At 66.7% G+C, this 57,671-nt stretch carries 46 protein-coding genes and 1 riboswitch (1 of these 47 only partly in view); of the genes, 28 read left to right on the top strand and 18 right to left on the bottom strand.

Annotated features, from left to right (window positions below; all coding sequences use genetic code 11):
* The 14 genes from ACK4S9_RS09465 to ACK4S9_RS09400 all read left to right on the top strand — a co-directional run.
* Positions 1–386: the final stretch of a type VI secretion system Vgr family protein gene (locus ACK4S9_RS09465; RefSeq protein ID WP_409724648.1), read on the top strand. The gene continues 2,365 nt to the left of window position 1, outside the view; the window shows 386 of its 2,751 coding nt (coding positions 2,366–2,751); its start codon lies off the left edge, out of view; it ends in the stop codon at positions 384–386.
* Between the two features lie 22 nt (positions 387–408).
* Positions 409–2,157 (top strand): esterase/lipase family protein, encoded by a 1,749-nt coding sequence (locus ACK4S9_RS09460; protein ID WP_409724645.1) that lies wholly within the window; start codon positions 409–411, stop codon positions 2,155–2,157.
* Between the two features lie 98 nt (positions 2,158–2,255).
* The gene (locus ACK4S9_RS09455; protein WP_409724642.1) at positions 2,256–3,644 is read left to right on the top strand and encodes a T6SS immunity protein Tli4 family protein; all 1,389 of its coding nucleotides are present in this window, start codon (positions 2,256–2,258) and stop codon (positions 3,642–3,644) included.
* Between the two features lie 3 nt (positions 3,645–3,647).
* Positions 3,648–3,914 carry a PAAR domain-containing protein gene (locus tag ACK4S9_RS09450; RefSeq protein ID WP_409724639.1) on the top strand — a complete coding sequence of 89 codons (267 nt, stop codon included), beginning with the start codon at positions 3,648–3,650 and terminating at the stop codon, positions 3,912–3,914.
* 122 nt (positions 3,915–4,036) lie between these two features.
* Positions 4,037–5,506 carry a sodium:solute symporter gene (locus ACK4S9_RS09445; RefSeq protein ID WP_409724636.1) on the top strand — a complete coding sequence of 490 codons (1,470 nt, stop codon included), beginning with the start codon at positions 4,037–4,039 and terminating at the stop codon, positions 5,504–5,506.
* Between the two features lie 41 nt (positions 5,507–5,547).
* Positions 5,548–7,404 carry a signal peptide peptidase SppA gene (gene sppA, locus ACK4S9_RS09440; protein ID WP_409724633.1) on the top strand — a complete coding sequence of 619 codons (1,857 nt, stop codon included), beginning with the start codon at positions 5,548–5,550 and terminating at the stop codon, positions 7,402–7,404.
* A gap of 257 nt (positions 7,405–7,661) precedes the next feature.
* Complete coding sequence (locus ACK4S9_RS09435) at positions 7,662–9,002, top strand: efflux RND transporter periplasmic adaptor subunit (protein ID WP_409724631.1); 1,341 nt, start codon at positions 7,662–7,664, stop codon at positions 9,000–9,002.
* Positions 9,003–9,066: 64 nt separating this feature from the next.
* Complete coding sequence (locus tag ACK4S9_RS09430; RefSeq protein ID WP_409724628.1) at positions 9,067–12,165, top strand: efflux RND transporter permease subunit; 3,099 nt, start codon at positions 9,067–9,069, stop codon at positions 12,163–12,165.
* Positions 12,162–15,401 carry an efflux RND transporter permease subunit gene (locus ACK4S9_RS09425; protein WP_409724626.1) on the top strand — a complete coding sequence of 1,080 codons (3,240 nt, stop codon included), beginning with the start codon at positions 12,162–12,164 and terminating at the stop codon, positions 15,399–15,401. The genes ACK4S9_RS09430 and ACK4S9_RS09425 overlap by 4 nt, the downstream gene beginning before the upstream one ends.
* 25 nt (positions 15,402–15,426) lie before the next feature.
* A complete protein-coding gene (locus ACK4S9_RS09420; RefSeq protein WP_409724623.1) occupies positions 15,427–16,818 on the top strand; it encodes an efflux transporter outer membrane subunit in 1,392 nt (463 codons plus the stop codon).
* Between the two features lie 86 nt (positions 16,819–16,904).
* Positions 16,905–19,043 (top strand): S46 family peptidase, encoded by a 2,139-nt coding sequence (locus ACK4S9_RS09415; protein WP_409724621.1) that lies wholly within the window; start codon positions 16,905–16,907, stop codon positions 19,041–19,043.
* Between the two features lie 99 nt (positions 19,044–19,142).
* Positions 19,143–19,736: a nicotinamide riboside transporter PnuC gene (gene pnuC / locus ACK4S9_RS09410; protein WP_409724619.1), complete on the top strand. Its 594-nt coding sequence runs from the start codon at positions 19,143–19,145 to the stop codon at positions 19,734–19,736.
* Positions 19,733–20,257 (top strand): AAA family ATPase, encoded by a 525-nt coding sequence (locus ACK4S9_RS09405; RefSeq protein WP_409724616.1) that lies wholly within the window; start codon positions 19,733–19,735, stop codon positions 20,255–20,257. Before pnuC ends, ACK4S9_RS09405 begins: the two co-directional genes overlap by 4 nt.
* A gap of 115 nt (positions 20,258–20,372) precedes the next feature.
* A complete protein-coding gene (locus ACK4S9_RS09400; protein WP_409724614.1) occupies positions 20,373–21,338 on the top strand; it encodes an HDOD domain-containing protein in 966 nt (321 codons plus the stop codon).
* A gap of 50 nt (positions 21,339–21,388) precedes the next feature.
* Here the strand turns inward: ACK4S9_RS09400 and ACK4S9_RS09395 are convergent, their stop codons facing one another.
* Positions 21,389–23,551, bottom strand: a complete 2,163-nt coding sequence (locus ACK4S9_RS09395) for a TonB-dependent siderophore receptor (protein ID WP_409724611.1) — start codon at positions 23,549–23,551, stop codon at positions 21,389–21,391.
* 58 nt (positions 23,552–23,609) lie between these two features.
* Positions 23,610–23,718, bottom strand: a riboswitch (TPP riboswitch).
* A 56-nt stretch (positions 23,719–23,774) separates the two neighbouring features.
* Complete coding sequence (locus ACK4S9_RS09390) at positions 23,775–24,740, bottom strand: DUF535 family protein (protein ID WP_409724608.1); 966 nt, start codon at positions 24,738–24,740, stop codon at positions 23,775–23,777.
* A gap of 482 nt (positions 24,741–25,222) precedes the next feature.
* Here ACK4S9_RS09390 and ACK4S9_RS09385 point away from each other — a divergent pair, with 482 nt between their 5' ends.
* Complete coding sequence (locus tag ACK4S9_RS09385; protein ID WP_409724606.1) at positions 25,223–25,930, top strand: glutathione S-transferase; 708 nt, start codon at positions 25,223–25,225, stop codon at positions 25,928–25,930.
* Here ACK4S9_RS09385 and ACK4S9_RS09380 read toward each other — a convergent pair.
* Positions 25,884–26,300 (bottom strand): DUF1648 domain-containing protein, encoded by a 417-nt coding sequence (locus ACK4S9_RS09380; RefSeq protein WP_409724661.1) that lies wholly within the window; start codon positions 26,298–26,300, stop codon positions 25,884–25,886. The two genes, ACK4S9_RS09385 and ACK4S9_RS09380, sit on opposite strands and share 47 nt — an antisense overlap.
* 99 nt (positions 26,301–26,399) lie before the next feature.
* Here ACK4S9_RS09380 and ACK4S9_RS09375 point away from each other — a divergent pair, with 99 nt between their 5' ends.
* From ACK4S9_RS09375 to ACK4S9_RS09360, 4 genes are all read left to right on the top strand, one after another.
* Positions 26,400–26,873 (top strand): VOC family protein, encoded by a 474-nt coding sequence (locus ACK4S9_RS09375; RefSeq protein ID WP_409724604.1) that lies wholly within the window; start codon positions 26,400–26,402, stop codon positions 26,871–26,873.
* Between the two features lie 43 nt (positions 26,874–26,916).
* On the top strand, positions 26,917–27,765 hold the full coding sequence (locus tag ACK4S9_RS09370; protein WP_409724602.1) for a PhzF family phenazine biosynthesis protein: 849 nt from the start codon (positions 26,917–26,919) through the stop codon (positions 27,763–27,765).
* Between the two features lie 248 nt (positions 27,766–28,013).
* Positions 28,014–28,796, top strand: coding sequence for an N-acyl amino acid synthase FeeM domain-containing protein (locus ACK4S9_RS09365; RefSeq protein WP_409724599.1), 783 nt, complete (start codon positions 28,014–28,016; stop codon positions 28,794–28,796).
* Positions 28,797–28,958: 162 nt separating this feature from the next.
* Positions 28,959–31,841 carry an EAL domain-containing protein gene (locus ACK4S9_RS09360; protein WP_409724658.1) on the top strand — a complete coding sequence of 961 codons (2,883 nt, stop codon included), beginning with the start codon at positions 28,959–28,961 and terminating at the stop codon, positions 31,839–31,841.
* A 160-nt stretch (positions 31,842–32,001) separates the two neighbouring features.
* Here ACK4S9_RS09360 and ACK4S9_RS09355 read toward each other — a convergent pair whose 3' ends face one another.
* Positions 32,002–32,382: a DUF4124 domain-containing protein gene (locus ACK4S9_RS09355; RefSeq protein ID WP_409724596.1), complete on the bottom strand. Its 381-nt coding sequence runs from the start codon at positions 32,380–32,382 to the stop codon at positions 32,002–32,004.
* 111 nt (positions 32,383–32,493) lie between these two features.
* Complete coding sequence (locus tag ACK4S9_RS09350; RefSeq protein WP_409724594.1) at positions 32,494–33,471, bottom strand: threo-3-hydroxy-L-aspartate ammonia-lyase; 978 nt, start codon at positions 33,469–33,471, stop codon at positions 32,494–32,496.
* A 143-nt stretch (positions 33,472–33,614) separates the two neighbouring features.
* Here ACK4S9_RS09350 and ACK4S9_RS09345 point away from each other — a divergent pair, with 143 nt between their 5' ends.
* The 3 genes from ACK4S9_RS09345 to ACK4S9_RS09335 all read left to right on the top strand — a co-directional run bounded on the left by ACK4S9_RS09345 (position 33,615) and on the right by ACK4S9_RS09335 (position 36,810).
* Positions 33,615–34,157, top strand: a complete 543-nt coding sequence (locus ACK4S9_RS09345; RefSeq protein ID WP_409724592.1) for a GbsR/MarR family transcriptional regulator — start codon at positions 33,615–33,617, stop codon at positions 34,155–34,157.
* Complete coding sequence (locus tag ACK4S9_RS09340) at positions 34,154–35,182, top strand: TIGR01777 family oxidoreductase (RefSeq protein WP_409724589.1); 1,029 nt, start codon at positions 34,154–34,156, stop codon at positions 35,180–35,182. Before ACK4S9_RS09345 ends, ACK4S9_RS09340 begins: the two co-directional genes overlap by 4 nt.
* 155 nt (positions 35,183–35,337) lie before the next feature.
* Entirely contained in the window at positions 35,338–36,810 is a 1,473-nt protein-coding gene (locus ACK4S9_RS09335; RefSeq protein ID WP_409724586.1) for a pyridoxal phosphate-dependent aminotransferase, read from the top strand.
* Positions 36,811–36,813: 3 nt separating this feature from the next.
* Here ACK4S9_RS09335 and ACK4S9_RS09330 read toward each other — a convergent pair whose 3' ends face one another.
* Genes ACK4S9_RS09330 through ompR form a run of 3 tightly spaced genes read right to left on the bottom strand, consistent with a single transcriptional unit; the run spans position 36,814 to position 40,602 of the window.
* The gene (locus ACK4S9_RS09330; protein ID WP_409724583.1) at positions 36,814–38,520 is read right to left on the bottom strand and encodes a hypothetical protein; all 1,707 of its coding nucleotides are present in this window, start codon (positions 38,518–38,520) and stop codon (positions 36,814–36,816) included.
* 7 nt (positions 38,521–38,527) lie between these two features.
* On the bottom strand, positions 38,528–39,901 hold the full coding sequence (locus ACK4S9_RS09325) for an ATP-binding protein (protein WP_409724580.1): 1,374 nt from the start codon (positions 39,899–39,901) through the stop codon (positions 38,528–38,530).
* Entirely contained in the window at positions 39,901–40,602 is a 702-nt protein-coding gene (ompR, locus tag ACK4S9_RS09320; protein ID WP_051306146.1) for a two-component system response regulator OmpR, read from the bottom strand. Before ompR ends, ACK4S9_RS09325 begins: the two co-directional genes overlap by 1 nt.
* Positions 40,603–40,882: 280 nt before the next feature.
* Here ompR and ACK4S9_RS09315 point away from each other — a divergent pair, with 280 nt between their 5' ends.
* Both ACK4S9_RS09315 and ACK4S9_RS09310 read left to right on the top strand, forming a co-directional pair.
* Complete coding sequence (locus ACK4S9_RS09315; protein WP_409724578.1) at positions 40,883–41,266, top strand: hypothetical protein; 384 nt, start codon at positions 40,883–40,885, stop codon at positions 41,264–41,266.
* A 158-nt stretch (positions 41,267–41,424) separates the two neighbouring features.
* A complete protein-coding gene (locus ACK4S9_RS09310) occupies positions 41,425–43,314 on the top strand; it encodes a flagellar assembly protein A (protein ID WP_409724575.1) in 1,890 nt (629 codons plus the stop codon).
* 2 nt (positions 43,315–43,316) lie between these two features.
* Here the strand turns inward: ACK4S9_RS09310 and ACK4S9_RS09305 are convergent, their stop codons facing one another.
* Both ACK4S9_RS09305 and ACK4S9_RS09300 read right to left on the bottom strand, forming a co-directional pair.
* A complete protein-coding gene (locus ACK4S9_RS09305) occupies positions 43,317–43,826 on the bottom strand; it encodes a nuclear transport factor 2 family protein (protein ID WP_409724573.1) in 510 nt (169 codons plus the stop codon).
* Between the two features lie 55 nt (positions 43,827–43,881).
* The gene (locus ACK4S9_RS09300) at positions 43,882–44,751 is read right to left on the bottom strand and encodes a DUF817 domain-containing protein (RefSeq protein ID WP_409724570.1); all 870 of its coding nucleotides are present in this window, start codon (positions 44,749–44,751) and stop codon (positions 43,882–43,884) included.
* Between the two features lie 127 nt (positions 44,752–44,878).
* On the opposite strand from ACK4S9_RS09300, the gene ACK4S9_RS09295 reads away from it, so the two are divergent.
* The 4 genes from ACK4S9_RS09295 (at position 44,879) to ACK4S9_RS09280 (ending at position 46,909) form a co-directional block, all read left to right on the top strand.
* Positions 44,879–45,511, top strand: a complete 633-nt coding sequence (locus ACK4S9_RS09295) for an NUDIX hydrolase (protein WP_409724568.1) — start codon at positions 44,879–44,881, stop codon at positions 45,509–45,511.
* A 12-nt stretch (positions 45,512–45,523) separates the two neighbouring features.
* Positions 45,524–45,892: a hypothetical protein gene (locus tag ACK4S9_RS09290; protein WP_409724566.1), complete on the top strand. Its 369-nt coding sequence runs from the start codon at positions 45,524–45,526 to the stop codon at positions 45,890–45,892.
* Positions 45,893–45,905: 13 nt separating this feature from the next.
* A complete protein-coding gene (locus ACK4S9_RS09285; protein WP_409724563.1) occupies positions 45,906–46,379 on the top strand; it encodes a hypothetical protein in 474 nt (157 codons plus the stop codon).
* A gap of 68 nt (positions 46,380–46,447) precedes the next feature.
* Positions 46,448–46,909, top strand: a complete 462-nt coding sequence (locus tag ACK4S9_RS09280) for a chemotaxis protein CheW (protein ID WP_409724561.1) — start codon at positions 46,448–46,450, stop codon at positions 46,907–46,909.
* 17 nt (positions 46,910–46,926) lie between these two features.
* Here ACK4S9_RS09280 and ACK4S9_RS09275 read toward each other — a convergent pair whose 3' ends face one another.
* The 8 genes from ACK4S9_RS09275 to ACK4S9_RS09240 form a co-directional block, all read right to left on the bottom strand.
* Positions 46,927–49,071: a TonB-dependent receptor domain-containing protein gene (locus tag ACK4S9_RS09275; RefSeq protein WP_409724559.1), complete on the bottom strand. Its 2,145-nt coding sequence runs from the start codon at positions 49,069–49,071 to the stop codon at positions 46,927–46,929.
* A 236-nt stretch (positions 49,072–49,307) separates the two neighbouring features.
* Positions 49,308–51,287, bottom strand: coding sequence for an ATP-binding cassette domain-containing protein (locus tag ACK4S9_RS09270; RefSeq protein WP_409724556.1), 1,980 nt, complete (start codon positions 51,285–51,287; stop codon positions 49,308–49,310).
* 142 nt (positions 51,288–51,429) lie between these two features.
* The gene (gene prmB, locus ACK4S9_RS09265; RefSeq protein ID WP_409724553.1) at positions 51,430–52,320 is read right to left on the bottom strand and encodes a 50S ribosomal protein L3 N(5)-glutamine methyltransferase; all 891 of its coding nucleotides are present in this window, start codon (positions 52,318–52,320) and stop codon (positions 51,430–51,432) included.
* Complete coding sequence (gene dapE, locus ACK4S9_RS09260; RefSeq protein WP_409724550.1) at positions 52,317–53,480, bottom strand: succinyl-diaminopimelate desuccinylase; 1,164 nt, start codon at positions 53,478–53,480, stop codon at positions 52,317–52,319. Before dapE ends, prmB begins: the two co-directional genes overlap by 4 nt.
* Positions 53,477–53,836: an ArsC family reductase gene (locus ACK4S9_RS09255; protein WP_409724547.1), complete on the bottom strand. Its 360-nt coding sequence runs from the start codon at positions 53,834–53,836 to the stop codon at positions 53,477–53,479. The genes dapE and ACK4S9_RS09255 overlap by 4 nt, the downstream gene beginning before the upstream one ends.
* Positions 53,837–54,009: 173 nt before the next feature.
* Positions 54,010–55,353, bottom strand: a complete 1,344-nt coding sequence (gene gudD, locus ACK4S9_RS09250; protein WP_409724544.1) for a glucarate dehydratase — start codon at positions 55,351–55,353, stop codon at positions 54,010–54,012.
* A gap of 115 nt (positions 55,354–55,468) precedes the next feature.
* Positions 55,469–56,353 carry a LysR substrate-binding domain-containing protein gene (locus ACK4S9_RS09245; protein WP_409724541.1) on the bottom strand — a complete coding sequence of 295 codons (885 nt, stop codon included), beginning with the start codon at positions 56,351–56,353 and terminating at the stop codon, positions 55,469–55,471.
* Between the two features lie 28 nt (positions 56,354–56,381).
* Complete coding sequence (locus ACK4S9_RS09240) at positions 56,382–57,524, bottom strand: PilT/PilU family type 4a pilus ATPase (protein ID WP_409724538.1); 1,143 nt, start codon at positions 57,522–57,524, stop codon at positions 56,382–56,384.
* Positions 57,525–57,671: the final 147 nt, after the last annotated feature.

The raw sequence follows: 57,671 nt of genomic DNA, 5'->3' as shown, positions 1-57,671 counted from the left end.
TCGTACTGACAGCAACTGACGAGATTGTTCTGCAGGCTCCGAACCTGCGTTTTGTTGCGCAGGGAGCGCAAGCGGAAATTGGCGGTGGCGCGATCACGCAGCAAAGCAGTGGCGAGCACACGATCAAGTCGTCGAAATTCTCTCATGTCAAACCTGGAGACGGGGGCCTCGTGGCTGCGGAGCCACCCACCAGTGAAATGGCGCATGACCAGCAAACTGTTTTGCGGTGGATAGGGACCGACGAACCCATGAAGAACCAGCGTTACCGGATCACGACGGAGGACGGCCGCATCTTCGAGGGACGCACCAATGCAGCAGGGATGACTGAGCGTTTTGCCAGCGCCATCCCGTTCGGCCATTACAGCATCGAAGCGCTTGACGACTGATCGCTTCAAGGAGGAGCAAACGATGACTACCGCAGAACGTCCCTTGCCGGCGCAACAACATGTTGGCGCAGCGCGCAAGGCCGAGGGCTTTGCGACACCGAAGCAGGACAAGGCGCCGCAGTGCGCGCGCATGCTGCCCCGGCGGGTCTTGCCGATCATTTTCCTGCCCGGGATCATGGGGTCGAATCTGCGCATGAGCGCGGCTCGGCAACAGGAAATGCGCAGGAAGGACAACATCGCCTGGCGGCCAGACGTTCTGGGACCGACGAATATCGCCGGCTCCACCAACGAGACACCCGGCGAGCGTCAGTTGAGGCTGGACCCGCTGCACACCACGGTTGATATCTACGATCCTTCGGGCCCTTCCGATGTCAGCGGCGACGGACGGCATGCCAATGTCGAGATCGACGAAGGCTTGCGTTCGCCATTGCTGGTGGATGATCCCATCATCGTCAAGAACCGGCGCAGCGCGGTGCAGAAGGCAAGGGCGCGTGGCTGGGGCGAGGTTTTCTTCAAGAGTTATGGCGAATTGCTGCAGCATCTTGAATCACGGCTCAACAATACTTTCTTCGAGGGGACGATGCGTGCTGAATGGCGCGACGTGGTCGGGGTCGATCCTCAGGCATGGCATGCCGATCCGGGCCTGCCCCAGAAGGCCCTGACCGAGGACGAACTCAAGAAGGTCGCGACAGGCTGCTGGTTCGCTGTGTATGCGTTCGGGTATAACTGGCTGCAATCCAACGGCGATAGTGCCAAGATTGTTGCCAAGCGCATCCGGCAGGCGATGGAGGAGCTCAGCGAGTCAGGTTACGAATGCAAGCAGGCGATCATCGTTACCCACTCGATGGGCGGGCTGGTCGGACGGGCTTTGATTCATCCACAATTCGGGAATCTGTGGGACAAGGTGCTTGGCATTGTTCACGGCGTGATGCCGGCCATAGGGGCTCCAGCAGCGTATAAACGCATGCGGGCCGGTTTCGAGGATCCTGGGATATTGGGCAATCCGCTGGAGAGCATCGGTGCCAAAGTCGCGGGCAATTCTGGTGACGAAGTCACCGCGGTATTGGCGAACGCTCCAGGAGGTTTGCAATTGTTGCCAAGCGAATCCTATGGCAATGGCTGGCTGCGCGTGACACACAAAGGACGCGAGCTGGGATCATGGCCTAGACAAGGCGATCCTTACCGCGAGATCTACAAGCTTCGTGGGAGCTGGTATTCGCTTTTCGTCGAAGACTGGATCAATCCGTGCGGATTCCCCCCTGAGCGGGGCGGCGGAACGTTCGAGCGAACGTGCAGGTATCTTGATCGGGTGCAGCATTTTCACCGAACTATTGCAGGCACCTATCACCCTAATAGTTATGCGCATTACGGCGCCGATCGCGGGCGGCAGAGCTTTGGGGAAGTTGTCTGGGCGATCGACAAGGACTGCCCCGACCCTGCAGGCTGGTACGACTGGCAAATTGTTCGCGACAATCGACAAGGGACGGTGGACCTCGTTCCCTGGAACAGCCTCCGCGATACGGCGGCGCCCGATTCCTCCTCGGGCAAGTCAACACCTCCGGTGCGCGCCAAAATTCTTTCACCGGAGGCAGCAGGAGATCAGACAGTTCCTGCCAAGTCGGCAGATCACCAATTAAAAAGTGGTTTGTTCAAGGGGGTGTTCCGTCAAACCGGCTACGAACACCAGTCGAGCTACAAGGATCCTCGGGCTATCGCCTCGACGCTGTACAGCATCGTACGCATCGCCCAGAAAGCGGTGTGGACATGCTAAGAAAGGGAACGCATATGCGAAGGAGCGCGGTAATCGTTGCCGCCGTATGGCTGCTGGCCGCTTGCAAACATGATCCTGATGAATGGAAGACACCGAACATGACCGTACTCACTCCTCGCCTGCAGCCAATGTTCGAGAAAACCAAGACCGTCTGCTTCGGGCGCTTCATGATCGACGTGCCTGCGGCAACCACGGTCGCTTGGGGGGACGTTAGTATCCCTCTCGGGGTCAGTGTGTACCCGAACGGCGTGAACGAAGTCAAAGCCATGGCGCAGACATTCATCGACGAGCTAAAAAGCGAGAAGGCTATCTATCTCAATGACATTCCCTTATTGATTTCGGTTGCAGAAATACCTCACCCTGAGGGGAAAATCGTAACCGGTTATGAAGGTTTTGAGGCGATCGGCGAGCTTAAAATCAACGGATATTTCAAGTTGAACGATGACGGAGTGGTGATCGATTCGCGTCCTTTAGATAATATGAAAGATCGCGTGACTTTGGATATCATCAGTATTGCCCAGCGTCTGCGACCGCGTGCGGAGCATGAAGTACCTGCTGAACCTGGCAATTGCATCGAGCATGCCTTCCTTCCAGATAAACCGGGCGCGGAGAAGGAGCGTCGTGCTGAACTGGTCAGCATCGGCTTTCGCCTGAAGGAATTCCCCGACACGCATTTGTCCATCTCTATCCGGCCTTCAAACCCGCACCGCAGCGAAAGTAATACGCTGAAGTGGCAACTCGAACGGCTCGAAAAGAATCTGAAAGCCGAAAACCCGAACCACCCGCGTCTGAGAACCAAATACTTCCGTAGAGGCGAGCGGCAGATCCACGATTGGGTCGACGGCTTTGAAGGCCTGTCCCGCTCGCCAGACCAAGCCGACATCCACGGCATTCACGATTTTGGCATCGATTTCCAAGGCGTGCCGCATGATCCTCTCAAACCGTTCGTGCTGATCCTCATGCAAACCGGCGTCGTCAATAACACCGCCGGCGCCACCAAACCCAGCCTGACCGACGAAGAAGCCATCGCGGTGTGGGACAAGATCACGAGCACTATCCGTGTGCGCCCGACCGGCGCCGCGGCGGTAAAGACCACAGGCCCCGACCCGCAACCGCGTTTTCCGTTGGGAGAGCTTGCCGCCACCGGACGCACCTGTCCGCAAACGGGTATGTGGGAATCCAACGAAGCATCCGGCACCGAAAGCAGCCGGCGCAGGTATATCCAAGCTGGCGAAACAATGCCGCGGGTGACAGTGCTAGGCAGACCATCTCTCTGGCAGCAGCTTAAAGGAGAAGCACCTTCCCATCAGCTGGCGACAGTCTGGAAGCTGGTCGACTATAACGACCAGCGTGCGCTTGCCATTGCGCCAGTTGACACGCCATTGATCGCACAAAGTCATCCAGAGGATGGCGCTACGAAGGTTGCCGAACACAACAATTCTGGCGATAGGCTGCACCAGAAACACCCGCCCGAAGAACAAGGCTGAGCGATGCGCAATATAATTCGTCTCGGTGACCCGACATCTCACGGCGGCAAGGTCGTGAGTGTGAGCGCAGAGTATTTCACGGTGGATGGCAAACCGGTGGCGCGCGTTGGCGATCTATGCAGTTGCCCTATCAAGGGTCATGACGATTGCAAGATTGCCGAAGGCGAACTGCGCCACGTCATCGACGATATCGCAGTCGCCTACGAGGGGCATAAAACGACCTGTGGCGCCACCTTGATCGCAACTGTCGGGAATTTTAGTGAAGAGTAGCAGGCCGGCATTGGTATCGTCGGGGCATAACCCCCGGGCATGGCAGGCCAAGCTTGCTGCATTCCCGGTCGCAACGCTTAGGTGTATATTGCTGGGCGAAACGACAACCCCACTGGAATTCCATGTCCCCGGCACTCCTCTTCGCAATCCTCATCGCCTATTTCGCGCTCCTGCTCGCCGTGGCATGGGCCACCTCCCGCAACGCCAACAACGACAGTTTCTTCATCGGTAACAAGAGCAGCAACTGGATGCTGGTCGCCTTCGGGATGGTCGGCACCACGCTGTCCGGCGTGACGTTCGTGAGCGTGCCGGGCGCGGTCGGCGTCGACGGCTTCGGCTATGCCCAGATCGTGATCGGCTACGTGATCGGCTACATCGCCGTGGCCTACATCCTGCTGCCGCTGTACTACCGCCTGCAGCTCACGTCGATCTACCACTACCTGGACGTGCGCCTCGGGCGCCGCGCTTACCAGAGCGGGGCGGGCTTCTTCATCGTTTCGCGCCTGCTCGGCGCCACCGCGCGGCTGTACTTGGTCGTAAATATTCTGCAGGCGATCATCCTCGACAGCCTCGGCGTGCCGTTCTGGCTCAGCACCCTGGTCGTGCTGGGCATGATCCTGCTCTATACCTACAAGGGCGGCGTCAAGACCATTGTCTGGACCGACACCCTGCAGACCAGCGCCATGCTGTTCGGCCTGTTCGCATGCGTCTGGATCCTGCTGGGTGAACTGAACATGTCGGTGCCGGAAAGCCTGAACCAGATGCAGTCGCAAGGTCTGGCCAATATCTTCACGCACGATCCCGACAGTCCCAACTTCTGGCTCAAGCAGATCGTCGCCGGCGCCCTGATCACGATCACGATGACCGGCATGGACCAGGAAATGATGCAGAAGACGATCTCGGTCAAGACCCTGAAGGACTCGCAGAAGAACATGCTGACCCTGACGGCGGTGCTGGTGGTGGTATTGATGAGCTTCCTGTTCCTGGGTGGCCTGCTGTACCTGTACGCGCCGATCGCGGGCGTCACTGCAAGCGGCGACAAGATCTTCCCGGCCGTGGTGATGGGCCACCTGCCGGCGGCGCTGCAGGTCGTGTTCCTGATCGCGCTGATCTCGGCCCTGTTCCCCAGCGCCGACGGCGCGATCACGGCGTTGACCTCGTCGACCTGCATCGACCTGCTGGGCATCAAGCGCCGCACCGACCTGAGCGAAGAAGACAAGGAGCGCCTGCGCCGCCGCGTGCACCTGGGCTTCGCGGCCCTGTTCCTGGTGCTGGTGATGGGCTTCAAGTTGGCCGACAGCCCGAGCATGATCGGCGTCATCCTCAAGCTGGCGGCCTATACCTATGGACCGCTGCTGGGCCTGTTCGCCTTCGGCATGCTCACGCGTCGTGCCGTGACCGACCGCCTGGTCCCGTACATTACGATTGGCGCGCCGATTCTTTGCGCTCTCCTTGAGTACAATCAGGAACACCTGCTCGGTTCTTACCGCCTTGGGCTGGAATTGCTTATGGTAAATGGCATACTCGTGTATGCCGGCCTGTTCGCCATCTCCCAGAAGGAAAAGGCCGGGACGGCCGCAGTCACCGTTTAAGACGGCCTGCGCCCATTCAATAGATTGACGACGGAGTTTCGATGGCTTTCAAACCCCTGAGTGCGCTGCGCCGCGCCTTCGGCATGCTGTGGCACGCGGTCGACGTATCGCGCCGCACCTTCATGAACCTGCTGTTCCTGCTGCTGGTGATCCTGGTCGTCTCGATCATGACCTCGGGCGGCGTCAAGCCGATCGGCGAGAAGACCGCCCTGGTGCTGGAGCTGAAGGGCGACCTGGTCGAGCAGTACCAGTCGAGTTTCCAGGACACGGTGCTCGACTCGGTCGGCGGCGACAGCAAGCGCAGCGTGCGCCTGCGCGACCTGCTGCGCGTGCTCGACGCGGCGGCCAAGGACAAGAACATCGGCAGCGTGGTGCTGTTGCTCGACCAGCTCGACGGCGGCGGCCTGGCCCAGCTGCGGGAGATCGGCGCCGCCATCGACCGCGTCAAGGCGTCCGGCAAGAAGGTGGTGGCCTGGGGCGGCACCTATGACCAGAAGCGCTACCTGATCGCCTCGCATGCGGACGAAGTCTACGTGCACCCGATGGGCATGGTGCTGATCGAAGGCTTCGGCAAGAGCCGCAACTACTACCGCGACGCTCTCGACAAGCTGGGCGTGACCGTCAACCTGATCAAGGTCGGCACCTACAAGAGCTTCGCCGAACCCTATATCGCCAACGGCCCGTCGGAAGCGGCGCAAGAGGCCGACCGCTTCCTGTACAACGCCCTGTGGCAGGACTACACGGCCCAGGTCGAGAAGAACCGCAAGCTGCCGGCGGGCAGCGTGGCGAAGTGGATCGAGACGCTGCCGCAGCAGATGGAAGCGGCAGGCGGAAGCGCTGCCAAGGTGGCGCTGGGGGCGAAGCTGGTGGACGGCCTCAAGACCCGCGACGAGATCCGCGCCATGCTGGCCAAGCGCGGCGCCTGGGACGAGAGCATCAAATCCTTCCGCCAGGTCGGCTACCAGGACTACCTGGCGCGCCACGAGCAGCGGCCCTTCGGCGACGCCGTCGGCGTGATCGTCGCGTCCGGCAACATCACCGAAGGCACGAGCGGCCCGGGCGTGGTCGGCGGCGTCACCACCGCCAACCTGATCCGCCAGGCGCGCGAGGACGAGCAGGTCAAGGCCGTGGTGCTGCGGGTGGATTCGCCCGGCGGCAGCGCCTATGGATCGGAGCTGATCCGGCGCGAGCTGGAACTGACGCGCGCCGCCGGCAAGCCGGTGGTGGTGTCGATGGGCAGCGTGGCCGCATCGGGCGGCTACTGGATCTCGATGGCGGCCGACGAGGTGATCGCCGACCCGGCCACCATCACCGGCTCGATCGGCGTGTTCACCATCCTGCCGACCGCCGAGAAGGTGAGCGACAAGCTGGGCATCCATACCGCCGGCGTCACCACCACCTGGCTGGCCGATGCCTACAACCCGCTGCGCCCGCTCGACCCGCGTTTCGGCTCGCTGGTCCAGAGCAGCATCAACCACGTGTACAGCGAGTTCACCACCAAGGCGGCACAAGCGCGCAAGACCACGCCGGCGAAGATCGACGAAGTGGGGCAGGGCCGGGTCTGGACCGGCGCCCAAGCCAAAGAACGTGGCCTGGTCGACAGCCTGGGCGGCTACCGCGACGCGCTGGCCTCGGCCGCCAAGCGCGCCAAGCTGGGCGAGAACTACCGGGTCGATTACATCGAACGTCCGGTCAGCCGCATCGAGCGCTTCCTGAACATGATGGGCGCCTCGACCGCGCAAGCCGTGAACATCCAGGTCAGGCTCGGCTTGCTGGAAGAGGCGCTGCCAAGCGGTCCGATGGCCCAGGTGGCGCAGGACATGGCCTGGCTCAAGGATGTCGCCGACGGCCGCAAGCCCTTCGCCGCGGTCACGCACTGCATGTGCGGCAGCCCATGAGGCGATAGATTTGTAGCCAGTTTGTAACTGGGTGCTACGGCAGATCGACGGGTGCGGAAGCGATTCCGCATCCGTTTTCCGTTTACTGCCCGGTTTTCCGGGCGATCGGCGGAAAGCGGCGCAAGGATCGTCCCGCCCATGTAACAGAAGCGTGCGCGCAATGTACGTTACGAAACATATCAGGGCAGGAGCGCGTGCTAATCTTTTCGGCACTACGTTATCTGAATAACATTCTGTTCAAAATAATAAGGTTGAGCATGGATTCGAACCAGTCCCCCAAGTCCGCCCTCACGAGCCCGCCCCCTCCATCTCCCGAAGCCAGGCGCCGCAAGCGCCTGATCGGTACCGTCATCGCGGTGCTCGCGATGGCTGGCCTGGCGGCGCTGGCCTGGTACCTGACCCACCGTCCGGCGGGAGAGGGTGCGGGCGGCCCGCCGGGAGCGGCCGGCGCACGCGGTCCCGGCGGCGGCCCTGGCGCCGCGGGCGGCCGGGGCGGGCGCGGCGGGCCGGCCACCACGGTCGGCGTCGCGACCGCGGAACAGGCCGACATTCCGATCCATATCGACGCCCTCGGCACCGTGGTGCCGGCGGCGACGGCCATCGTACGGCCGCAGGTCTCGGGCGTGATCCAGAAGATCTTGTTCACCGAGGGACAGGCGGTCAAGGCCGGCCAGGTGCTGGCCACGATCGATCCGCGCCCCTTCGAGATGGCGCTGCTGCAGGCGCGCGGCCAGCGCCAGCGCGACGAGGCCCAGCTCGAGAACGCGCGCCTGCTCCTGAGCCGCTACCGCACCCTGCTGGAGCAGGAGTCGATCGCGCGCCAGGAAGTCGACACCCAGGCGGCGCTGGTCAAGCAGCTGGAGGGCACCGTCATGACCGACCGCGCGGCGGAAGGCGTGGCCCAGCTGAACGTCGGCTACACCCAGGTGAAGGCGCCGATCTCCGGCCGGGTGGGCCTGCGCACGGTCGACATCGGCAACCTGGTCAACACCGGCGACGCGAACGGAGTGGCGGTGATCACCCAGCTGGCGCCGATCGACGTCGAATTCACCGTGCCCCAGGACCAGGTGCCGGCGCTGCAAGGCCGCATCGCGCAGGGAGCAACGCTGCCCGCCACGGCGCTGGACCGCACCCGCACCGATACCCTGGCCACGGGCAGCTTCAAGGCGCTCGACAACCAGGTCGACGTGCAGACCGGCACGGTGCGCGCCAAGGCGCGCTTCGCCAACAACGACAACAAGCTGTTCCCGAGCCAGTTCGTCAACCTGCGCCTGCAGCTGGACGTGATCGAGGACGCCGTGGTGGTGCCGGTGACGGCGCTGCGCCATGGGGCCAGCGGCGACTTCGTGTACGTGCTCGATCCGAAGGAGAAGACGGTGTCGCAGCGTGCGGTGACGCGCGGGCAGGCGACGGTGGACAAGGTGCAGATCAAGTCGGGCCTGAAGGTGGGCGAGCAGGTGATTACCGAAGGGGCGGACCGTTTGCGCGATGGCGCCAGGGTGACGCTGCCGGGCGAACGGCCGCAGGGGGCGCGTGGGGCCGGGCAGGGCGGTGCGCAGGGTGAGGGGCGACGCCAGCGTCAGGGGGCGCAGCAATGAACGTGGCTGCACCAATGAACTTGGACTCCCGCCTTCGCGGGAGCGACGGTTTCAAGGATAACTAATGAGTCCATCGGCGCCATTTATTCGTAGGCCGGTCGCGACGGCCCTCCTGATGCTGGCCATCGTGCTGGCCGGCCTGGTCGGCTACCGTTTCCTGCCGCTGTCGGCGCTGCCGCAGGTGGACTTCCCGACCATCCAGGTGCAGACCCTGTACCCGGGCGCGAGTCCCGAGGTGATGGCGCGCACCGTCACCGCGCCGCTGGAGCGCCAGTTCGGCCAGATGTCGGGCCTGACGCGCATGAGTTCCACCAGCGCGGCCGGGGTGTCGGTGATCACCCTGCAGTTCGGCCTCGGCCAGACCCTGGACGTGGCCGAGCAGGAAGTGCAGGCCGCGATCAACGCCGGCGGTTCGCTGCTGCCGACCGACCTGCCGGCGCCGCCGGTCTACGCCAAGGTCAACCCGGCCGACGCGCCGGTGCTGACCCTGGCCATCACCTCCGACACGCTGCCGCTCACCGAAGTCCAGAACCTGGTCAACACGCGCCTGGCGCTGAAGATCAGCCAGGTCTCGGGCGTGGGCCTGGTCAGCCTGTCGGGCGGCCAGCGTCCGGCCGTGCGGATCCAGGCCGATACCGAGGCGCTGGCGTCCTACGGGCTGGGCCTGGATACCTTGCGCTCCGCGATCACGGCGGCCAACGCCAACAGCGCCAAGGGCAATTTCGACGGCCCGACCCGCTCCTACGCGATCAACGCCAACGACCAGTTGCTGGCCGTCGAGGATTACCAGAACCTGATCGTCGCCTATCGCAATGGCGCCCCGGTGCGCCTGAAGGAGGTCGCGCGCGTGGTCGACAGCGCCGAGAACGTGCGCATCGGCGCCTGGGCCAACATGAAGCCGGCCATCATCCTGAACGTGCAGCGCCAGCCCGGCGCCAACGTGATCGCCACCGTGGACGGCATCAAGGAGCGCCTGCCCGAGCTGCAGGCCGGGCTGCCGGCCGCGGTGCGCATGGACGTGCTGAGCGACCGCACCGCCGGCATCCGCGCCTCGGTGCACCACGTGCAGATGGAACTGCTGCTGGCGGTGGCGCTGGTGGTGCTGGTGATCTTCGCCTTCCTGCACAGCCTGCGCGCCACCGTGATCGCCAGCCTGGCGGTGCCGATCTCGCTGGTCGGCAGCTTCGGTGTCATGTACCTGATGGGCTACAGCCTGAACAACCTGTCCTTGATGGCGCTGACGATCGCCACCGGCTTCGTGGTCGACGACGCCATCGTCATGATCGAGAACATCGCGCGCTACATCGAAAAAGGAGAGAGGCCGATGGCGGCGGCGCTCAAGGGCGCGACCCAGATCGGCTTCACCATCATTTCGCTGACCGTGTCCCTGGTCGCGGTCCTGATTCCGCTGCTGTTCATGGGCGACGTAGTCGGCCGCCTGTTCCGCGAATTCGCGGTGACCCTGGCCGTGACCATCCTGATCTCGATGGTGGTGTCGCTGACCCTGGTGCCGATGATGTCGGCGCGCTGGCTCAAGAGCCATGAAGAAGAGCGCCCGGGCCGCTTCGCGCAGAAGTCCCAGGCCTTTTTCGATCGCGTGATCGGGCGCTACGACGTGGCGCTGGGCTGGGTGCTGGCGCGCCAGGGCCTGACCCTGCTGGTGGCGCTGGCCACCCTGGTGCTGACCGCGCTGCTGTGGGTGGTGATCCCGAAGGGACTGTTCCCGACCCAGGACACCGGCCAGCTGCAGGCGCGACTGCAGGCGCGCCAGTCGATCTCCTATGCCGAGATGGCCAGGCTCCAGCAGCTCGCCGCCGCCGAAGTGCTGAAGGACCCGGCCGTCGCCTCGCTCAGTTCCTACGTCGGCGTGGACGCGGCCAACAACACCATGCTCAACACCGGCACCATGCTGATCAACCTGAAGCCCGAAGAGCGCGGCGACCAGGAAGCGATCATGAGCCGCCTGCGTTCGCGCGTGGCGGGCGTGGCGGGCGTCACCCTGTACCTGCAGCCGACCCAGGACCTGACCATCGACGCCGAAAGCGGCCCGACCCAGTACCGCCTGTCGATCGAGGGCGCCGACAGCGCCACCGTGAACGAATGGGCGAGGAAACTGGTCGCGCAGATGGCCACGAAGAAGGAAGTGCGCAACGCCACTACCGACGCCGGCGCCATGGGCAGCGCCGCCTACATCGACATCGACCGAGACACCGCCTCGCGCTTAGGGATCACGGCGGCCGCGATCGACGACGCGCTCTACAGCGCCTTCGGGCAGCGCATCGTCTCGACCATCTTCACCGAGACCAACCAGTACCGGGTGATCCTCGAGGCCCAGCAGGACGAGGCGATGTCGCTGGCAGCCTTGTCCCGCCTGCAGCTGCGCACGAGCTCCGGCCAGCCGACCCCGCTGTCGGCGGTGGCCACCGTGCGCGAGGCCGAGGCGCCGCTGCAGGTCACCCACGTGGCCCAGTACCCGGCCGCCACCGTCGGCTTCGACACCGCCCCGGGCGTCTCGCTCGGCACCGCGGTCGACGCGATCCGTGCGGCAAGCGAGGAAATCGGGATGCCGGATGCGGTGAGCATGAGCTTCCTCGGCGCTTCCGGCGCCTACCAGGCCTCGCTGTCGAACCAGCTGTGGCTGATCCTGGCTGCCGTGGTCTGCGTCTACATCGTGCTGGGCGTGCTGTACGAGAGCTACGTGCACCCCTTGACCATCCTGTCGACCCTGCCGTCGGCCGGGGTGGGAGCGCTGCTGGCTCTGTGGGTGACCGGGCAGGGGCTCGGGGTGATCGGCATCATCGGCATCATCCTCCTGATCGGCATCGTCAAGAAGAACGCGATCATGATGATCGACTTCGCCATCGAGGCCGAGCGCGACGAGGGCAAGGCCCCGCTCGACGCGATCCGCCAGGCGGCGCTGCTGCGATTCCGCCCGATCATCATGACCACGCTGGCAGCGCTGTTCGCCGCCGTGCCGTTGATGCTTGGCACGGGCGAGGGCGCCGAGCTGCGCCGTCCGCTGGGCCTGGCCATCTTCGGCGGCCTGATCGTCAGCCAGCTCTTGACCCTGTTCACCACGCCCGTGATCTACCTCGCCTTCGACCGCCTGGCGCGCCGCAGGACGGGCAGGGCGCCCAACAAGCCGGAGAGGGTTGGCGCATGAACCTGTCGCGGCCCTTCGTCGAACGCCCGATCGCGACCGTCCTCCTGACGATCGGCCTGGCGCTGGCCGGCATCGCCGCCTTCTTCGTGCTGCCGGTCGCGCCGCTGCCGCAGGTCGACTACCCGACCATCTCGGTGTCGGCGTCCTTGCCCGGCGCCAGCCCGGAGACCATGGCCTCGAGCGTGGCCACGCCGCTGGAACGCAGGCTCGGGGTGATCGCCGGCGTCACCGAGATGACCTCGAGCAGCAGCAACGGCTCGACCCGGGTCAGCCTGCAGTTCGAGCTCAATCGCAAGATCGACGCGGCGGCGCGCGAAGTGCAGGCCGCCATCAATGCCTCGCGCGCCGACCTGCCGGCCACGCTGCGCAGCAACCCGACCTACCGCAAGGCCAACCCTTCGGACGCGCCGGTGATCATCCTGGCGCTCACCTCGAAAACCCGCTCACCCGGCCAGATCTACGAATCGGTCTCGAACCTGGTGCAGCAGCGCCTTGCCCAGGTGAAGGGCGTGGGCGAGGTCGAGATCGGCGGCGGCTCGCTGCCGGCGGTACGCGTCGAGCTGCTGCCCTATGCGCTGAACAAATACGGGCTGTCGAGCGAAGACGTGCGCGCAGCGATCCAGGCCACCAACGCCAACCGTCCGAAGGGCGCGATCGAGGGCGCCGGCCACCGGTTCCAGATCTACTCGCAGCCGGCCGGCAAGGAGGGGCGCACGCCCGGCCAGGGCAGGCCGCAGGCAGCCGACTACCGCGACCTGGTGGTGGCCTGGCGCGACGGCGCTGCGATCCGCCTGAGCGACGTCGCCGAGGTCATCGACGGCGTCGAGAACGTCAACACGCTGGGCCTGTTCAACGGCCAGCCGGCGGTCATCGTGCTGGTCACGCGCCAGCCGGACGCCAACGTCATCGAGACCGTGGACGGCGTGCGCGCGCTGCTGCCGACGCTGCAGGCCCAGTTGCCAGGCGACGTGAGCCTGCAGGTGGCGTCGGACCGCACCAATTCGATTCGCTCATCATTACACGAGATCGAATTCACCCTGGTACTGTCCATTCTGCTCGTGGTGCTGGTGGTGAGCGTGTTCCTGCGCAGCGTGCGGGCCACCATCATCCCGGCGGTGGCCACGGTGGTGTCGCTGCTGGGCACCTTCGGCGTCATGTACCTGCTGGGCTTCAGCCTGAACAACCTGTCCCTGATGGCGCTCACGGTCGCCACCGGCTTCGTGGTGGACGACGCCATCGTGGTGCTGGAGAACACGGCGCGCCACATCGAGGCCGGCATGGACCGCATGAAGGCGGCGCTGCTGGGCGCGCGCGAAGTGGGCTTCACCGTGCTGTCGATCTCGCTGTCCCTGGTGGCGGTGTTCATTCCGCTCCTGTTCATGGGCGGGCAGGTGGGCCGGCTGTTCCGCGAGTTCGCGGTGACGCTGTCGGCGGCGGTGATGATCTCGCTGGTGATCTCGCTGACCACCACGCCGATGATGTGCGCCTGGCTGCTGCGCAAGGAGGACAAGGACAAGAAGCCCGGGCTTCTTGCACGCTGGTCCGAGCGCGGCTTCGACCGCACGCTGCGGGTCTACCGGCACGCGCTCGACTGGGCGCTCGACAGCAAGCTCCTGGTGATGGTCATCCTCGCTTTCGTGGTCGGCCTGAACGTCTACCTGTTCGCGGCAGCCCCGAAGGGCTTCTTCCCGCAGCAGGACACCGGCCAGCTCAACGGCGGCATCCGCGCCGACCAGAGCATCTCCTTCAAGGCGATGCAGGGCAAGCTGCGCCAGTTGGTGGACATCATCCGGCGCGACCCGGCGGTCGACACCGTGGTCGCCTTCACCGGCGGCGGACGCGCGGGCGGCGGTTTCATGTTCATCAACCTGAAACCCATCGACGAGCGCGCGGAAGGGGATACCGGCCAGGCCGTCATCGCACGCCTGCGCCCCAGGCTGGCGCGCGTCACCGGCGTGTCGATCTTCCTGAACCCGGTGCAGGACCTGCGCATGGGCGGGCGTTCCAGCAACTCGACCTACCAATACACCCTCAAGAGCGACAACGCGGCCGACCTGAAGCAATGGGCCACCCGCCTGGCCGAATCGATGAAGCGCCAACCGGCCCTGGTGGACGTCGACACCGACCAGGCCGAGAACGGCGTCGAGACCTTCGTCACCATCGACAAGGATACCGCCGCGCGCCTGGGCATCGGCACGCGCGACGTCAACAATGCGCTGTACAACAACTTCGGCCAGCGCCAGGTGGCCAACATCTACGACGAGCAGAACCAGTACCGCGTGATCATGGGCGTGGCCCAGCGCTACGCGCAGTCGCCGGAAGCCCTGCGCGACGTGTACGTGCCCGCCCGCGGCGGCGCGCAGTCGACCACCGGCACGGCAGGATCATCCAGCAACCTGACGGCCGCACGCGATCCGTCCAGCGGCGCGGCGCTGTCTACCGGCGTCACCACCATGGTGCCGCTGAGCGCGATCGCCAGCTATGCGGAAAGCTCGACTCCGACCTCGGTCAACCACCAGGACGGCGAACTGTCGACCACGATCTCGTTCAACCTGGCCCAGGGCTACAACCTCGAGGATGGCCAGGCGGCGGTGAAGCAGGCTGAAGCCGACATCGCCATGCCGTCCAACGTGCGCGGCAGCTTCCAGGGCACGGCGCGCGCCGCCCAGGAATCCAGCAAGGAGCAGCCGATGCTGATCCTGGCGGCGATCGTCGTGATCTACATCGTGCTCGGCATCCTGTACGAAAGCCTGATTCACCCGGTGACGGTGCTGTCCACGCTGCCTTCGGCCGGCGTGGGCGCGGTGCTGGCCCTGCTGCTGTTCGGGATGGAGTTCTCGATCATCGCCCTGATCGGGGTCTTCCTCCTGATCGGCATCGTCAAGAAGAACGCCATCCTGATCATCGACTTCGCCCTCGAGGCCGAGCGCGCGCGCGGCTTGAGCGCGGTGGAGGCGGTGCGCGAAGCCTGCATCCTGCGCTTCCGCCCGATCCTGATGACCACCCTTGCCGCTGCTTTGGGCGCCCTGCCGCTGGCGATCGGCTTCGGCGAAGGTTCGGAGCTGCGCCGCCCTCTCGGCATCGCCATCATCGGCGGCCTGGTCGCCAGCCAGCTCCTGACCCTGCTCACCACGCCGGTCGTCTACGTCCTGCTCGACAAGCTGCGCACCAGGAAGCCGAACGAGCATGAGCTGACCCGCCATGCCGACCTCGATCAGCCGATCCCAGCAAAATAACGAATCCATGATGAGAACGCACGCCATGTACCGCCTTTCCCTCGTCGCCCTGGTCGCCGGCATCGCCGGCGGCTGTGCCGTCGGTCCCGCCTACCAGCGCCCCACGACGCCGGAACCGGCGGCCTTCAAGGAAGCCCAGGGCTGGGTGCCGGCGGCGCCAGCCGATGCGCTCGAACGCGGCCCCTGGTGGCAGCTGTTCGACGATCCGGTACTGAATGGGCTGGCGGATGCCATCGAGGTCTCGAACCAGAACGTGGCGGTGGCGGTCGCCAACTATGCGCAGGCGCGTGCGCTGGTGGCGCAGCAGCGCGCGTCCCTGTTCCCGACCGTGAACCTGAACCTGTCCGGCGACCGCGCGGGCGTGCGCGGGCAGGGCGCGGACAATGCCTATCGACTGAACCTGGGCGGCAGCTGGGAGCCGGACGTGTGGGGCCGCCTGCGGGCCGGCGTCACCAGCACCCAGGCCAGTGCCGAGGCCACGGCTGCCGACCTGGCGAGCGCGCGCCTGTCGGCCCAGGGCGAGCTGGCGGCGAGTTATTTTGCCGTGCGTTCCATTGACGCCCAGCGCAGCCTGCTGGCGCGCACCATCGCCGGCTACGAGCGCGAGCTGCAGATCACGACCAACCGCTTCAATGTCGGCATCGTCGCCCGCACCGACGTGCTGCAGGCCCAGACCCAGCTGGCCAACGCGCGCAACGACGAACTCTCCCTGGTGCGCCAGCGCGCCCAGTTCGAGCACGCGATCGCGGTCCTGGTCGGCAAGGCGCCGAGCGAGTTCACGCTCGCCCCGTTGCCCGAATGGCGCGTGACGGTGCCTGCGGTGCCGGTCGGGGTGCCTTCGCTGCTGCTGCAGCGCCGCCCGGACATCGCGGCCGCCGAGCGCGACGTGGCGGCCGCGAATGCGGAGATCGGCATCGCGCGCTCGGCCTACTTCCCGAACATCGGCTTATCGGCATCGCTGGGCACCGGAGGCAGCCGTGTGTCGGACCTGTTCTCGGCATCGCATGCCGCCTGGTCCTTCGGGCTGTCGGCGGCGCAGTCGATCTTCAACGCCGGCGCCACCCGCGCGAGCGTGGCAGGGGCCGAGGCGCGCCACCAGGCGACGGTCGCGCGTTATCGCCAGACGGTGCTCACGGCCTTCGCCGACGTGGAAAACCAGCTCAGCGCGACCCGTATCCTGGAGCAGCAGCAGGAGCTGACCCGGGTGGCTTCCGAAGCCGCCGACAAGGTCGAGCAGCAGATCCTGAACCGCTACCGCGCGGGGCAGGTGAGTTATTCGGAAGTGGTGCAGGCCCAGGCCACCGCCCTGAACGCGCGCCGCCAGCTGGTGCAGGTGCAGGCCGACCGCCAGGCGGCGGCGGTGGCGCTGATCCAGTCCCTGGGTGGCGGCTGGCGGATGGGGCAGGAACAGGGTTGATGGTCCGTCATTACGCCAAAAAACGACCTCATGCATATATAACAAAGCTATACTGCCGGGTGCTTTTCATTCACCAGAGGTCCATTTTGTTCAAATCGTTCGTCCTGCCGGTGGCCTTGCTCGGCGTCGCAAACCTCGCGATCGCCGACGAAGGCCAGTGGCAACCGCACCAGCTGCCGCAACTGAAATCCGAACTCAAGCGCATCGGCATCACCATCCCGGCCGAGAAGCTGGCCGACCTGACCAAGCATCCGATGAGCGCGATCGTCTCGCTGGGCGGCTGCTCGGCGTCCTTCGTCTCGCCCGAGGGCCTGGTGGTCACCAACCATCACTGCGCCTATGGTGCGATCCAGCGCAACTCGACGCCGGAGAAGAACTACATCATCAACGGCTTCCTGGCCAAGAACCGCGCCGAGGAACTGCCGGGCGGGCCGAACACCCTGGTGTACGTGACCGAGAAGGTCGAGAACGTCACGGACCGCGTGCTGAAGGGCTTGAGCCCGGCCATGTCGGGCCGCGAGCGCCACGAGCTGGTGGAGTCGCGCATCAAGGCGCTGGTCGCCGAATGCGAAACCGACAAGTCGACCCGCTGCTCGGTGCCGGCCTTCCACCGCGGCCTGGAGTACTACCGCATCAAGCAGCTGATGATCCGCGACGTGCGCCTGGTGTATGCGCCGTCCGACCGCATCGGCAACTTCGGCGGCGACATCGACAACTACGAATGGCCGCGCCAGACCGGCGACTACGCTTTCCTGCGCGCCTACGTCGGCCCCGATGGCCGTCCGGCCGACCCGTCGCCCAACAACGTGCCCTACAAGTCGAAGGACTTCCTGGTGGTATCCGCCGAAGGCCTGAAGAACGGCGATCCGATCCTGCTGGCGGGCTACCCGGGCCGCACCAGCCGCTACAAGCTGCCGAGCGAGATCCGCTACGCGCGCGACGTCGACTTCCCGGCCAAGGTTGCCAGCATTACCGCCGACCTGTCGGTGATCTCGGCCGCCACCATGGGCAACCCGGCCTGGGACGTGCGCTACGCGAGCGTGGCCAAGAGCCTGAACAACGTGCTCAAGAAGACCCAGGGCCTGCTGGACGGCTTCGCGCGCAAGGACATCGCCGCGATCAAGGACGTGCAGGATGCCGAGTTCCGCGCCTGGCACAAGCAGAATGGCAAGGGCGCCAAGGGCCTGCTCGGCGAACTCGATGGCGTGATCGCCCAGGACATGGCGGCTTCGCGCCAGGAAGCGGCGTGGGCGGAAGCAACGCACAGCGACCTGCTCAAGAGCGCGCGCACCCTGTACCGCCTGGCGCTGGAGCGCCAGAAGCCGGACGCCCAGCGCGAATCGGGCTACCAGGAGCGCGACCTGTCCTTCATCAAGGCGCGCCTGACCCGCCTCGAGCAATCCTTCGTGCCCCAGGTCGACGAAGCCCGCTGGGGCGCCGCGCTGGCGCGCTATGCCCGCATCGACGCGAAAGTGCGCCCGCAGGGCCTGGACGGGTTGCTGCCGGCGCCGGCCGCGCTCAACGCCATGTACAAGGCCACCGAGCTGGGCGACACCGCCAAGCGCCTGGCCTGGATCGGCAAGGATGCCGACGCCTTCCGCAAGTCCAACGACCCGTTCATCCAGCTCGCCGTGCGCCTGCACGAGAGCGGCATGGCGCTGGAGAACCGCCGCAACGAGATCGACGGCAACCTCGAACGCGTGATCCCGCAGTACATGGCCGCCGTCATCGCCTGGAAGAAGTCGCAGGGCAAGCCGGTCTACCCGGACGCCAACTCGACCTTGCGCGTGACCTACGGCACCGTGGCGCCATACTCGCCGCGCGACGGCCTGGTGAAAGGCCCGTTCACGACGGTGGAGGGCATCGTCGAGAAGGCCACCAACAAGGATCCGTTCATCGCGCCGGGCGCGCTGCTCGAGGCCATCAAGGCCAAGCGCTATGGCGTGTTCAAGGACCCGGTGCTGGGCACCGTGCCGGTGAACTTCCTGTCGAGCGCCGACACCACGGGCGGCAACTCGGGTTCGGCGGTGATGAACAAGCGCGGCGAACTGGTGGGCCTGAATTTCGATTCGACCTATGAATCGATCACCAAGGACTGGTACTTCGACACCGCGATCACGCGCGCGATCCACGTCGACATCCGCTACATGCTGTGGGTGATGAAGGAAGTCGACCGCGCCGACAACCTGCTCAAGGAAATGACGGTCAAATACCCGAAGAAGTAAGAAGAAGTCATCGGGCAGGCGACCCGATCGAGGCCCCGACGGTAGTCCACCGCCGGGGCCTTTTTGCTGTTACCATGCGCCGGCCCTGAATGACATAGCATGAACGATACCCTGACCCTCGCCGGATTCACGACCACGCCGCTGGAACTCATCTCCTTCCTGCTGGCAACGACCACCGTGCTGCTGAACATCCGCCAGAAGCACTGGGCCTGGCTGTTCTCGATCGTTTCCTCAGCTACCTACGCCGTGGTCTTCTTCGAGGCCAAGCTGTATGGCGACATGGGCCTGCAGTTCGTGTTCATCGGCGCCTCGGTCTGGGGCTGGTACCAGTGGCTGCACGGCGCCGGCGACCGGCCGCTGGTGGTCACGCGGCTCAAGCCCGCCGGCTGGGGCGGGGCCATCGCCGCCTGGGCCATCGGCTTCGTGCTGCTGTCGCAGTTCCTCGACCACCTCACCGACACCGACGTGCCGCATGCGGACGGCTTCCTGACCGCCGGCAGCCTGGTGGGCCAACTCCTGCTGGGCCGCAAGAAGGTGGAGAACTGGCTGGTGTGGATCGTGGTCGACGTGCTCTACGTCGGCCTGTACATCTACAAGGACCTGCACCTGACGGCCATCCTGTATGCGGTGTTCGTGGTGCTGGCATGGACCGGCTGGCGCGCCTGGTCGAACATCGCGCGGAGGGATGCGTGAGTTCTCCGGTGCAGCGGATCGCGGTGCTCGGCGCCGAGTCGTCCGGCAAGTCGACCCTGTGCGAGGCCCTGGCGCGGCACTACGGCAGCGTGTGGGTGCCGGAATACCTGCGCGAATTCGTCGACGCCCGCGGTCGCGTGCCGGACGAAGAAGACCAGTACCCGATCGCCTGCACCCAGCAGGCGCGCGAGGACGAGGCGGCCGCGCGCGCCGTGCGTTTCCTGTTCTGCGACACCACGCCCTTGATGACCGCGCTGTACAGCCGCCAGTACTGGGGCCGGGTCGATCCGCAGCTGGCGCGCCTTGCCGGCCGCCACGACTACGCCTGGACCCTGGTGACGGCGCCCGACAGCCCCTGGGAGCCGGACGGCCTGCAGCGCGAGTCCGAAGAGGTGCGCCAGAAGGTGCACCGGATGCTGATCGAGACGCTGGAGGCGGGCGCCATCCCCTACGTGCTGCTCGAAGGCAGCCTGGAGCAGCGTGTGCGCCGGGTGGAGGGCGTGCTGGGTCCGGCGGGCTGAGGCTTTGTTCCTCGCTATTGAGGTGGATTCAACGGAGGAGCGATGAGATTTGCCTTTTTGTTGCCGTATGGTATTAAAATAGGTTTTCTCAGCTTTGACATGACGGCGGTGCGGTGTGAAAAACTGGATAGGTCGCCTGTTGGGCGGCACCGAGAAGGAGACCGCTGCCTCGGCCGCGCTTGACGCGGCCGCGGTGGCGCATGAAGAGGACATGGCGTCCGACCTGGACGCCGCCTACTATCGCTGGCTGGTTGCCTCGAGCGGCACCAACGCCGGCCCGGAGATCGAACAGCAGATCCTCGACGAGGTCCGCGCCCTCGCGGACGATCCCGAGAGCGCGTCCGGCCTGGTGCCGCGCGTGCCGGAACTCGTGACGCAGCTGCTGGGCGCCCTGTCGGACGAGAACATCTCCACTGGCGCGCTGTCGGCCGAGGTAGGGCGCGACCTGGTGCTGGTCGCCGAAGTGATCCGCGAGGCCAACAGCGCCTACTACCGGCCGGCCAAGCCGATCGAGACCCTCGACGGCGCGGTGACGATGCTCGGCCTGAACGGCCTGCGCATGCTGTTGGCGCGCATCGCGATGCGCCCGCTGATCCGGGTGAAGGTGCAGGGCGTCGCCCGCCAGGTGGCCCCGAACGTCTGGCGCCACTCCGAACGCTGCGCCTTTGCGGCCAGCGTGATGGCGCCGGGCTTGGCCGCCGGCGTGTTCGAATCCTACCTGGCCGGCCTGATGCAGAACGTGGGTCTGCAGGTCGCGTTCCAGGTGGCCGACCGGGCCTGCCAGGGCAAGGTGCCGGGTTCCGGGACCTTCGGGATCGAACTGTTCGAGGCCAGCCGCCAGCTGTCGGCGGTGATCGCCCGGCACTGGGACTTCCCGGCCGACGTGGTCGAGGCGATCGCCTGGGCCGGCGACCCGGACGGGCCGCACCTGGCCCAGGCGCTCGCCCAGGGCGACCGCATTGCCAAGCTGCGCCTGCTGCTCGACGCAGCGGTGATCGAGCCGGAGGACAGCTTCGTCACCAAGGGGTTGGACGGGTTCCAGCGGCGCTGCTTGGGCAAGCTGGCCGAGCTGGCCGACTGAAGACGCCTGTAGGGTGCACGGCTCCGCCGTCCACCCTACGAAAAGCCTGATCAGAAGTCGAACTGCGCCGACACCCTGAACGTACGCGGCGCGCCCGGCAGCAGGTAGCCGCCGAGCGACTGCGTCACGTCGCGCCAGTAGAACTTGTCGAACACATTGTCCACGCGGGCGCGCAGGATGGTGTGCATGCCGCCCACGCGCAGAGCGTACGAGGCGCCCAGCGCAGCCACATGGTAGCCCGGGACGATGGCGCGGTTGGCCGGGTCGAAAGCCTTGCTGCCCGAGTACTGCCAGGTCGCATCCACCTTCAGGCCGCGCAGCGCCGGCACCGCATATTCCACCCAGGCCGTCGAACGGAATTCCGGCACGTTGGTCACACGCTTGCCTTCGACATCAAGGTCGCCGGTGCCGGTCTGTTCGGCGTCGAGCGCCATCAGGGACAGGCTGTAGTTCAGGTCGGCGTTCAGCTTGCCCTGGGCCGCCAGCTCGAGGCCGCGGTGGCGTTGCTGGCCGGCGCGCACGAACAGGTTGGCGCCGTTGACGTACTCCAGGCCCTGGCGAATGTCGAAGGCGGCGGCCGACAGCATCACCGCATTGTTGATCGCGCCCTTGACACCCACTTCGACCTGCTTCGATCGGCTCGGCGGCAGTACGCTGGCTTCGTTGGCGGTGCCCATCTCGGCGATGCCGCCGTGCTGCAGGCCGTGGCTCAGCGAGCCGTAGACGCTCCAGTCGCGCGCCGGCTTGTAGACCAGGGCGACGCTCGGCAGGACGAAGGAATCGTCGGCATGCACCCAGCCCTGCTCGATCTCGGCCAACTCGTCACGCTTGAGCTTTACCCAGCGCAGGCCGGTGTGCAGCGTGAGCTTGTCCGACAGCGTGGCCACGTCCTGCACGAACAGCGCGCTCTCGCGGTCGCTGCGGCGCTCCATCACCGGGCCGGTACGCGGATTGCCCGGGGCCGGATCGACGGCCTGGTTGTTCCAGATGTTGCTGTAGCCGGCGTAGTCGTAGACGTATTCGCCGAAGCTGTCGTGGCGCTCGGACAGGGCGGCGCCCACGGTCAGCTGGTGGCGCACGGCGCCCGTCGCGAAGCGGCCCTGCAGCTTGGCCTGCAGGCCCCACGGCGTCCGGCGCTCGCCCACGCTCTGGTAGTCATACACGTCGTAGTCGCCGTTCGAGCAGTAGCCCGGATAGAAGCCATCGCCCTCGTTGCTGCAGCCATAGGGGAAGGCGGTGTAGTCGTCGCGCTTGAACCAGTGCTTGTTGGCGTTGACGGTGGCCGTCCAGTCCGGATTGAAACGGTACTCGAAGCGCAGGCCCAGGTTGCTGCTGTCGGTCTCCACCGGCCTGGTCCAGGGCTGGTCGTTCAGCAGGGTCTTGGCCGATACCCCGGTCGGCAAGGCTTCGTTGCGCAGCAGCTGGTAGCCCGGCGCCGTGATCTGCGCCTTGTGCTGGTGGTCGAGATCCAATTGCAGCAGGGCGTCCGGGCTGATCTGCCAGTCGAAGGCGGCGGAGACGAACTGGCGTTCGCCGTCTGCGCCGCGCACGTAGGACTTCAGGTCCTCGGCTGCGGCATTGATGCGATAGCCGAAGCGGCGGTCCTCGAAACGGCCGCCCAGGTCGATCGAGCCGTGCACGGTGCCGCGTTCGCTCACTTCCACCAGCGCCGAGCGCAGCGGCGCATTGGTCGGGCGCTTGGTGACGAAGTTGACCATGCCGCCCGGCGCCGCGACGCCGGCCTGCAGGCCGGCCAGGCCGCGCAGCACTTCGATGCGTTCCTTGTTCTCCAGCGGAATCTGGGTGTCGGCGGAGATCGCGATGCCGTCCTTGCGGTAGCTGGTGGCGTTGTCGAGGGCGAAGCCGCGGATCGAGAACTGCTCGGCGTAGCCGACCGCGTTGTAGGCGTCGCCCACCGAGGCGTCGTAGCGCGCCGCGTCGGTCACGTTGCGGATCGACAGGTCGAGCATCTTGCTGCGGTCGATCGCGGTGATCGATGCCGGGGTGTCGAGCAGCGGGGCGTCGGTAAAGCCGCCGATGCTGGCGCGGTCGCTGGCGACCCAGCGGCTGCCGGTGACGACCACCGAGGCGACGCCGTCCAGCTCTTGCGCGGATGCGGTGGTGGAGAAGGCCTGCAGGATGGCGCAGGCAATCAGGGAATACTTCAGCGTGGATGTCATGGTTTGCTCGTCTTCGCGCGCCACGTCGAACATGGCGCGCTGCTTTCAATGAAAAAGCCGGAGCCAACGTGGGGGAAGGGCAAACAAGGATGGGAACTGCGTTGCGCTTTCCTTCGCTGGCATTATCCAGATCAGGTACGAAGGGTATCTCTCACCCGGCAGCGCGCTTGTCGCGCGTGCCAGGACCCCTAGCGAAGCGGGAGTGTACCACGGACCCGGGCGGGCGTGGCGAAAGTGGCAAGCAGGCAGGCTTGGGCTATGCCTCCGCGACAGCCGGGGAGCTGACCGCTTGGACCTGGCTGGCGACGGCCGGCGCCATGTGGCGCAGCACCGTGCTGCGGGTGGAGTCGCCGATGGCGCGCCAGAATTCGCGGCGTTGGGCGGCGCGCTTGCGGTGCTTGGACGGCATGTCGGCCAAGGGTTTGAGGTAGAAGGGCAGGCGGATCAGGTAGCTGCGGCCCGGCATCTCGACCCCGCCGAGGATTTTCCAGAAGCCGTCGTAGGCGTTCTCGAAGTGCTTCACGTCGAGCGGGTCGTAAGCGATGTGCGAGGTGCACTTGATGGCCACGACCTGGTCGATGCCCAGGGCCTGCGCCAGGCCCTGCATCGCGGCGAAGCAGAAGAAGCTTGGGGAGTTGTTGGGGAAGGCTTTTTCGAACGCGTCGAAGGCGGCGCCGGAATCAAGCCAGCGGCCCTGGTTGCGGGTGACGAAGGGCACGGTCGGCAGGTCGCTGCCCGCCAACTGGCCGTCGATCCACGTATAGGACAGGCGGTGCAGGTACTTGCCGTCGGCGACCAGCGAGATCGTGAGGTCGCCCTCGGCGTCGTGGCGCGGCGCCATTTCGAGGCGCAGCACGAAGTTGTGCCCGCCGCTTTCATCCGTGTGCTGCCACAGCGTGAGCCCGCCGCCGCCGTAGACGGCCTGGTGGTAGGCATTGCCGAAGGCGGCGTCCTCGAAACGGTAGTGCGACAGCACGCACTGCACGCGCTCGCGCGCGCTCAGGTCGCGCGACAGGTAGCTGCGGTGGCTCAGGTGGTGGAACAGGTCGTCGTTGGGCGCGGCCGCGACGAAACGGCGCACCAGGTCGAGCCGGCACAGGGCCTGGTGCTCGCGCCAGTAGCGCAGTACGCGCAGGCTGCGCGCGATGCTCAGCATCCAGGACGCAGGCGAATACTGGCGGCGGCGTGCGATCCAACTCTTGGTCAGGTGAGCGAAAATCATGTGAGCGCTCCAGTCGGCGTAAAGTTGCGGGCGCCACGGCGGCGCCTGTCTTTATCTTTGATGCCCGCCTCGGGCACTTTGAAAACCTGCTGCGCGTTGCACTGGCGGTCTGCGATGCTCGCTGTACTTCAGTACAGCTGCGCTTCTCGACCACGATTGCTGCCGCTCGCGACGGTTTTCCAAGCGCCCGAACATATCAACGGGCTTGCATCGCAGAAATGACATTCTGCCATGCAATCTGCCGGGAGGCTAACTCGTGCAGTGGTAATGCGGAGAAACGTCGGGAAGGTGAATGAAACCGCTGGGACGGGTTGCGTTCATGTTGTCTCTCTCTCTCTCGTGGTTCGTCTTGCTTATTCTTCGTTTTTGCGACTTCTTGTTGTCGCCTGACAGGCAACACAAGATTACCATGTTTGTGCGGCGACACGCTTCCGATTCATCATCGATAATTGCGCCAGACCGAACCAGAGCGGAGGTGCGAGATGGCGTATGAACTTTTTTACTGGCCGGGTATCCAGGGGCGCGGCGAATTCGTCCGGCTCGCGCTGGAAGAGGCGGGAGCCGAATACGTGGACGTGGCGCGCCGCGAAGGCGGCATGGACCTGTTGCTGTCGGCGCTCGAGACCGAAACCCGTCCCTCGTTCGCGCCGCCTTTCCTGCGCGCCGGCGAGCTGACCATCGGGCAGGTGGCCAACATCCTGCTCTACCTGGGCGAGCAGCACGCGCTGGCGCCGCGCTCCGACCCGGGGCGGCTGTGGACCCATCAGTTGCAGCTGACCATCGCCGACCTGGTCGCCGAGATCCACGATACCCACCACCCGATCGCCACCTCGCTCTACTACGAAGACCAGAAACCGGAAGCGCAGCGGCGCGCCGCCGACTTCATCGAGACGCGCCTGCCGAAGTTCTTCGGCTATTTCTCGCGCCTGCTCAGCAACCCCGAGCCGCGCGACTGGCTGGTGGGCGACAAGCCGACCTATGCCGACCTGTCGCTGTTCCAGGTCATCGAGGGCCTGCGCTACGCCTTCCCGAACGCCATGAAGCGCCTGGAGGGCGAGTATCCGGCGCTGGGCGCGCTGCGCGACCGCGTGGCGGCGCGGCCCAACATCGCGGCCTACCTGGCCTCGCCGCGCCGCATCCCGTTCAACCAGAACGGCATCTTCCGCCACTATCCGGAGCTCGACGAATAGTCACTTCCATGCCTGGGCAGAAGTTGCGGCGCACCTTGCCCATGACCTTGCCGACCAGGGCGAAGAACAGGCCGATGCCGCCGATCACCGCACGGTCCATCGGGAAGTCCCTGGTCGGTGCCGCCCACAAGTGCACGTACTGCAGGTAGGCCATCAGCGCGACCATGGCCATGCCGCTGAACCACCAGGTGGCCTCGAAGGATTCGGCGGCAAAGCGCTGCGGCGATATCTTCGGCAGCACCAGCCAGAGCGTTGCCAGTCCCGCCATGAAGGCCGAGTGGATCAGCAGGGTGTGGCGCTCGCCCCAGCCGTCGATCTCGCCGGCCGCGTTCGAGTGCAGCGGCACCCGCGCCGGCAGCTCCGGATAGATCGCGGCTCGGCATGGCTCCGGGTCAAGCTTTTTAGGGATGGCCAGAACCTTCGTCCGGCGCTAGTGTCTGTACGCTTGTCCAAAACCGAGGAGACCCCCATGAGTACGCTAGAGAACACCGTCAAGCCCGTCGAAGACGGCATGCATACCATCACGCCCCACCTGGTCTGCGCCGGCGCCGCCGACGCCATCGCGTTCTACCAGCGCGCCTTCGGCGCGGTCGAAGTCATGCGCCTGCCCGGACCGGGCGGCAAGCTGGCCCACGCCAGCGTGCGCATCGGCGACTCGATGCTGATGCTGCAGGACGAATTTCCCGACTGGGACGCCAGCGGCCCCGCGGCGCTGGGCGGTACGCCGGTCACCATCCACCTGTCGCTGCCGGACGTCGACCGCGCCTTCGAGCGGGCGGTGGAGGCGGGCGCGATCGCGCGCATGGCGCCGGCCGACATGTTCTGGGGCGACCGCTACGGTGTGGTCGAAGACCCCTTCGGACACCGCTGGTCGATGGCCACCCACATCCGCGACGTCTCGCCCGAGGAGATGGCCGCGGCCATGCAGCAGGGCAGTCCCTGAGGGATTATCATGGCGGTCGCTCAAGCACAAGAAAGAGACTGCCATGAATGAATCCGACATCCTCCGCATTGCCGCCTTCTCCGACGGCGACGCGGGAGGCAATCCGGCCGGCGTCTGGATCGGCGACGCGCTGCCTCCGGCGTCCGACATGCAGTCGCTGGCGCACGCCATCGGCTTTTCCGAGACCGCCTTCGCCGCCCCGGTGGCTGCCGGCGCGAGCGCGGCCTGGCGCGTGCGCTATTTTTCGCCCGAGTCGGAAGTGCCGTTCTGCGGCCACGCCACCATCGCGCTGGGAGCCGCGCTGGCGCGCCGCTTCGGCGACGGCCGCTACGACTTGGCGCTGAACGCGGCCACCATTTCGGTCGAGGGAAGGGTGGAGGGCGCGCAGGTGGCCGCCAGCCTGCAGTCGCCGCCCACCCGCAGCAGCCCGGCCCCTGGCGCGCTGGTCGACGCTGCCCTTGCGCTGTTCGGCTACACCCGCGCCGACCTCGACGAGCGCATCCCGCCGGCCCTGGCCCACGGCGGCGCCGACCACCTGGTGCTGGCGCTGAACAGCCGCGCCGCGCTGGCGCGCATGGCCTACGAGCTCGATGCCGGCCGGCGCTTGATGCAGGAACACGGCCTGGTGACGGTGGTCTTCGCCTGGGCGGCAACGCCACAGCTGTTCCATACGCGTAACCCCTTCGCCTCCGGCGGCGTCCTGGAAGATCCGGCGACCGGGGCCGGCACCGCCGCCTTTGCCGGCTACCTGCGCGACATCGGCTGGCCCCACGGCGGACGCATCGAGGTGGTGCAGGGCGAGGACATGGGCATGCGCTCGCGCCTGTTCGCCGAGATCGGTCCCGAGCCGGGCGGATCGATCCGGGTATCAGGTACGGCACGCATGATGTAAGCACAGTCTACCGCCAACCGGGTGGCGCGAAGCTAAGGCGACTGTTGGTCGATGTGAGGACATTGTCAAGTACGAGTGTGCTTTCATGTAGGACTAATCTTGCAAACCAATCGGAGTAATCTTTCAATCGCGTAGGACAAACAGAGGGGAAAAAGTGCTTCAGCTCAACAATTGAAAATTTGCTGAGCGGATTGATAATTTGATTCAGGCAAGTTTCGTTTCATAAATTCAATCCGGAGTAGTGTTCCATGTCGCTGTTCGACCCCGTCGTTTCCCATCCCGCCGATGCGGCGCGCGCCACCCGCGAGGCCCGCGCTGCCGGGCGCGCCATCGAGCGCCTGCCCTTCACCATTCGCCGGGTGGAAACCGAGGCGGATCTGCTCAAGGCCGTGAAGATCCGTCATGCGGCCTATGCCCGCCACGTCCCGGACTTCGCACGCTCGCTGGCTCTGCCCGAGGCGGCCGACTACGAGGACGACACCATCGTGCTGCTGGCCGAGTCCAAGCTGGACGGCTCGCCGATCGGCAGCACCCGCATCCGTACCAACCTGTTCCGTCCGCTCGGCGTCGAGGAATCGGTCGTGCTGCCGTCCTGGCTGCAGGGCCGCCGCCTGGTTGAGGCGACCCGCCTCGGCATCGACGAAGGCCGCACCGGCCGTGTGGTCAAGATGGCACTGATCAAGGCCTGTTTCATGTATTGCGAAGACAACGCCATCGACTATTCGGTCGCGACCGGCCGCCCACCGGTGGACCGCCAGTACGAGCAGTTGCTGTTCAGCGACGTGTTCCCGGAGCAGGGCGCCGTGCCGCTGCGCCACGTCGGCAATCTCCCGCACCGCGTGATGGCCTTCGAGATCGCCAGTTTCGAACAGCGCTACCGCGATGCCCGTCACCCGCTGTCCAAATTCTTCTTCGACACGCAGCATCCGGACATCGATGTCGGCCCCGCCACACCGCCGGCGCTGGCCAAGACCCGGGTGGCAAAAGTGACGGATTTGACGTTGCATACGCGCCAATTCGCTATTTGCTGAGCATATATTGCATGACGGCATTACCCTAAAGCTGTATCCTTGCGACTTGACGCTGCCTCGGCTCCGGCGCAGCATTGATTCGCACAGATCCAGCCTATGCCCATCCCAACACCCCAACGTCGTTCTTCGCTCCTGGCCGCCGCGCACGCGGTGGTGGAGCGGGTGTTGAAACTGTTTTCGTATTACCTGATCCCGCTCGGGATCGGCTTGGTCTCCCTCGTCGCCCTGCTGTTTTGGCACGACCAGTACCGCACCAGCGGCGACGTGCCGCTGTCGATGCACGTCACGGTCCAGGAAGAGACCGCCCTGGACCCGGGCGCGGCGCTGGCGCGGGCGCGCGCCTCCAGCCTGGTGAGCGCGCATGACACCCACCTGTCCGAAGCCCCGGTCTGGTTCGCCTTCGAGCCGATGCCGCGCGCCGGCGCCCAGGTGGTCGAGTTCCCCTCGCGCCACGCGCTCGACGTGGCCTGCTGGAACGCCGCCACCCTGGCGCCGCTCGGCAGCGCCACTCGCGGCGCCGGCCAAGGAGCCATCGAAGCGTCGAAAGCCGGTTTTGCCCTGAGCCTCGACCCGCTGCCGCCGGAACTGCTGTGCCGCGCCGATTTCGCGGGCCCGGCGCGCCTGTCGGTCCTGCAGTGGCCGGCCGAGCAGTACCAGCTCTCGGTCGAGCAGTACCACCGCAAATCGGGCCTGCTCGACGGCGGCATGATCGTGCTGGCCCTGTTCATCCTGATCACCGCCCTGATCAACCGCCAACCCTTGTACGTGCTTTTCGCCGGCTGGCTGGTGCTCAACCTGCGGGTGGCCGCGCTGTCGGCCGGCTGGGATATCCAGTGGCTCGGCCAGACCATTCCGTCGGAGTGGCTGCTGCGCAGCCGCTCGGTGGCGATCACGCTGTACGGTATCGCCACGCTCACGCTGTACCAGGCCCTGCTGAAGGAAAACATCGCCGCGCTGCGCTATGTGCTGCCGTTCCGCATCATGCAGTGGCTGTGCATGCCGATGCTGGCGGCCGCCATGTTCCTACCCTATGGCATGTACTTGCCGCTGCTGTGGGGCATCACGGTGTGCTGCTTCTCGGTGATGACGGTGGGCCTGTTCAAGATTATCGCGGAGTCGCGCAACCGGGTCGCCTCCTGGTTCGCCGCTTCCTTCGCCGTCAGCTTCCTGGCGACCATCGCCGAGGTCGCCTCAGCCGCGCTCGGCATGCGCGAACTGCTGGGCATCATCAACAGCGTCACCGCCGCGCTCGCGTCGAGCCTGCTGGCGGCGCTGGCCGTGGCCGAGCAGATGCGGGTCGAGACCGAGCAGCGCGAAGCGGCGCAGCAGGAACTCGAACATGCCTACCAGGCCATGCCGGTGGGCCTGTTCACGCTCGACATGCATGGCCACTTCCTGAGCGTCAACCCGGCGCTGCGGAAAATGCTGGGCATCGCCAGCTTCGTGCCGGGCCGCACCGCGTGGCGCCAGTTCTTCACCGAAAGCACCTGGACCGAACTGCACGAGGGCGTGCACGCCAAGGCCGAGGCCGAGATGGAACTGACCAGCCGCGACGGCGCCCAGCGCTTCCTGGTGAGCGCCACGCTGGCGCGCTCGCGCATCGAGGGCGTGCTGCAGGACACCACCGAAAAGCACAAGGCCACCGAGCAACTGCAGTTCATGGCCAACAACGATCCGCTGACCAAGGTCTTCAACCGTCGCGGCATCGAGCGCGAATTCGCGCTGGCCGCGGGCGGCCTGGCGGCCGGCAAGCCGATGGCCCTGGCCTACGTCGACCTCGACCGCTTCAAGCTGATCAACGACCTGTTCGGCCACGCCGCCGGCGACGAAGTGCTCAAGCAGGTCTGCGAGCGCATGGCCACCATGCTGGCCGGCGGCCAGCAGATCGGCCGGGTGGGCGGCGACGAGTTCGTGATCCTGATGCCGGAGACGGCCATCCCGCTGGCCTCGATCATCTGCCGCGGCATCGTCGACCGCCTGGGCAACACGCCTTACAGGGTCGGCGACAAGGCCTTCCATGTGCGCGGCTCGGTCGGCCTGATCGAGGTGGTGCCGGGCATCGCCATGAAGGACGCCGTCTCGACCGCCGACCGCGCCTGCCGCGAAGCCAAGCTGGGAGCCGGCGACGGCCTGGTGGTGTACGAGCGCGGCGCCGACGCCTTCCGCCAGCGCGCGGCCGAGCTGGACATGGTGGCGCGCCTGTCCGGCCCGCAGGCCACCGAGGGCCTGCTGCTCGAGATGCAGCCGATCATGTCCCTGCGCGGCCCGCGTGAATCGCTGAACTTCGAAGTGCTGCTGCGCATGCGCGAGCCGGACGGCCGCGTGGTGCCGGCCGGGGCGGTGATCTCGGCGGCCGAGAAGAGCGGCCGCGCCAGCATGATCGACCGCTGGGTGCTGAACACCACCCTGGCCTGGATCGCCGAGCATGCCGAGCAGCTGAACAATACCCGCTTCGTCTGCATGAACCTGTCGGGCGCTTCGCTCAACGACGAGCGCTTCGTGCAGGACACCTTCGACATCCTGGGGCGCTACGTGCACGTCGCCAGCCGCCTGTGCCTGGAGATCACCGAAAGCGTCGCCCTGCACGACCTCGACAACACGCGCCGCTTCATCGACCAGGTGCGCAGTTTCGGCGTGAAGGTGGCGCTGGACGACTTCGGCGCCGGCTACACCTCGTTCTCCTACCTGAAGGAACTGCCGGCCGACGTGCTGAAAATCGACGGCAATTTCATCGTCAACATCAACGCCCACCCGGCCAATGTGGCGATCGTCGAGGCGATCGTCAGCCTGGCGGGCAACCTGGGCATGAAGACGATCGCGGAATGGGCGGAAGACGCGGCCACCGTGCAGACGTTGGCGGAGATCGGCGTGGATTACGTGCAGGGCTGGGCGGTGTCGCGCTCGCAGTCGCCGGAGCGCCTGCTGCAGGCCAGGTCGGCCGCCGATTTCATCACCCATCCGGAGGTGCTGGAAGTACTGCGCATGCTGGAGTCGCCAGCGCCGCCGCACCTGGCGAGCGTGACGCGGCTGCATGATTTGCATTGAGCTGTGATCGGCTCAGTGCGGAAAACTGGGCTGCCGCCTGCGCTGGAGCGACGTGCTAACGGTACGGATCCTATGCAGCTTTTCCGATCGCCACACTCGAGACGTCGTTCCCGCGCAGGCGGGAACCCAACCTGACGTTCAGTCGAGCAGCCGCGAGCACTCAATCCAGCGTGGCCAGGGTGTGCTTCGAGGCCCCCGCCGCATCCATCAACAGGAATTGCGCCCGCGCCGCCTTGAGCGTGACCACGTCGCGCATCAGCGGCTTGGCCTTCGCGCGCTGGGCCGGCTGGCGGCGCTGCGCGGCCGGCGCTGGCGGCAGCACGCCGCGCTCGGTGATCAAGGGATAGGGCGCGGCGCGCGTGACGCCTTCGTCGGCAGGCATACTGGCCAGGCGCACCATGGTCGCGCCGTGTTCGCAAGCCTGGTCGGTGAGGGTGACGCGGCCGTCGCCGTCCACGCACTTGACGATGTTCGCGCCCGCCTGGGCGCCGGACGCGGCCAGCGCCGCGACGAGGATACTGAGGCAGAGATGACGCTTCATGGTCGGCTCCTTTGTTCGAGCCACCATTGTCGATGTCGATCTTGCAATGCTCTGTTCGCTGCCTCACCTGTGCGCGCACTGCGCCCAAGAATCTCTCATCCGTACGGCGTCTCAGGCCTCCAGGGTCTGCATCAGTTCCGCGAAGCGCGACAGGTCGACGTTGCCGCCGCTGATCAGGATGCCCACGCGCTCGCCGCGCACGTCGACCACGCCGTGCAGGGCCGCGGCCGCCGCCAGGCAGCCGGTCGGCTCGACGATCATCTTCATGCGCTCGGCAAAGAAGGCCATGGTCTGCACCAGTTGGGCGTCGCTGACGGTGACGATGTCGTCCACCGCGCGGCGGATCACCTCGAAGTTGTGCTCGCCGATATGGGTCACCATGGCGCCGTCGGCGATGGTCTTGGGCACCGCGATGTGCACGATCTCTCCCTTGCGCAGCGACTGCTGGCCGTCGTTGCCGGCTTCCGGCTCGACGCCGATCACCTTGCAATCCGGCGCCAGCGCGCGCGCCGCCAGCGCGCAGCCGGCCAGCAGGCCGCCGCCGCCCAGGCAGACCAGCAGCACGTCGAGCGGGCCGACTTCCTCGAACAGTTCCTTCGCGGCCGTGCCCTGGCCGGCGATCACGTCCGGATGGTCATAGGGCGGAATCAGGGTCATGCCGCGTTCTTCCGACAGGCGCCGGCCGATCTCTTCGCGGTTCTCGGTATAGCGGTCGTAGGTGATGACTTCGCCGCCGTATTCCTTGGTGGCCTTCACTTTCAGCGCCGGCGCGTCTTGCGGCATGATGATGGTCGACCGGATGCCTGCCAGCTTCGCCGACAGGGCGATCGCCTGTGCATGGTTGCCTGACGAAAAGGTCAGCACGCCAGCGGCGCGCTGGGCATCGTCGAACTTCGCGATGGCATTAAAGGCGCCGCGGAATTTGAAGGCGCCCATGCGCTGGTAGTTCTCGCACTTGAAGAACAACGTGCCGCCGGACAACTTGTCGGCCGTGCTCGAGGTCAGCACCGGCGTGCGGTGCGCGGCGCCAGCCAGGCGTTCGGCGGCCAGTTCCACATCACGGTAGGAGAGGGCGGTAGTTGCGGTCATGGCGGGCTCGCGAAAGTCGAAAGCCGACAGTATAGCGAATGGGGCCGCCTTGCCTTCACCGATCACTTGCCGGCGCGGACAGCGCTTGCACTTTTCTTCATTTTGTTCTTTAATTTCTGTAATCACAGAAATAAAGGAAAATCATGAGCCTCAGCCCGACCGCGCAGAAATTCGTCCTCCACTGGGGAGAGATGGGCACCCGCTGGGGCGTCAACCGTACCGTCGCCCAGATCCACGCGCTGCTCTACCTGTCGGAGCGCCCGCTCACCGCCGACGACATCGTCGAGACCCTGGGTGTGGCCCGCTCCAACGTCAGTAACAGCCTGAAGGAGTTGCAGAGCTGGAAGCTGGTGCGGGTGTCGCACGTGCTGGGCGACCGGCGCGACCACTTCCAGGCCTTGCAGGACGTGTGGGAAATCTTCCGGGTCATCCTGGAAGAGCGCAAGCGCCGCGAGATCGACCCGACCCTGAGCGTGCTGCGCGAGTGCGCCATCGAAGGGGAGGAGGACGCCGGCCTGGACGCCGCCACGTTGGCACGCATGCAGGTCGTGCTCGAGTTCCTCGAGATGCTCAGCGCCAGCTTCGAGGATTACCGGCACCTGCCGCCGCAAACGCTGCAGCGCTTCCTCAAGATGGGCGGCAAGGTCGCCCGCTTCCTCTCACCCGACAACAAGGAGCAGCCATGACATCCACCGTACGGAACCTGGCGGGATTGGGCGACGTGATCGCGGCGGCGCGCGGCCACGGCGGCATCGATGCGCCCGCCGTGTCCTTCGACACCCACAAGCGCAGCGTCCTCGTCACCGGCGCCACCGGCTTCGTCGGCCAGCACCTGGTGCAGGCCTTGCTGCAGGACGGCCACACGGTGTTCGCCTTGAGCCGGGAGCCGGAAGCGGCGGCGCGGCTGTTCGAAGGCAAGGTCAGCTGCGTCGGATCGATGGACGCGCTGCCGCCGCAGACCCGGATCGACATCGTGGTCAACCTGGCCGGCGCGCGCATCCTGGGCGCGCGCTGGTCGCAAGCGCGCAAGGAGGCGCTGCGGCGCAGCCGCATTGGCCTGACGCGGCACCTGGTGGACTGGATCGCGCGCGCCGAGCACACGCCTTTCCTGCTGCTGAATGCATCGGCCATCGGCTACTACGGCATCCAGCGCATCGGCGACGACACGGCGCTCGACGAATCCTCCTCGCCGCAGCCGGTCTTCATGTCGGACCTGTGCCGCGAATGGGAGGAGGCGGCCGCCAGGGCCGCGCAGTACGGCGTGCAGGTGGAATGCATGCGTTTCGGCCTGGTCGTGGGCCGGGGCGGGGCGCTGCCCATGATGCTGCTGCCGATCCTGCTCGGCCTGGGCGGCCGGCTGGGAAGCGGGCGGCAGTGGCTGTCGTGGATCCACGTGGCCGACGTCGTGGGCGGCATCGCGCACCGCTGGCGCCACGCGCTCGCGGACCCCAGGCCGGGGACTGTCGGGGCCAGCAATTTCACGGCGCCCGAATGCGTCACCCAGGCCCAGTTCAGCCAGGCGGCGGCGCGCATCTGGCGCCGTCCCAGCTTCATGCCGACGCCGGGCTGGCCGCTGCGCCTGATGCTGGGCGAGCAATCCGACCTGCTGCTGGAAGGGCAGCGCGTGCTGCCGCGCCGGCTGCAGCGGGAAGGCTTCGCCTTCCGCTACCCCGGCATTGCACAGGCCCTGGCAAGCCTGAAAGGCGCCTAGAAGAGCGTATTTCATGCCGCCTGCATGGAGCGCGAACTGCCTGATCAATCGTGCGACCGCGTCCAGGGCAACTCATTAGACTGCGCGGAGCTTGTGTTGTTGCCACATGGCAAAACTACAAGCTTTCCGCCAAGTTAATAGTGAGAGACATCCTGATGACACAGCTGAATCAAGCCCTCGAACGTCCCACGGTCCCGACCTGGACGCCGCACCTGCGCAGCCACATCCAGGCCGCCGCCGAACACCTGCAGAACGACTCGGAAGAGATGCGCCAGTGCTCGCCGGAGCAGGTGCTGTACCACGAGTACATGCAGGCCGGGGCGCCGCACGGCCCGGCCCTGTATGCCGTCAAGGGCGAACATTGGAACGGCGTGAGCCCGAAATTTTTGGAGTTCATCAACGCCTTCCAGTTCCAGCGCGGCGACATGGGCTATGCCGAATCCGGCTACGGCATCCAGCGCCACCGCAACTTCATGCGCCGCCTGATCGTCAGCGAGCACCATCTCACTGCCCGCAAGCCGGCAGCCGGCCTCGACATCGACGTCGGCTGCCTGGCGATGACCACCCGGATGGCCATGTACGACATGGCCAAGGTGGCGCTGCGCCACGCCCGGCAAGCATTCCCCGGCAAGACCCCGGTGGCCCTGGTGCCGACACCGAGCTGGGACTATCGCGGCATCTTCAAGGACGTCGGCTTCGAGGTCGTGTTCCTGCCCCTGGGCCCGAAGAACGGCTGGCTGCCGGACCTGCGCCAATGGGATGCCATCGTGCGCGAGACCGTCGCCGACGGCAGCCGCCACATCGCGATGGCCGTGACCAACCCGCAGCACAACCCGACCGGCATGCAGTGGCCGGTGGAGGTGAGCGGCTACCTGCTGGAACTGTGCGCGGCCCAGGGCGGGTTCCTGCTGCTCGACGACGCCTATTACTGCGTGCATGACCCGCGCGCGCCGGTCGTCAACCACCTGAAGGCGCTGCTCGACGCCTTCGACCGCAACGACGGCGACAACGAACTGGTACGCTCCGGCATGTTCGAGCGCTGGGTCGCGACCCGTCCCTTCGGCAAGCAGTTCTCCTGCAACACCATGGGCGTGGCGGCCATCACCACCTCGCCGACGATGCTGCGCCGCTTGAGCCGCGAATCCTGGATCAACCGCTACCACACCAATACCCACAACGCGGAGCTGATGTGCGCCTGGCTGGCCACGCCGGAGGCGGCCGACTGGACCATCGAGACCGGCCTGTTCTACACCCGCCAGAAGGAACTGGTGCGCGCGCGCCTGAAGGAGCGCATGGGATGGATTGATTCCGCGCTATGCGTCGGTCCCTCGACCTCGTACATGCTGATCGAGATCCCGCGGGTCTACCAGACCACCGACGGCGGCATCGACCGCTTCCGCGACGACCTGTTCTTCGCCACCGGCACCCTGGTCTCGGCCTCGCTGTTCAACCAGACCGCGCCGGTGCCCTACGTGCGCCTGCACCTGGGCAGCCATCCGGACGTGATCGAGGAATTCCTGCGGCGCTGGGAAGCGGCCGGCCTGCGCTACGACATGGCCGCCACCTTCGGCGGCCGGGCGGGGCTGGCCAGGCCGGTGCTGCCGCCGCTGTTCCGTCAGGAAGCATAAAGCCTAGATTCCGAAGGCTTTCAGGCCGGCGTCGAGCAGCCTTTCCAAGGGATTGCCGCGGCGCCGGCCCGCCTGGGCCGAGCGCGGCACTTCCTCGTACAGGAAGCGGGCGTCCGGTCCGGCGAAGCTGTCCTGCAGGAGGGCCTGCCTGCCCAGCAGGTAGGGCAGGAAGGGTTCGGCGCGCACGGTCGTGTAGCGCGCGTGCGCGCTGAAGCCCAGGGTCGCATCCTGGCTGACCGTGCGCCCGGCGCCGGCGCCTTCCAGGCGCACGCCGCGGCAGCCCTTCACCACCAGCGTCGCCGGACCCTCGAAGGCCAGGTAGCGCAGCTGCAGCGTGAGCCAGGCATGCAGGCTTCCCAGGCGCCAGTGGCTGCGGATGGCGGGCCGCCGGCCGGCCCGGTGGACCATTCCCACCAGGCCGCGCGGCTGCAGCACGTAGGACTCGCCGGGCGCGAGTTCGAGCAGCGCGACCTCGTCCAGCGGATCGCCGGTCGGCGACACCACCACCTCGGCCGGCGCCGCCGCGCGCAGGCGCTTGAGCATCCACAGGCGGGCGGCCAGGCTGCTCAGCGGGCGGCGCCAGTCGAACAGCAGGCGGGTGGCAATGGCCACGCCCGCGGGCTGGCTCTGGCAGTAGTCCGGACGGATCAAGAGCTCGTCGCCCGGCGCCAGGCTCACGCGTTGCGAGACGGCGGAAATGCGCGGCGTGGCGGGAAGGGCAGCCGGCAGGCCCGGGCCGCGCGCGGCGATCACGATCGGCGGCCGGCGCGCGGCCAGGGGCGCCAGCACGAAGTAGAACAGGGCACGCATTGCCGCCGGCACCAGCCACCATGCCACCAGCACCGCCAGCGCCGGCAGCAGCAGCGGCCGCAGCACCTGCCAGGCGCGCCAGGCGCCGCTGGTTCCCGCCAGCTGCTCTACTTCGCGCAGCCGTTCCCGCAGCGGCGCGGCGGCGGCGTCGAGGGCTTGCCGGTCGAGGTGGAAGGCGCCGGGCGCGCTCACCGAAGGCAGTCCATCGAGCAGGGCGCGCTGGGCCACGAATGCGCGGTGCGCCGTCTCGTTCCTTGCCCGCAGCTGCCCGATCTGCGCGTCGAGCGCCTGCAACTCCCGATAGGACCCGGTGAAGAACAGCCTGCCCCATGGACCGGCGGCCGCCTCGAGCCGGGCGCGCCGTGCCATCTTGTCGCGCAGCGTGGCGTACACGGCGGCGTGTTCGCGCCGCAGCCGCTCCAGCCTGTCCAGCGCAGCCTGCCGGTTGGCAAGGGCATCGAGACGCGCGCGCAGGGCCACCAGGTGCGCCTTCTGCTGGCGCCGCACGTCGATTTCCAGGTCGCGCAGGGCCGACCGGGCCAGGCGTTGCGCCAGCGCGTCGCGGCCTGCCAGCGCGGCGCCCAGCACCGGCGTGGCCTGCTGCGCGCGCTGGAGCTGCGCGATTTCGGCGTCGAGGACGGCAATGCGCGCGTCGAGCTGCGTCAAGCCGGCGCCGGACAGCCGGCGCATCTCTTCCTCGGCTGTGCGCGCCAGCGCGGCGCGGCGCCCGTCGAAGCCGGCCTGCGCCTGCCGCAGCGCCGGGAGTTCGGCGACGATGTGCTGGATGCTGGCCCACTCGCCGCGCAGCCAGTGCCCGGAGGCGAGCACCAGCACGATGGCCGCGAACACCAGCAGGTTGCGCCCAAAGCTGCGCAGCAGGATGGCCAGCAGCTGAGCCACGCGCCGCTTACCCCGCCAGCGGCAGCGCCAGTTGCAGCAGCAGGCCGCCGCCTTCGCGGTTGCTCACCGTGAGCTCGGCGTTGTGGCGCGACAGGACGCGCTCGACGATGGCCAGGCCCAGGCCGGCGCCGTTGGCCTGGCCGCGCGCGCTGTCCAGGCGCGTGAAAGGCTTGAGCAGCTGGTCGATCTGGTCTTGCGGCACGCCCACCCCGTGGTCGCAGATCTCGATCACGGCGCGCCGCCCGTGGCCGGTCGCCTTGACCCGCAACACGATCGCGATCTCGGTGTAGTCCTGGCCCGGGGTCTTGCCGTACTTGCGGGCGTTCTCGATGATGTTGTTGACCACGCGCCGCAGGTCGGTGGCGTTGCCCATCACGTGCACGCCCGGCATCAGGTCGACCTGCACCCGCAGGTCGCGGATGCGGCCTGCCTCGCGCCCGACCTCGGCCAGCATCTCGGACAGGTTCACCGCCACGAAGGTGGCGGCGTCGGTCGGCTTGGCGAAGTCGAGGAACTGGCCGATGATCGCGTCCATCTGCTGGATGTCCGACTGCATGCCTTCGCGCGCATCCTGCGGCAGGTTGGCCATCTCGATCTCGAGCTGCATGCGCGCCAGCGGCGTGCGCAGGTCGTGCGAGATGCCGGCCAGGATCACGGCGCGGTCCTTCTCGACCTGGGCCAGGTCCTCGACCATCTGGTTGAAGCTGCGGTTGGCCTCGATGATCTCCTGCGAGCCCTTCTCGGGCAGCGGGCTTGGGCGCTCGCCCTTGGCGATGGCGCGCGCGGCCGCCGTCAGGCGCGCCAGGGGGCGGTTGACCAGCGAGGAAATGAAGGCGGCGCCGATCAGCGACAGCAGGCCCACCAGCGTGGCCCAGCCGAGCCACTGCACCCGGCTCAGGCCGGCCAGGCGCTCGCGCTCGAGCATCAGCCAGTATTCGTCCTCGTCGATGTTGAAGCTGATGTAGAAACCCGGCACCCCGTTCACGCCGGCGGAGAAGCGGGTCTGCTTGCCGAGGCGTTCGCGCACCATGGCGGCGATGTCCGGCATCAGGCTGTTGTCCGGCGCCGGCTCGACGACGTCGTCCTCGTTCAGCGTGAAGATGCGGATGCCTTCGCTCGAGGCCAGTTCGAACAGCAGTTCGATGCGCTGCTCGGGCGCCGAGTGGATCAAGGCGGCCTTGGTGAGGGTCACCACCGACACCACCAGCTCGGCGGTCTGCTGCACCTGGGGGCCGCGCTGGAACATGTTGAGCATGCCGATCCAGGACCCGATCGAGGCCGCGGTGAGAAGCGACATCAGCAGGAAGGTCCGCCAGAACAGGCCGCTCCGGTACCAGGCAAAGCGGGCGGCGCGGTGCGCCGCCGAGAATGGAGCGAACACTAGCGCGGCTGTCCTTCAGGGATGAACACGTAGCCCAGGCCCCAGACGGTCTGGATGTACAGCGGGCTGGAAGGATCCGGCTCGATCAGCTTGCGCAGGCGCGAGATCTGCACGTCCAGCGAGCGGTCGAAGACTTCGTATTCGCGGCCTCGGGCCAGTTCCATCAGTTTCTCGCGCGAGAGGGGCTGGCGCGCATGGCGCGCGAACACCTTGAGCACCGAGAATTCGCCGGTGGTCAGGGGCACCGTTTCGCCGTTCTTCTTGAGCGTGCGCGTGCCCAGGTCGAGCACGAAGTCGCCGAACTCGAAGGTCTGCGGCGTCTCGCTGGGCGCGCCCGGGATTTCGTCCGGGCCCTTGCGGCGCAGGACCGCGCCGATGCGGGCCACCAGTTCGCGCGGATTGAAAGGCTTGGGCAGGTAGTCGTCGGCGCCCATCTCGAGGCCGACGATGCGGTCGACGTCCTCGCCCTTGGCGGTCAGCATGATGATCGGGGTCTGGTCGCCGGCGCCGCGCAGGCGGCGGCAGATCGACAGGCCGTCTTCGCCCGGGAGCATCAGGTCCAGCACCAGGAGGTCGTAGCGCTCGCGCAGCCACAGCTTGTTCATGGCCGGCGCGCTCTCCGCGGTCACCACCTGGAAGCCCTGCTCGGTGAGGTAGCGGCGCAGCAGGTCGCGCAGGCGCACGTCGTCGTCGACGACCATGATCTTGGCGGAATGGCCGCCCTGGTTGCCGGTAGCGCTATTGGTCGGGGTAGCACCCGTATTGTTGGTCGTCGCGTTCATATGGAATCCAGAATTGTCAGAAGCATGTCGCTATGGTAACGTCTTATCGCTTGGACATCTCGTCCATGTAGCTCAGCCATTACATTGTGTTACAAACTTTACCCAATCAGGCTTACTCCTCGGACGGTATGCACATACACTGGCGGCAAGTGGAAATCACAGCTTATCTGTTTATATGGCATCGCGGAAGAGGAACACCATGAACAACGTGCATACCAAAATCGAGGCAGCAAACGAGGGTCGGCTGGCGCGTTTCGTCAGGCACGGTGTCGTCGCTTTCGCGCTTGCCTGCACCGCCGCCGGCGCCATGGCGGCCGGCCAGGACCGCGGCCCGCGGCGCGACGACATGCAGCAGCAGACGATGCGCGAGCGCTACGAGATGCGCGCCCAGGATCCGCGCTACGATCCGCGGGCCCAGGAAATGCGCGACGAGGCCCGCATGCGCCAGGAACAGGCGATGCGCGATTCCATGCGCGAAGAGGGCGGCCGCCGCGGCCGCATGACGCCGGACGAGCGCAACGAACTGAAGCGGCAGATCAACGAAGCCAATCGCGACCTGCACCCGAACGCGCGGCGCCGCTGAGCGCTGCGGCCCATTTGACGGCGCCTGCGGGCGCCGTCGTCGTTTACGGCACGCACCCCCCTGCGTGGTTTCTTTTCGGAAATGTAGTTGCTATATGTTTATTTACGTATCGCAACATGCTATCGTATGGACACCTTAGCAGATCGGGAGAACGTGCCGTGTCCAACCCAGCAGCCAGCAGCGCCCAGGCGCAGCCCGCCGGCGCCGAGTCCTGCATCGCCCGCCAGGCCGACGGCATCTATTGCGACGTGGCCGCATTGGGCCCAGCCCTGCTGGCGGCGGTCGACGCCATCCTGCTCGGGAACCGGTATTTCTCGGGCCTCGACTACGCGGTCCTGACCAAGGCCCTGTTCGGCCACGGTCCGGAATTGCCGCCCACGGTAAGCGGGGCGCGCGGCGAGACCCTGGTGCGCCTGGCCGACGACATCCTGCCTTTCGATCCGGCGCGCCGCCAGCTCTACCGCGCCGCCAGGATCGCCGACGGCCAGGCCGAGTACTACTTCGAACCGGTATTCCTGCCGGACGGCGAGGGCGTCGAGCAGCCGGCCCGGCTCGACATCGACGAGTTCATCGCCGACATGTGGATGAAGGGCATCCGCTTCGGCATCGATCTCGAGGCGGTGGCGGGCGCGATCGCGTCAAGCGCGGCCGGGCGCATCGTGGTGGCGCGCCGCTTGCCCGCGCGGCCGGGCGAGGATGCGCGCGTGGTCGAGGTCTCGAACGAGCTGCACCGCAGCGACGCTCCGCGCCAGCTCGCCAACGGCAAGCTCGACCTGATGAGCTTCCAGAACCGCTTCCCCCAGGTCCAGCGCGGCACGCGCCTGCTGCGCAAGCTCGCGCGCGTGCCGGGCGAGCCGGGCTTCGACCTGTCCGGCATCGCCCTCGCGCCCGAACTGCCGCGCGATCTCGACCTGGGCGACTGGAGCGGCCCCGGCACGGTCGTCGACCGCATCGCCGAAGGCGAGTTCGTGGTGGCGCTGCAGGACGGCTTCCTGAACGTGGAAGGCAACCGGGTCTCGGTAGGGGACAAGATCGTCAGCCGCGACGGCGTCAGCGCCAGGACCACCGGCAACCTGCAGCTGGAGGGCGACTACGAGGAATTCGGCGAGGTGCAGGAAAACCGCGTGGTCGAGGGCGAGAGCATCACGGTGCATGCCGACGTCTTCGGCAACGTGATCTCGCGCGGCGGCGTGGTGCGCCTGAACCGCAACCTGATGGGCGGCAGCGCGAGGAACAACGACGGCCCGATCATCGTGGCGGGCGTGGCGTCCGGCGCCACCATCCAGAGCGCCAACGGGGAAGTCAGCCTGCAGCGCGCCGAGAACTGCATCATTTCCGGCTGCCGGGTCACGGTGCTCGAAGCGATCAATTGCGAGATCGTGGCCGACGTGGTGGAGATCAAGCAGGCCGAGGGCTGCGCCATCGCCGCCGGGCGCATCGCCATCGAAAGCGCCGCGCCGCGCGGACACAGCGAGATGCGGGTCTTCGTGCTGCGTCCGGACTGCGCGCGCATCGACGCGGCGATCGGCATGATCCGCGAGCGCGTGGGCCAGTTCGGCGAGCTGGCCGGCCAGCGCCGCGCCGCGATCGAAGCCGTGGCGGCCCGGCCTGAAGTGGCCAGCTACGTCAGGCTGGCGGGGCGCGTGCGCAAGGGCGAGCTGGTGCTTACGCCGGAACAGCAAGCCGCATTCGGGAAGCTGGCCGCCGCGGCGGCGCCGGCGCTCAAGCAGATGGCCGTGCTCTCGCAGGAGCGCAAGGACGCCGAGGCCGAGCAGCAGTCCGGCATGGCGCTGCTGGAGCGGCTGGAAGTCCAGCGCGCGCAGCACAGCGGCACGGTCAGCGTCGCCATCGGACAGGTGGCCGGCGAAGTCACCGTGCGCGCGCTGGACGTGCAGCCGGAGAACAGCGGGGCGGAGCGCACCAATCACTACGACCTGGCGCCGCGCGAGCTCAAGGCGCGCCTGCGCGAGGCCAGCGGCGCCGAGCTGCTGTTCGCCGGCGCCGGCGGCAGCTTCAGCTGGAGCACGGCGCCAGCCGGCGCGTCTTGACGTCAGCCGTCCTGCGCCCGCCTGATCGCGGTGCTCTGGTGAAAGCTGTTCTTCCAGCCGTCCGGCTGGCGTATCCACAGGTGGGCGAAGCGAAAGCGCAGCGGCCTGGCGTGGGCGCTCGCCTCCTGCGCGCGGAAGACGCCGGTGACCAGGGCCGCGCCGCCGCCCTCCAGTACCTGGGTTTCGACGGATTCGATCCGGTACAGGCGGAAGTGGAAGTCCTTGCGCTCGAGCGCGGTGAGCAGCTCGGTCTTGCTGCGCACCCGTCCGCGGCTGTCGACGTGCAGGTAGTCGCGGTCCATCAGGTGGAGCAGGGTGGCGATGTCGCGCTGCTGGATGGCCGTGGCGCGCTGCCGTTCCAGTCCGGCCAGCATGGCGGGAAGGTCGACTTCGCCGGCGGCGATGGCGCGCTGGCTCTGGAAGCCGGCCGCATGGACGGCTGGCGGCGCTGCCAGGAGGACGGGCAGCGCCGGCAGCAGGGCAAGCGCGAGCAGTCTGGTCGGCGGTTTCATGGCGGTTCCTTCGGCAAAGCGGACACGAGCGCTACCCATATGATACCGCGCCGGCCTATGCCCGCGCGACGTGGATTTTCTCCTTGATGTGCTTGAGGTTGGCCACGATGGTGAAGGTCATGATCACCAGCAGCGACCACGAGCTCCACTTGCTCACGTGGACCACCGACCAGGCGCCCAGCTGGTTCGGGTAGCGCCACACGCCCCAGAAGGTGCCGATGTTCTCGGCCAGCCAGATGAAGAAGCCGATCAGCACGAAGGCCAGCAGCAGCGGCATCCTGCGGTCGCGATCGAGCGGCCGGAACACCACCATGGTGCGCGAATACAGGCCGAGCGCGCAGGCCGCGAGGTACCAGCGGTAGTCGCCGATATAGTGGTGGGTGAAGAAATTCAGGTAGATCAGGATGGCGATGGTCCAGGCCATCCAGTGCGGCGGATGATGGCGGATGCGCAGGTCGAACAGGCGCCAGGCCTGCACGATGTAGCTGCCGATGGCGGCGTACATGAAGCCCGAGAACAGCGGCACATCGAGTAGCTTGGTATAGGCGAAGTCGGGATAGGCCCAGGACTGGATGGCGCTCGATACCTTGAAAGCCTCGAGCGCGAAGCCGATCGCGTGGAACAGGCAGATCGCCTTGAGCTCGTCGATCGTCTCGAGGCTCGATCTCACCATCCACAGCTGGATGGCCAGCGCCACCAGCAGCAGCACATCGTAGCGCGGGATGCCGAGGACGCCGGTGCGGGGCGTGAGCATCATGGCGGCGAAGAACAGGCCCACGAACAGGCAGGCGCGCGCGTTCTTGAAGCCGAAATACAGGAACTCGGCGCCAGCGCGGCGCCAGCCGCCGAGCTGGCGCGGACGGGTGTCGAGCAGGACGTTGTCGAGCGCAAGGGTGAGGGGGGCGGAGCCGGGCGTCTTGTTCATTGTTGTCGGTCGCGGGTCAAGGCGAGGGTGGTCAGGCGATGTTGTCACAGAAGGGGGGGCGAATCAATGCTTCGCTGCGCCGCTGTTGCGGTATTAGAATGGAGCGTCACCGACTCCCGCGCCAGACATGCATACGTCGATCCACCCGAAACCCGATGAATGGGGCAAGCCGGTCGCCATCGCCGCGCCCACCGCGCCGACGCCGCTGGACAACTGGCTCGACCCGCTGCTCCCCGCCACCGTGATCCCGGGCGGTCCGGTGCCGCCGGCATTGAACGGCCTCGCATTCGCCGTGTGGCGCGAGGCCCCGCGCATCGATGCCGACTGGATCGCAATCGCGGGGCGGGAGGACGCCTTCGGCGAGCCGCCCTTCGAACCCGCGCCGGGCAAGCGCGTGGCGGCCGGCGTCGTCATCCTCGAGGACGACGGGCGGGTCTGGGTGGTGCACCCGTCGAACGCCTTCGGCGGCTACCCGGCCACCTTCCCGAAAGGGACGCTGGACCCGGGCATGCTGCTGCGCGCCGCGGCGATCCGCGAAGCGTACGAGGAAAGCGGCCTGCACGTGGTCTTGACCGGACACCTGATGGACCTGACGCGCAGCCGCAGCCGCACCCGCTACTACCTGGGACGGCGCGTCGGCGGCTGCCCGTCCGACATGGGCTGGGAGAGCCAGGCGGTATCGCTGCTGCCGCGCGCGCACCTGGACAAGGTGCTGGTCAATCCGAACGATGCGCCATTGGTGGCCTGGCTGCAGGCCTGAACGACCGACGCCATGGAACCCATTGCGCTGGTCCTCGGGATCGTGTTCCTTGCGGTCGTCGCGTACAGCAACTACCGGTATATACGCGGCGCGCGCGACATCGTCGGCATGGCGAACGAGGAGTTCCGGCAGATACGTATCACGGAAGCGCCGCCGGAGCTGTGCTTCGACGGGCGCAGCGCCGAGATCGTGCTCGAGAGCGTGGCCTATCAGGACGAGGGCCGCATCCGCGCGATCAGTGTGACCCGCTACGCGCGTAATGCCCACGGTGAGTATTTTTTCTTTGTATCGGAGGGCAGGGGCAAGGCTTATTTCAAGCACATCGAACAGCGCGCCGCCAGGGCGGCGCTGGGGAAGCGCTACCTTGCCCCCCGAGCCTGAGGAACGGAGAACCATGCGGATAGAACGCATCCATTTTGAAGAAGTATTCGATGTCGCCGCCGGCGACTTCAGCTTTCGCAGCGAAGGCCGCGCCCATTATGGCGTCAGCCTGGGACACGGGACGATTCCGCCGGCGGGCGCCACCTGCGCCGTCGCATTCGGGCGGCCGGGCGACTGGGGCTCGGTGCTGGGCTGGCGCGACCTTGCCTCGCAGACGGTCACCCTCACGCATTCGACGACCGGGCTGCTGCTGTCCACGGTCTACGACATCTATTTGTATGGGCTGTTCTTTTTCGCGGGTGGTTTCCTGTTCGGCGGCATCCGCCTGGCGCTCGTGTTCGCCGCGCTGTTCATCGCCGGGCTGGGCTATGTGAGCTTCCGCAATGTCCAGACCCTGCGCCGGGCCAAACGCGCATTGATCTCTGTCGGCGAATCCGGCAATAGCCTGGACAACAGCAGTGCAGTGGGCCCCGGCATCGTGCGATAGTTGACTGCAGTCAACATTTTAAGGGGAGCTCGCCTTTAGCATTGGTGGTGCCGATGAAAGGAACCACCATGTCGAACCACATTCTCGCCGCACCCCAGCAGTTCCTCGGGTTCACCCTGGGCGGACTCGATTACGGGCTCGACTATGCCGCGGTACAGGAACTCAAGGCTTACCGCTCGCTCGAGCGTTTCTGCAGCGACGGCGAGATCATCGGCGGCGTGGCCCTGTCGCGCGGGGTGATCATGCCGGTGATGGACCTGCGGGCCGCTTTTGCCCCGCGCTTTTCACTGCCCGAGCCGGATACCGACGTGGTGATCGTGAGGGTGGCGGCGGGCGTGGTCGGGGTGGTGGTGGAGCGCGTCACCGGCGTGGTGCGCCTGCGCCCGGAGCAGGTGGTCGCGCTGCCGGGCGCCCGGCGCGATGCCGACTACCTGATCGGCATCGGCGCGGCGAAGGGACGGCGCATGATGCTGATCGACATCGAGCGCCTGATGTCGGTGGCGCCCGCCGCGCCGCGCCAGGTGGCCTAGGCGGTGCCGGCAAGGCCTCAGAAGTCGGCGCTGACCGACAGCCACAGGCGGCGCCCGTCCATGTTGTTGACGTAGACGCTGCCCCAGGTCGGCGCCGCAGTGCCCGGCGTCTGGTAAGGGCGGTAGTCGATGAAGTCCTTGTTGGCCAGGTTGTAGATCGCCGCGTTCACGGTCACCGACTTGTTCACCCGGTAGCTGCCGCCGAGGTGCAGCATCCCGTATCCCTTGAAGTCGCCCAGCGCCGCCGCGGCCGCGCGGGTCGCCGCCGAGCTGCCCGGGTCGCGGAAGCGCTCGCTGCGCGCTTCGAGGCGCAGCCAGGCATTCCATTGTTGGGAGATGTCCCAGCCGAGGCGCGCATTGAGCGTATGTTCCGGCGTGTCGCCGAGCGGCTTGCCGGCGTTCGGGCCGCTTTTCTGCTCGCTGTCGGTCCAGGTGTAGTTGGCGCTCAGGGCCCAGCCCGGCGCGACCGGGAAGCGGGTCGCGAGCTCCAGGCCGCGGGTCACGGCCTCGTCCACGTTGGTGGACTGGCCGAAGGCGTCGACGTTCGGCCAGTTGCCGAAGCTGACGCAGCCCGGACGGTTCGGCGCCAGACGGTAGGAGCAGTTCAGCAGGCCCGTGCCGGTGGTGATCTTGTCCCGGAATTCGTTGTTGAACAGGGCCGCGTTGGCGGTCCAGCCGGCGCCGTTGTCGAAATAGACCCCCAGTTCGGTCGTCACGCTGGTCTCCGGCGTCAAGCCGGGACTGCCCACCAGCGGAAGCGTGCCCTGGGCGCCGAAGCCGTTGATGCCGGGCGCCAGCTGTTCGACGCGCGGCGTCTTGTAGCCGCGGCTCACGCCGCCCTTGACGGTCCAGCGCGGCGACGCGTTCCACACCAGGTAGGCGCGCGGGCTGGTATGGCCACCGAAGATGCTGTGCTCGTCGTAGCGCGCGCCCAGGGTCAGCAGCAGCGGCTCGGCGATGCGCCATTCGTCTTCCAGGAACAGGGCTTTCTGGGTGAAGGCGAAGGCCTGCGGCGCGACGCCGTCGACCATTTCGGCATCCCAGTGCTGGAAGCCGACGGTGCTCAGGTGATTGCCCCAGGGCGCCACCAGCTTGGTGTCGAATACGCGGCTTTCGACTTCCAGGGCGCGCGCGCTGCCGGCCGCGGCGCCCGGGGTGCCGGGCGGGATGGTACGGCCGATGGTCTCGGTGCGGTTCACCATGTAGCTGCTGTCCCAGGTGCCGAAGCCCAGGCGCGCGCGGTAGGACAGGCTGGCCTGGTCGCGGTTGTACTTCTGCTTCGGACCGTAGCCGCCCTGCAGGCCCAGGGTGCCGAGCTGGCCGCGCGCGTTGTCGTAGGTCTGGCGGCTGCTGTCGGCGTCGAGCGTGATTTCGTGCATGCGGCTGGGCGTCCAGGCCAGGCGCGCGCCGAGGTTGTGGATGCTCGACTCGACCGGGTTGGCGCCCATGTTGGGGGCGACTTCGCCGTTCTGGTTGCGGTAGCGGATGTCGGCGCCGTCGCGGCGCTGGCTGCTGCCGCGCAGCGACAAGCCGAGCACGTCGGCGGCGAGCGGGCCGCTGAGGTAGAACTTGGCGCCCTTGACGTCGCCGAAGCTCGCTTCTTCCTGCACCGTGTAGTCGGCCGCCAGGTTGCCGTGCCAGCGCTTGCCGACCTTGCGCGTGATGATGTTGATCACGCCGCCCATCGCGTCCGAACCGTACAGGGTCGACATCGGGCCGCGGATGATCTCGATGCGCTCGATCGCGCCGATCGGCGGCATGAAACTGGTGGAGGTGCCGCCGAAGCCGTTCGGGGTGACGTTGCCGGCGGCGTTCTGGCGGCGGCCGTCGATCAGGACCAGGGTGTAGTCGCTGGGCATGCCGCGGATGCTGATGTTCATGCCGCCGGTCTTGTCGCCGGCCGCGCCGACGTCGATGCCTTCCACGCTTTCCAGCGCCTGGGCCAGGTTGCCGAAGCGTTCCTTTTCCAGCTGATCGCGGCTCAATACCGTGATCGAGGCCGGCGCTTCGCGGATGCTCTGTTCGAAGCCGGCGGCGGTGACGACCACCGTCGCCATGTCGTGCGTCTCCGGCTCGGCATGGGCGGCGAAGGGCAGCAGGGCGATGGCGGCGCCGATGAGGGAGCGGCGGGACAGCGGCAGGGGCAGGCGGAGCTCAGGCATACGGTATCCGTGTAAGAAGTCGAAATGAACGTGAAATATGCAGAATAGAAACATTATAAATGATAATGAGAATGATTCCTATTTGAATGTGCGATTTTTTTTCGAGATGGGCGCGAGACCAGGCGCCAGGGCTTGCCGGTGGAAAGACAGAAACGGGAGAGGGGGGGCGCAACGGGTGCGCATCGCCCTGGCGAGGGCGATGCGGATGGGTCAAACGGAGAGGTGCGGCCTGAAGCTCAGGCGGCCAGGCCTTCGAGCTGCTCCTGCAGCTCCAGCCATTCGGATTCGAGCTGCTCCAGGTCGCGCGAAGCAAACGCCTGGTCGGCCACGAGAAGCTTGAGCTTTTCCTTGTTCTCGGCCTCGTAGATGCTCGGCTCCAGCAGTTGGGCGTCGATCTCGGCCTTCTTCGCGTTCAGCTTGGCCATCTGCTCTTCCAGGCGCTTGACGCGGTTCTCGAGCGGCTTTCTCAGCGCGGCCAGGCGCTGGCGTTCTTCCGCCTCCAGGCGCTTCTGCTCCTTGCGGTCGACCGGCGCCGCCATGGCAGCCGTGTTCTCGGCGCCCTTCGTGGGCGTGGGCGCCGGCAGGGTGTCGGTACCCTTGCCGAGCTTGGTCTGGAACAGCCATTCCTTGTAGTCGTCCAGGTCGCCGTCGAAAGGCTGCAGCTTGCCGTCGGCCACGATGATGAACTGGTCGGTGGTGGCGCGCAGCAGGTGGCGGTCGTGCGAGACCAGCACCAGGGTGCCTTCGAACTGCGCCAGCGCCATGGTCAGCGCCTCGCGCGTCTCGAGGTCGAGGTGGTTGGTCGGTTCGTCCAGCAGCAGCAAATTTGGGCGCTGCCACACGATCAGGGCCAGGGCCAGGCGCGCCTTTTCGCCGCCGGAGAAGGGCGCGATCTTGCTGGTGACCATATCGCCCGGGAAGTTGAAGCTGCCGAGGAAGTTGCGCAGCTCCTGCTCGCGCACGTTCGGCGCGATTTTCATCAGGTGCCACAGCGGCGACTCGTCGTGGCGCAGCATCTCGACCTGGTGCTGGGCAAAATAGCCGATCGACAGGCCCTTGCCCAGCGTGGCCTTGCCCTCCAGCGGCATCAGCTCGCCGGCGACGGTCTTGATGAGCGTCGACTTGCCGGCGCCGTTCACGCCCAGGAGGCCGATGCGCTGGCCGATCTGCAGCGAGAAGTTCACGCGCTTGACGATGGCCTTGCCGCCGACCTTGTCGCCGTGCGCGTCCAGGACCGGGTAGCCGGCGTCGACGTCTTCCAGCACCAGCAGCGGGTTCGGGGCCGACAGGGGCTCGCGGAATTCAAAAGAGAATTCGGCGGCGGCGCGCAGCGGCGCCAGTTCCTCCATCTTGGCCAGCGCCTTCATGCGGCTCTGGGCCTGGCGCGCCTTGGTGGCCTTGGCCTTGAAGCGGTCCACGAACGACTGCAGGTGGGCGCGGGTGCGCTGCTGCTTTTCGTAGGCGGCCGCCGCCAGCACCAGGCTGGCCGCGCGCTGGCGCTCGAAGCTTGAATAGTTGCCCGAATAGCGCTTGAGCTTGTGCTCGTCGATGTGCACGACGACGTTCACGATCTCGTCGAGGAAATCGCGGTCGTGCGAGATGATGATCAGGGTGCCCGGATAGCGCTTGAGCCAGTCTTCCAGCCAGATGATCGCGTCCAGGTCCAGGTGGTTGGTCGGTTCGTCCAGCAGCAGCAGGTCGGAAGGGCACATCAGGGCCTGCGCCAGGTTCAGGCGCATGCGCCAGCCGCCCGAGAAGCTGGCCACCGGGCGCGCCATCTGCTCCAGCGAGAAGCCCAGGCCCAGCAGCAGCTGTTCGGCGCGCGACTGCACCGTGTAGGCGTCGGCGTCCGCCAAGGCGCTGTGCAGCTCGCCGAGGCGCATGCCGTGGTCGCCCACGTCGGGGTGGGCTTCCAGTTCGTCCAGTTCGGCCTGTAGGTGCCGCAGGTTGACGTCGCCGTCGATCGCGTATTCCAGCGCCGGACGGTCCAGCGCCGGGGTCTCCTGGGCCACGTAGGCCATGCGCCACTTGGCGGGGAAATCGATGGCGCCCTGGTCCGGATGCAGCTCGCCGCGCAGCATGGCGAACAGGCTCGATTTGCCGGCGCCGTTGGCGCCGATCAGGCCGATCTTGTCGCCCGGGTTGAGGGTGAGGTCGGCGCTCTCGAGCAGCGGCTTGGTGCCGCGCATCAGGCTGACGTTCTGGAAGCGGATCATTGCAAGTATCTGGGTTCATGTAGGGTGGGCAGGTTTCCTGCCCACGCGGTCAACCATCAAATGCGTTACACAATGCATCCGAGAGTTGGCCGCGTGGGCGGGAGACCCGCCCACCCTACGAAAATCTATGAAGCGGAAGCGATTACCGGGCCTGGAGTTGTTCGGCGGTCAGCAGGAACACCGCATCGTCACCCGCGCTGGTGCTGAGCCAGGTCAGGCCCAGGTGCCCGAAGGCCGCTTCGGCATAGTCGCGCTCGTTGCCGATCTCGACCACGAGGATACCTTCCGGCGTCAGGCGCTCCGCGGCGCCTTCGACGATCTTGCGCACCAGGTCCATGCCGTCTTCGCCGCCCGCCAGCGCGATCTGCGGCTCGCGCAGGTATTCCGGCGGCAGCTTGCCCATCGAGACGCTGTTGACGTAGGGCGGGTTGGTGACGATCAGGTCGTACTTCTTGAACGGCACGTTGGTGTACAGGTCCGATTCGATCGGATTGACGCGGCCTTCGAGCTTGTATTCGCGGATGTTGTGCTCGGCCACGGCCAGCGCGTCCTTCGAGATGTCGACCGCGTCGACCACGGCGTTCGGGAAGGCGTCGGCCATCATGATCGCCAGGCAGCCGCTGCCGGTGCACAGTTCCAGCACGTTCTCCACGCTTTCCGGATCCTGCACCCAGGGGCTGAAGGTCTGCGGGATCAGCTCGGCGATGAAGGAGCGCGGCACCAGCACGCGCTCGTCCACGTAGAAACGGTACTCGCCCAGCCAGGCTTCCTTCGTGATGTAGGCGGCCGGCACGCGCTCGGTCACGCGGCGCTCGATCACTTCCATCACCTGGATCACTTCGTCCGGCAGCAGGCGCGCGTCGAGGAATGGGTCGAGCCGGTCGAGCGGCAGCTTGAGGGTGTGGAGGACCAGGTAGGCGGCTTCGTCGAAGGCCTCGGCGCTGCCGTGGCCGAAGAAGAGCTTGGCGCCGTTGAAGCGGGTGATCGCGTAGCGCAGCAGGTCGCGCGGCGTGCTGAAAGTGGTGTTGGTCATGGCCTTCTCCCGGGTTGTTCTTGCTGCACCGCGAGCAGCTGTTCCAGCGTGCGGCGGTAGATGTTCTTGAGGGGATCGATGTAGCGCAGCTCGATGTGTTCGTCGATCTTGTGGATGCTGGCGTTCGGAGGCCCGAATTCTATCACCTGCGGGCAGATGCGGGCGATGAAGCGGCCGTCCGAAGTGCCGCCCGTGGTCGACAGTTCGGTCTGCACGCCCAGTTCATCGAAGATGGCGTCGCACAGCGCGTCCGAGAGCAGCCCCTTCGGGGTCAGGAACGGCTGGCCCGACAGGGTCCACTGCAGCTCGTAGTCGAGCCCATGGCGGTCGAGGATGGCGTGCACGCGCGCTTCCAGGCCGTCGGCGGTGCTGGCGGTCGAGAAGCGGAAGTTGAAGTCGATCGTAAGGTGGCCCGGGATCACGTTGGTGGCGCCGGTGCCGGCCTGGATGTTCGAGATCTGCCAGCTGGTCGGGGCATAGTACTCGTTGCCTTCGTCCCAGACTTCCGCGGCCAGCTCTGCCAGCGCCGGCGCGGCCTGGTGGATCGGGTTGCGCGCCAGGTGCGGGTAGGCGATGTGGCCCTGCACGCCCTTGATCACCAGGTGGCCCGAGAGCGAACCGCGGCGGCCGTTCTTGATGGTGTCGCCCAGCACGTGGTTTGACGTCGGTTCGCCGACCACGCAATAGTCCAGGGTCTCGCCGCGTTCCTCCAGGCGCTCGCATACGAGCACGGTGCCGTCGACGGCGGGGCCTTCCTCGTCGCTGGTGACGAGAAAAGCGATCGAGCCTTTATGGTCCGGATGGGCGGCGATGAATTCCTCGCAGGCGACCACCATGGCCGCGATCGAGGTCTTCATGTCGGAGGCGCCGCGGCCATACAGCTTGCCGTCGCGGCGGGTCGGGGTGAACGGGCTTGACGCCCACTGGTGTTCGGGGCCGGACGGCACCACGTCGGTATGGCCGGCGAACACGAACACCGGCGAGGTCGTACCCTTGCGCGCCCACAGGTTGGTCACGCCCTTCGATTCGATGGTCTCGCAATGAAAGCCCAGGGGCGCCAGCAATTCCTTCAGGCGCTCCTGGCAACCCTTGTCGTTGGGAGTGACCGAATCGAGCGCGATCAGTTCTTCCGTCAGCAGGAGGGTACGCGACGCTTTCATGCGCCATCCTTGAATTTCGCCGCATAGGCGTCGGCCGAGAAGCCGACCGAGACCGGACCTGCGCCTTGCAGGACCGGGCGCTTGATGACGGACGGGTTCTCCAGCATCAGTTCGAGCGCGCTGGCCTTGTCGACGACTTGCGCCTTGCGCTCGTCCGACAGCTTGCGCCAGGTCGTGCCCTTGCGGTTGACCAGGGTCTCCCAGTCGAGCTGCTCGAGCCAGCCGGCCACCAGTTCGCGGCTCAAGCCCTGCTTCTTGAAATCGTGGAAGGCGAAGTCGTGGCCGTTCTCGAGCAGCCAGGTGCGGGCTTTCTTGACGGTGTCGCAGTTGGGGATGCCGTAGAGAGTGGTAGTCATGGAGCGTCGGTCATTGCGTCCACGCGTGGCGGACGGGTATTGAAATAAAGAAACGCGCGAGGATAGCACACCCTTCGCCAGCGAAGATTGTACACAGACGGGGGAAGCGGGCCGCATGGATGACCCGCCGGGAAAGGAGGGATGCGCCTGCGGTGGCAGGCGGCAGGCAATGCTCAGCGCACCAGGCAGGGACGCTTGTTGTCGAACTTCCAGCCCGGCACCAGGTACTGCATGGCGACGGCGTCGTCGCGCGCGCCCAAGCCCATGTTTTGATAAGCCTGGTGGGCTTTCTCGAGTTCGACCGGATCGAGTTCGATGCCCAGGCCCGGCCTCTGCGGCACGTGCACCATGCCGCCTTCGATTTTCAAAGGTTCCCTGGTGAGGCGCTGGCCGTCCTGCCAGATCCAGTGGGTGTCGATCGCGGTGACCCTGCCCGGCGCGGCGGCGCCGACGTGGGTGAACATGGCCAGCGAAATGTCGAAGTGGTTGTTCGAGTGCGAACCCCAGGTCAGGCCGAACATCTCGCACAACTGGGCCACGCGCACCGAACCCTGCATGGTCCAGAAGTGCGGGTCGGCCAGCGGGATGTCGACCGACTGCAGCGAGATCGCGTGCGCCATCTGGCGCCAGTCGGTGGCGATCATGTTGGTGGCGGTCATCAAGCCGGTCGCGCGGCGGAACTCGGCCATCACCTCGCGGCCCGAGAAACCGTCTTCCGCGCCGCAGGGGTCTTCGGCATAGGCCAGGATGCCGTGCTTGTCGCGGCAGACGCGGATCGCATCTTCCAAGAGCCAGGCGCCGTTCGGGTCGAGGGTCACGCGCGCCTGCGGGAAGCGCTCGTGCAGGGCAAGGATGGCTTCCATCTCTTCGTCGGCGCCCAGCACGCCGCCCTTGAGCTTGAAGTCGTTGAAGCCGTAGCGCTCGCGCGCCGCTTCGGCCAGGCGCACCACCGCTTCCGGGCGCAAGGCTTCCTCGTTGCGCAGCCGGAACCAGGCATCGTCCGCCTCGTCCTCGCACCGGTAGGCGAGCCCGGTCTTCCTGCGGTCGCCCACGTAGAACAGGTAGCCGAGCATCTCGACGGCATCGCGCTGCTGGCCCTCGCCCAGCAGGGCGGCGACCGGCACGTGCATGAACTGGCCGAGCAGGTCGAGCAGGGCGGACTCCACCGCGGTGACCGCATGGATGGCGGTGCGCAAGTCGAAGGTCTGCAGGCCGCGCCCGCCCGCGTCGCGGTCCGCGAAGGCGGTGCGCATGGCGTTCAGGATGGCGTTGTAGTCGCCCAGCGGCTTGCCGACCACCAGGGGGCGGGCATCCTCGATGGTCCGGCGGATTTTTTCGCCGCCCGGCACTTCGCCGAGGCCGGTATTGCCGGCGCTGTCGGTCAGGATCAGGATGTTGCGGGTGAACCAGGGACCGTGTGCGCCGGACAGGTTCAGCAGCATGCTGTCCTGGCCGGCGACGGGAACGACGCGCAGGTCGGTGACGATTGGGGTGCCGCTTGGGGAGAGGGTGGTCATGGTGGCCGAATGAGTTGTTTGAAACGATCATAGAACGAGATCGATTCATGAACAAACCAAAGAGTGTTGAGATCAATTCAGAAATTGAATCGATCGGCCGGGCGTTTGCGGCGGCTTAGGCCTTGGCGAAGCCGGGCAGCACGTCGCGCTTGAACAGCGCGAGGGCGGGGTTGTCGTTGTCGCGGCGCCAGGCGCAGACCGTGTCGACCGGTTCGGCCAGGACCCGGCGCATGAGGATGCCGTCGAATTTCAGGCGCGCGGCGCCTTCCGCGATCAGGGCCGCGCCGACGCCGGCGCTGACCAGGGCCAGCATGGTATGCACCTGGCCGACATGCTCGACGATGTCCGGCGCCACGCCGGCGCGCGCGAAGCGCTCGGTCAGCATCAGGTAGAAAGGGCGGGCCTCGTAGGGCGAGTACATCACGAAGGGCTTGCCGTGCAGGCTTTCGAGCGTGGGCGCCAGCGGCCACTCCCCGGCTTCGGCCGCCGGCACGGCGAGCATCAGCGCTTCCCTGGCGATCAGCCGGCTTTCCAGATCGCCGTTCATGGGATGGGGGCGCAGCAGGCCGAGGTCGATCTCGCCGGCGTTCAGGGCCGCCACCTGGGTGGTGCTGACCAGTTCCTTGAGCGTGAGCGAGACCCCGGGCGCGCATGCGCGCAGGCGGCGCACGACCTCGGGCAGCAGGCTGTAGCCGGAGGCGGAGGTAAAGCCGATGGCGAGGTTGCCCTGCTCGCCCTTGGCGGCGCGGCGGGCGGCGAACGTGGCTTCCTCGGCGATGCGCAGGATGCGCGCGGCTTCCGGGAAAAAGGCCTTGCCGGCCGCGGTGAGCCTGACGGCGCGGCTGTTGCGCTCGAGGAGCCCGACGCCGACGTGATGCTCGAGCAGCCGGATCTGGCGGCTCAGCGGCGGCTGGGTCATGTTCAGGCGCTCGGCCGCGCGGCCGAAGTGCAGCTCCTCGGCGACCGCGACGAAGCAGCGCAGCTGGCTCAGTTCGAACATGCCGGAAACCCGCCGCGCCTGTGCGTGGCTAGTTCAGGGTGAATTCGGTGAAGGAAGCACCGGGCGGCTCCTTGCCCGGTTGTTTCTCTTCTTCGGCCTGCGCCTGGCTGTCCGGCCCGTTGTTGAGCAGCCACAGCAGGTTGGTGGCCGAGTCGGCATTGGCCAGCGCCTCGTCCTGCGTCACCAGGCCGTCCTTGACCAGCTTGAGCAGGGCGGTTTCAAACGATTGCGATCCGGGCGACAGGCTCTTGTCCATCGCTTCCTTGATCTGGCCGATCTCGCCTTTTTCGATCAGGTCGGCGATGTAGCGGGTATTGAGCATCACCTCGACCGCGGGCTGGCGCTGGCCGCCGGCGGCCGCCTTGACGAGGCGCTGCGACACGATCGCCTTCACGCTCGAGGACAGGTCCTGCAGCAGGGCGGCGCGGTTCTCGATCGGGTAGAAGCTGATGATGCGGTTGAGCGCATTGTAGCTGTTGTTGGCGTGCAGGGTGGCCAGCACCAGGTGGCCGGACTGGGCGTAGGCCAGCGCCGCCGCCATGGTTTCCCTGTCGCGGATCTCGCCGATCAGGATGCAGTCCGGCGCCTGGCGCATCGAGTTGCGTAGCGCCGTGGCGAAGCTGGCGGCGTCGCTGCCGATCTCGCGCTGGTTGACGATCGACTTCTTGTTCTTGAACAGGTATTCGATCGGGTCTTCCAGGGTCAGGATGTGGCCGGTGCGTTGTTCGTTGCGGTGGTCCAGCATCGAGGCGATGGTGGTCGACTTGCCGGAACCGGTGGCGCCCACGATCAGCAGCAGGCCGCGTTTTTCCATGATCAGCTCGGACAGCACCGGCGGCAGGCCCAGTTCGCCGAGCGGCGGGATGTTGGCCGGCACGAAGCGCAGCACCGCCGAGATCGAGCCGCGCTGGCGGAAGGCCGACAGGCGGAAGCGCCCCAGGTTGGGGACCGACACGCCCATGTTGAGTTCGTTCTCGCGCTCGAGCTCCTGCATCTGTTCGGTCGATGCGATCTCGGACAGCAGCGAGATGATGTTGTCCGGTTCGAGACGATGCTGGTTGATCGGGATGAGGTTCCCGTTGATCTTGATGTGCACCGGCGAGTTCGCGGCGAAGAACATGTCGGAAGCGTTCTTCTCCTTCATCAGCTGGAACAGGCGGTCCATGGCCATGGCATCGTCTCCTAAGGTAGTGGTGCTCTACTGCCGCTTGACCGCGTGGGCGGGAGACCCGCCCACCCTACGTACGGCGATCCGGTTTCGTAGGGTGGGCGTTGGAAAGTCCACCGGACTTTCCAACCCTGCCCACGCGGTCATCAA

It is taken from the genome of Massilia sp. (genome assembly GCF_046293535.1).
Lineage (GTDB): Bacteria > Pseudomonadota > Gammaproteobacteria > Burkholderiales > Burkholderiaceae_D > Telluria.
This window is presented reverse-complemented; position numbering and strand designations above follow the sequence as displayed.

Bases quoted from the DNA above. Each gene is read 5' to 3' on its own strand.
- ACK4S9_RS09460 (WP_409724645.1), top strand. From the start codon at position 409: ATGACTACCGCAGAACGTCCCTTGCCGGCGCAACAACATGTTGGCGCA.
- ACK4S9_RS09455 (WP_409724642.1), top strand. From the start codon at position 2,256: ATGACCGTACTCACTCCTCGCCTGCAGCCAATGTTCGAGAAAACCAAG.
- ACK4S9_RS09450 (WP_409724639.1), top strand. From the start codon at position 3,648: ATGCGCAATATAATTCGTCTCGGTGACCCGACATCTCACGGCGGCAAG.
- ACK4S9_RS09445 (WP_409724636.1), top strand. From the start codon at position 4,037: ATGTCCCCGGCACTCCTCTTCGCAATCCTCATCGCCTATTTCGCGCTC.
- sppA (WP_409724633.1), top strand. From the start codon at position 5,548: ATGGCTTTCAAACCCCTGAGTGCGCTGCGCCGCGCCTTCGGCATGCTG.
- ACK4S9_RS09435 (WP_409724631.1), top strand. From the start codon at position 7,662: ATGGATTCGAACCAGTCCCCCAAGTCCGCCCTCACGAGCCCGCCCCCT.
- ACK4S9_RS09430 (WP_409724628.1), top strand. From the start codon at position 9,067: ATGAGTCCATCGGCGCCATTTATTCGTAGGCCGGTCGCGACGGCCCTC.
- ACK4S9_RS09425 (WP_409724626.1), top strand. From the start codon at position 12,162: ATGAACCTGTCGCGGCCCTTCGTCGAACGCCCGATCGCGACCGTCCTC.
- ACK4S9_RS09420 (WP_409724623.1), top strand. From the start codon at position 15,427: ATGTACCGCCTTTCCCTCGTCGCCCTGGTCGCCGGCATCGCCGGCGGC.
- pnuC (WP_409724619.1), top strand. From the start codon at position 19,143: ATGAACGATACCCTGACCCTCGCCGGATTCACGACCACGCCGCTGGAA.
- ACK4S9_RS09395 (WP_409724611.1), bottom strand. From the start codon at position 23,551: ATGTTCGACGTGGCGCGCGAAGACGAGCAAACCATGACATCCACGCTG.
- ACK4S9_RS09390 (WP_409724608.1), bottom strand. From the start codon at position 24,740: ATGATTTTCGCTCACCTGACCAAGAGTTGGATCGCACGCCGCCGCCAG.
- ACK4S9_RS09385 (WP_409724606.1), top strand. From the start codon at position 25,223: ATGGCGTATGAACTTTTTTACTGGCCGGGTATCCAGGGGCGCGGCGAA.
- ACK4S9_RS09375 (WP_409724604.1), top strand. From the start codon at position 26,400: ATGAGTACGCTAGAGAACACCGTCAAGCCCGTCGAAGACGGCATGCAT.
- ACK4S9_RS09370 (WP_409724602.1), top strand. From the start codon at position 26,917: ATGAATGAATCCGACATCCTCCGCATTGCCGCCTTCTCCGACGGCGAC.
- ACK4S9_RS09365 (WP_409724599.1), top strand. From the start codon at position 28,014: ATGTCGCTGTTCGACCCCGTCGTTTCCCATCCCGCCGATGCGGCGCGC.
- ACK4S9_RS09355 (WP_409724596.1), bottom strand. From the start codon at position 32,382: ATGAAGCGTCATCTCTGCCTCAGTATCCTCGTCGCGGCGCTGGCCGCG.
- ACK4S9_RS09350 (WP_409724594.1), bottom strand. From the start codon at position 33,471: ATGACCGCAACTACCGCCCTCTCCTACCGTGATGTGGAACTGGCCGCC.
- ACK4S9_RS09345 (WP_409724592.1), top strand. From the start codon at position 33,615: ATGAGCCTCAGCCCGACCGCGCAGAAATTCGTCCTCCACTGGGGAGAG.
- ACK4S9_RS09340 (WP_409724589.1), top strand. From the start codon at position 34,154: ATGACATCCACCGTACGGAACCTGGCGGGATTGGGCGACGTGATCGCG.
- ACK4S9_RS09335 (WP_409724586.1), top strand. From the start codon at position 35,338: ATGACACAGCTGAATCAAGCCCTCGAACGTCCCACGGTCCCGACCTGG.
- ompR (WP_051306146.1), bottom strand. From the start codon at position 40,602: ATGGTCGTCGACGACGACGTGCGCCTGCGCGACCTGCTGCGCCGCTAC.
- ACK4S9_RS09315 (WP_409724578.1), top strand. From the start codon at position 40,883: ATGAACAACGTGCATACCAAAATCGAGGCAGCAAACGAGGGTCGGCTG.
- ACK4S9_RS09305 (WP_409724573.1), bottom strand. From the start codon at position 43,826: ATGAAACCGCCGACCAGACTGCTCGCGCTTGCCCTGCTGCCGGCGCTG.
- ACK4S9_RS09300 (WP_409724570.1), bottom strand. From the start codon at position 44,751: ATGAACAAGACGCCCGGCTCCGCCCCCCTCACCCTTGCGCTCGACAAC.
- ACK4S9_RS09295 (WP_409724568.1), top strand. From the start codon at position 44,879: ATGCATACGTCGATCCACCCGAAACCCGATGAATGGGGCAAGCCGGTC.
- ACK4S9_RS09290 (WP_409724566.1), top strand. From the start codon at position 45,524: ATGGAACCCATTGCGCTGGTCCTCGGGATCGTGTTCCTTGCGGTCGTC.
- ACK4S9_RS09285 (WP_409724563.1), top strand. From the start codon at position 45,906: ATGCGGATAGAACGCATCCATTTTGAAGAAGTATTCGATGTCGCCGCC.
- ACK4S9_RS09280 (WP_409724561.1), top strand. From the start codon at position 46,448: ATGTCGAACCACATTCTCGCCGCACCCCAGCAGTTCCTCGGGTTCACC.
- ACK4S9_RS09275 (WP_409724559.1), bottom strand. From the start codon at position 49,071: ATGCCTGAGCTCCGCCTGCCCCTGCCGCTGTCCCGCCGCTCCCTCATC.
- ACK4S9_RS09270 (WP_409724556.1), bottom strand. From the start codon at position 51,287: ATGATCCGCTTCCAGAACGTCAGCCTGATGCGCGGCACCAAGCCGCTG.
- prmB (WP_409724553.1), bottom strand. From the start codon at position 52,320: ATGACCAACACCACTTTCAGCACGCCGCGCGACCTGCTGCGCTACGCG.
- dapE (WP_409724550.1), bottom strand. From the start codon at position 53,480: ATGAAAGCGTCGCGTACCCTCCTGCTGACGGAAGAACTGATCGCGCTC.
- ACK4S9_RS09255 (WP_409724547.1), bottom strand. From the start codon at position 53,836: ATGACTACCACTCTCTACGGCATCCCCAACTGCGACACCGTCAAGAAA.
- gudD (WP_409724544.1), bottom strand. From the start codon at position 55,353: ATGACCACCCTCTCCCCAAGCGGCACCCCAATCGTCACCGACCTGCGC.
- ACK4S9_RS09245 (WP_409724541.1), bottom strand. From the start codon at position 56,353: ATGTTCGAACTGAGCCAGCTGCGCTGCTTCGTCGCGGTCGCCGAGGAG.
- ACK4S9_RS09240 (WP_409724538.1), bottom strand. From the start codon at position 57,524: ATGGCCATGGACCGCCTGTTCCAGCTGATGAAGGAGAAGAACGCTTCC.